The 57,368-nt window shown below is 70.1% G+C and carries 48 protein-coding genes (2 of these 48 running past the window's edge); 28 read left to right on the top strand and 20 right to left on the bottom strand.

Going from position 1 to position 57,368, the window contains the following annotated elements; translation table 11 throughout:
• The 3 genes in view from LWF15_RS03145 to LWF15_RS03155 are tightly spaced (each overlapping or abutting the next) and all read right to left on the bottom strand, a layout consistent with a single transcriptional unit that may run on beyond the window.
• On the bottom strand, positions 1–336 hold the start of the coding sequence (locus tag LWF15_RS03145; protein WP_232808798.1) for an ATP-binding cassette domain-containing protein. It extends 459 nt beyond the left edge of the window; only the first 336 of its 795 coding nucleotides appear in the window; it begins with the start codon at positions 334–336; its stop codon lies beyond the left edge, outside the window.
• Complete coding sequence (locus LWF15_RS03150; RefSeq protein WP_232808799.1) at positions 333–1,397, bottom strand: ABC transporter permease; 1,065 nt, start codon at positions 1,395–1,397, stop codon at positions 333–335. The genes LWF15_RS03145 and LWF15_RS03150 overlap by 4 nt, the downstream gene beginning before the upstream one ends.
• Positions 1,397–2,374: a substrate-binding domain-containing protein gene (locus LWF15_RS03155; RefSeq protein WP_232808800.1), complete on the bottom strand. Its 978-nt coding sequence runs from the start codon at positions 2,372–2,374 to the stop codon at positions 1,397–1,399. Before LWF15_RS03155 ends, LWF15_RS03150 begins: the two co-directional genes overlap by 1 nt.
• A 161-nt stretch (positions 2,375–2,535) precedes the next feature.
• On the opposite strand from LWF15_RS03155, the gene LWF15_RS03160 reads away from it, so the two are divergent.
• The 3 genes from LWF15_RS03160 to LWF15_RS03170 all read left to right on the top strand — a co-directional run bounded on the left by LWF15_RS03160 (position 2,536) and on the right by LWF15_RS03170 (position 5,937).
• Complete coding sequence (locus LWF15_RS03160) at positions 2,536–3,306, top strand: GntR family transcriptional regulator (protein ID WP_232808801.1); 771 nt, start codon at positions 2,536–2,538, stop codon at positions 3,304–3,306.
• 203 nt (positions 3,307–3,509) lie between these two features.
• Positions 3,510–4,394 (top strand): MBL fold metallo-hydrolase, encoded by an 885-nt coding sequence (locus tag LWF15_RS03165; protein WP_232808802.1) that lies wholly within the window; start codon positions 3,510–3,512, stop codon positions 4,392–4,394.
• Between the two features lie 58 nt (positions 4,395–4,452).
• Positions 4,453–5,937 (top strand): UDP-N-acetylmuramoyl-tripeptide--D-alanyl-D-alanine ligase, encoded by a 1,485-nt coding sequence (locus LWF15_RS03170; RefSeq protein ID WP_232808803.1) that lies wholly within the window; start codon positions 4,453–4,455, stop codon positions 5,935–5,937.
• On the opposite strand, the gene LWF15_RS03175 is transcribed toward LWF15_RS03170, so the two are convergent.
• From LWF15_RS03175 to LWF15_RS03185, 3 genes are read right to left on the bottom strand one after another with little or no spacing between them, the layout of a single operon-like run.
• Positions 5,895–8,339: a transglutaminase family protein gene (locus LWF15_RS03175; RefSeq protein WP_232808804.1), complete on the bottom strand. Its 2,445-nt coding sequence runs from the start codon at positions 8,337–8,339 to the stop codon at positions 5,895–5,897. The two genes, LWF15_RS03170 and LWF15_RS03175, sit on opposite strands and share 43 nt — an antisense overlap.
• 30 nt (positions 8,340–8,369) lie before the next feature.
• Positions 8,370–9,422 carry a DUF58 domain-containing protein gene (locus LWF15_RS03180; RefSeq protein ID WP_456298969.1) on the bottom strand — a complete coding sequence of 351 codons (1,053 nt, stop codon included), beginning with the start codon at positions 9,420–9,422 and terminating at the stop codon, positions 8,370–8,372.
• 9 nt (positions 9,423–9,431) lie between these two features.
• A complete protein-coding gene (locus tag LWF15_RS03185; RefSeq protein WP_232808805.1) occupies positions 9,432–10,352 on the bottom strand; it encodes an AAA family ATPase in 921 nt (306 codons plus the stop codon).
• Positions 10,353–10,549: 197 nt separating this feature from the next.
• On the opposite strand from LWF15_RS03185, the gene LWF15_RS03190 reads away from it, so the two are divergent.
• Positions 10,550–12,247 carry a hypothetical protein gene (locus tag LWF15_RS03190; protein WP_232808806.1) on the top strand — a complete coding sequence of 566 codons (1,698 nt, stop codon included), beginning with the start codon at positions 10,550–10,552 and terminating at the stop codon, positions 12,245–12,247.
• 63 nt (positions 12,248–12,310) lie between these two features.
• On the opposite strand, the gene LWF15_RS03195 is transcribed toward LWF15_RS03190, so the two are convergent.
• Positions 12,311–12,760, bottom strand: coding sequence for a cupin domain-containing protein (locus LWF15_RS03195; RefSeq protein WP_232808807.1), 450 nt, complete (start codon positions 12,758–12,760; stop codon positions 12,311–12,313).
• A 105-nt stretch (positions 12,761–12,865) separates the two neighbouring features.
• Here LWF15_RS03195 and purB point away from each other — a divergent pair, with 105 nt between their 5' ends.
• The 5 genes from purB to LWF15_RS03220 all read left to right on the top strand — a co-directional run bounded on the left by purB (position 12,866) and on the right by LWF15_RS03220 (position 17,966).
• A complete protein-coding gene (purB, locus tag LWF15_RS03200; protein WP_408622483.1) occupies positions 12,866–14,266 on the top strand; it encodes an adenylosuccinate lyase in 1,401 nt (466 codons plus the stop codon).
• A gap of 66 nt (positions 14,267–14,332) precedes the next feature.
• Positions 14,333–15,163 carry a helix-turn-helix transcriptional regulator gene (locus tag LWF15_RS03205; RefSeq protein ID WP_232808809.1) on the top strand — a complete coding sequence of 277 codons (831 nt, stop codon included), beginning with the start codon at positions 14,333–14,335 and terminating at the stop codon, positions 15,161–15,163.
• A gap of 87 nt (positions 15,164–15,250) precedes the next feature.
• Positions 15,251–15,532 (top strand): metal-sensitive transcriptional regulator, encoded by a 282-nt coding sequence (locus tag LWF15_RS03210; RefSeq protein ID WP_232808810.1) that lies wholly within the window; start codon positions 15,251–15,253, stop codon positions 15,530–15,532.
• A 41-nt stretch (positions 15,533–15,573) separates the two neighbouring features.
• The gene (locus LWF15_RS03215; RefSeq protein ID WP_232808811.1) at positions 15,574–15,795 is read left to right on the top strand and encodes a heavy-metal-associated domain-containing protein; all 222 of its coding nucleotides are present in this window, start codon (positions 15,574–15,576) and stop codon (positions 15,793–15,795) included.
• Positions 15,796–15,797: 2 nt separating this feature from the next.
• Complete coding sequence (locus LWF15_RS03220) at positions 15,798–17,966, top strand: heavy metal translocating P-type ATPase (RefSeq protein WP_232808812.1); 2,169 nt, start codon at positions 15,798–15,800, stop codon at positions 17,964–17,966.
• Between the two features lie 45 nt (positions 17,967–18,011).
• On the opposite strand, the gene LWF15_RS03225 is transcribed toward LWF15_RS03220, so the two are convergent.
• From LWF15_RS03225 to LWF15_RS03235, 3 genes are all read right to left on the bottom strand, one after another.
• Complete coding sequence (locus LWF15_RS03225; protein WP_232808813.1) at positions 18,012–19,697, bottom strand: alpha/beta hydrolase; 1,686 nt, start codon at positions 19,695–19,697, stop codon at positions 18,012–18,014.
• Between the two features lie 132 nt (positions 19,698–19,829).
• A complete protein-coding gene (locus tag LWF15_RS03230; RefSeq protein ID WP_232808814.1) occupies positions 19,830–21,047 on the bottom strand; it encodes a lycopene cyclase family protein in 1,218 nt (405 codons plus the stop codon).
• Positions 21,048–21,340: 293 nt separating this feature from the next.
• The gene (locus LWF15_RS03235; protein ID WP_232808815.1) at positions 21,341–22,111 is read right to left on the bottom strand and encodes a LamB/YcsF family protein; all 771 of its coding nucleotides are present in this window, start codon (positions 22,109–22,111) and stop codon (positions 21,341–21,343) included.
• A gap of 124 nt (positions 22,112–22,235) precedes the next feature.
• Between LWF15_RS03235 and LWF15_RS35945 the strand changes: the two genes are divergently transcribed.
• Entirely contained in the window at positions 22,236–22,742 is a 507-nt protein-coding gene (locus LWF15_RS35945; RefSeq protein ID WP_269809432.1) for a methylated-DNA--[protein]-cysteine S-methyltransferase, read from the top strand.
• 22 nt (positions 22,743–22,764) lie between these two features.
• On the opposite strand, the gene LWF15_RS03250 is transcribed toward LWF15_RS35945, so the two are convergent.
• The 3 genes from LWF15_RS03250 to LWF15_RS03260 all read right to left on the bottom strand — a co-directional run bounded on the left by LWF15_RS03250 (position 22,765) and on the right by LWF15_RS03260 (position 25,462).
• The gene (locus LWF15_RS03250; RefSeq protein ID WP_232808816.1) at positions 22,765–24,162 is read right to left on the bottom strand and encodes an FAD-binding oxidoreductase; all 1,398 of its coding nucleotides are present in this window, start codon (positions 24,160–24,162) and stop codon (positions 22,765–22,767) included.
• Between the two features lie 153 nt (positions 24,163–24,315).
• The gene (locus tag LWF15_RS03255) at positions 24,316–25,053 is read right to left on the bottom strand and encodes a pyridoxamine 5'-phosphate oxidase family protein (RefSeq protein WP_232808817.1); all 738 of its coding nucleotides are present in this window, start codon (positions 25,051–25,053) and stop codon (positions 24,316–24,318) included.
• A gap of 202 nt (positions 25,054–25,255) precedes the next feature.
• A complete protein-coding gene (locus LWF15_RS03260) occupies positions 25,256–25,462 on the bottom strand; it encodes a hypothetical protein (protein ID WP_232808818.1) in 207 nt (68 codons plus the stop codon).
• A 345-nt stretch (positions 25,463–25,807) separates the two neighbouring features.
• On the opposite strand from LWF15_RS03260, the gene LWF15_RS03265 reads away from it, so the two are divergent.
• Positions 25,808–26,659: a patatin-like phospholipase family protein gene (locus LWF15_RS03265; RefSeq protein WP_232808819.1), complete on the top strand. Its 852-nt coding sequence runs from the start codon at positions 25,808–25,810 to the stop codon at positions 26,657–26,659.
• Positions 26,660–26,669: 10 nt separating this feature from the next.
• On the opposite strand, the gene LWF15_RS03270 is transcribed toward LWF15_RS03265, so the two are convergent.
• On the bottom strand, positions 26,670–27,029 hold the full coding sequence (locus LWF15_RS03270; protein ID WP_232808820.1) for a nuclear transport factor 2 family protein: 360 nt from the start codon (positions 27,027–27,029) through the stop codon (positions 26,670–26,672).
• A 22-nt stretch (positions 27,030–27,051) separates the two neighbouring features.
• Here LWF15_RS03270 and LWF15_RS03275 point away from each other — a divergent pair, with 22 nt between their 5' ends.
• Positions 27,052–27,402, top strand: coding sequence for a TraR/DksA family transcriptional regulator (locus LWF15_RS03275; protein WP_232808821.1), 351 nt, complete (start codon positions 27,052–27,054; stop codon positions 27,400–27,402).
• Positions 27,403–27,450: 48 nt separating this feature from the next.
• Here LWF15_RS03275 and LWF15_RS03280 read toward each other — a convergent pair whose 3' ends face one another.
• Positions 27,451–29,103, bottom strand: coding sequence for a glutamate--tRNA ligase (locus tag LWF15_RS03280; protein ID WP_408622485.1), 1,653 nt, complete (start codon positions 29,101–29,103; stop codon positions 27,451–27,453).
• A 317-nt stretch (positions 29,104–29,420) separates the two neighbouring features.
• Here LWF15_RS03280 and ileS point away from each other — a divergent pair, with 317 nt between their 5' ends.
• Together ileS and LWF15_RS03290 are read left to right on the top strand one after the other, a co-directional pair.
• Positions 29,421–32,597, top strand: coding sequence for an isoleucine--tRNA ligase (gene ileS / locus LWF15_RS03285; protein WP_232808823.1), 3,177 nt, complete (start codon positions 29,421–29,423; stop codon positions 32,595–32,597).
• A 112-nt stretch (positions 32,598–32,709) separates the two neighbouring features.
• Complete coding sequence (locus tag LWF15_RS03290) at positions 32,710–33,081, top strand: hypothetical protein (RefSeq protein WP_232808824.1); 372 nt, start codon at positions 32,710–32,712, stop codon at positions 33,079–33,081.
• Here the strand turns inward: LWF15_RS03290 and LWF15_RS03295 are convergent, their stop codons facing one another.
• Entirely contained in the window at positions 33,082–34,152 is a 1,071-nt protein-coding gene (locus LWF15_RS03295; protein WP_232808825.1) for an inositol-3-phosphate synthase, read from the bottom strand.
• Between the two features lie 62 nt (positions 34,153–34,214).
• On the bottom strand, positions 34,215–34,820 hold the full coding sequence (locus LWF15_RS03300) for a helix-turn-helix transcriptional regulator (protein ID WP_232808826.1): 606 nt from the start codon (positions 34,818–34,820) through the stop codon (positions 34,215–34,217).
• A 347-nt stretch (positions 34,821–35,167) separates the two neighbouring features.
• Between LWF15_RS03300 and LWF15_RS03305 the strand changes: the two genes are divergently transcribed.
• The 7 genes from LWF15_RS03305 (at position 35,168) to LWF15_RS03335 (ending at position 42,082) form a co-directional block, all read left to right on the top strand.
• Positions 35,168–38,230 (top strand): transglycosylase domain-containing protein, encoded by a 3,063-nt coding sequence (locus LWF15_RS03305; RefSeq protein WP_232808827.1) that lies wholly within the window; start codon positions 35,168–35,170, stop codon positions 38,228–38,230.
• Positions 38,227–39,888, top strand: a complete 1,662-nt coding sequence (locus LWF15_RS03310) for a hypothetical protein (RefSeq protein ID WP_232808828.1) — start codon at positions 38,227–38,229, stop codon at positions 39,886–39,888. Before LWF15_RS03305 ends, LWF15_RS03310 begins: the two co-directional genes overlap by 4 nt.
• 77 nt (positions 39,889–39,965) lie before the next feature.
• Positions 39,966–40,256 carry a 30S ribosomal protein S6 gene (gene rpsF, locus LWF15_RS03315; protein WP_232808829.1) on the top strand — a complete coding sequence of 97 codons (291 nt, stop codon included), beginning with the start codon at positions 39,966–39,968 and terminating at the stop codon, positions 40,254–40,256.
• A gap of 86 nt (positions 40,257–40,342) precedes the next feature.
• Positions 40,343–40,918, top strand: a complete 576-nt coding sequence (locus LWF15_RS03320) for a single-stranded DNA-binding protein (protein WP_232808830.1) — start codon at positions 40,343–40,345, stop codon at positions 40,916–40,918.
• Between the two features lie 64 nt (positions 40,919–40,982).
• Positions 40,983–41,219, top strand: coding sequence for a 30S ribosomal protein S18 (gene rpsR, locus LWF15_RS03325; RefSeq protein WP_232808831.1), 237 nt, complete (start codon positions 40,983–40,985; stop codon positions 41,217–41,219).
• Between the two features lie 17 nt (positions 41,220–41,236).
• Positions 41,237–41,686 (top strand): 50S ribosomal protein L9, encoded by a 450-nt coding sequence (gene rplI, locus LWF15_RS03330; RefSeq protein WP_232808832.1) that lies wholly within the window; start codon positions 41,237–41,239, stop codon positions 41,684–41,686.
• A 195-nt stretch (positions 41,687–41,881) separates the two neighbouring features.
• Entirely contained in the window at positions 41,882–42,082 is a 201-nt protein-coding gene (locus tag LWF15_RS03335) for a hypothetical protein (RefSeq protein ID WP_232808833.1), read from the top strand.
• 13 nt (positions 42,083–42,095) lie between these two features.
• Here LWF15_RS03335 and LWF15_RS03340 read toward each other — a convergent pair whose 3' ends face one another.
• The gene (locus LWF15_RS03340; RefSeq protein WP_232808834.1) at positions 42,096–43,454 is read right to left on the bottom strand and encodes an MATE family efflux transporter; all 1,359 of its coding nucleotides are present in this window, start codon (positions 43,452–43,454) and stop codon (positions 42,096–42,098) included.
• A gap of 653 nt (positions 43,455–44,107) precedes the next feature.
• On the opposite strand from LWF15_RS03340, the gene dnaB reads away from it, so the two are divergent.
• From dnaB to LWF15_RS03360, 4 genes are read left to right on the top strand one after another with little or no spacing between them, the layout of a single operon-like run.
• Positions 44,108–46,489, top strand: coding sequence for a replicative DNA helicase (dnaB, locus tag LWF15_RS03345; protein WP_232808835.1), 2,382 nt, complete (start codon positions 44,108–44,110; stop codon positions 46,487–46,489).
• A gap of 5 nt (positions 46,490–46,494) precedes the next feature.
• Positions 46,495–47,376 (top strand): phosphotransferase, encoded by an 882-nt coding sequence (locus tag LWF15_RS03350; protein WP_232808836.1) that lies wholly within the window; start codon positions 46,495–46,497, stop codon positions 47,374–47,376.
• Positions 47,377–47,426: 50 nt separating this feature from the next.
• Positions 47,427–47,969, top strand: coding sequence for an endonuclease V (locus tag LWF15_RS03355; protein ID WP_232808837.1), 543 nt, complete (start codon positions 47,427–47,429; stop codon positions 47,967–47,969).
• A gap of 9 nt (positions 47,970–47,978) precedes the next feature.
• Entirely contained in the window at positions 47,979–49,352 is a 1,374-nt protein-coding gene (locus tag LWF15_RS03360) for an MFS transporter (protein WP_232808838.1), read from the top strand.
• 3 nt (positions 49,353–49,355) lie between these two features.
• On the opposite strand, the gene LWF15_RS03365 is transcribed toward LWF15_RS03360, so the two are convergent.
• Positions 49,356–51,668 carry an FHA domain-containing protein gene (locus LWF15_RS03365; protein ID WP_232808839.1) on the bottom strand — a complete coding sequence of 771 codons (2,313 nt, stop codon included), beginning with the start codon at positions 51,666–51,668 and terminating at the stop codon, positions 49,356–49,358.
• A 399-nt stretch (positions 51,669–52,067) separates the two neighbouring features.
• Positions 52,068–53,585: a CCA tRNA nucleotidyltransferase gene (locus LWF15_RS03370; RefSeq protein ID WP_232808840.1), complete on the bottom strand. Its 1,518-nt coding sequence runs from the start codon at positions 53,583–53,585 to the stop codon at positions 52,068–52,070.
• 49 nt (positions 53,586–53,634) lie between these two features.
• On the opposite strand from LWF15_RS03370, the gene LWF15_RS03375 reads away from it, so the two are divergent.
• The 3 genes in view from LWF15_RS03375 to murJ are tightly spaced (each overlapping or abutting the next) and all read left to right on the top strand, a layout consistent with a single transcriptional unit that may run on beyond the window.
• Positions 53,635–54,120, top strand: a complete 486-nt coding sequence (locus tag LWF15_RS03375) for an NUDIX hydrolase (RefSeq protein ID WP_232808841.1) — start codon at positions 53,635–53,637, stop codon at positions 54,118–54,120.
• Positions 54,117–56,768 (top strand): DUF6049 family protein, encoded by a 2,652-nt coding sequence (locus LWF15_RS03380; protein WP_232808842.1) that lies wholly within the window; start codon positions 54,117–54,119, stop codon positions 56,766–56,768. Before LWF15_RS03375 ends, LWF15_RS03380 begins: the two co-directional genes overlap by 4 nt.
• Positions 56,765–57,368: the beginning of a murein biosynthesis integral membrane protein MurJ gene (gene murJ, locus LWF15_RS03385; RefSeq protein WP_232808843.1), read on the top strand. The gene runs 2,054 nt beyond the window's last position; only the first 604 of its 2,658 coding nucleotides appear in the window; it begins with the start codon at positions 56,765–56,767; its stop codon lies beyond the right edge, outside the window. Before LWF15_RS03380 ends, murJ begins: the two co-directional genes overlap by 4 nt.

Here is a 57,368-nt window from a genome sequence, read left to right on the forward strand (position 1 = left end):
CAGCGGGAACGATCCGTGACGAAGTTCCGCCCCCAGGAAGAAGTTCCGCCAGACCTCCATCAACGGCACCACGGCCAGGTCCTGGTAGACCGTGGCGATCCCCCGGTCGAGGGCCTGCCGCGGCGAGTCCAGCACCAGCGTCTCGCCGTCTACCTGGAACGTGCCCTCGGTGTGCGGATGCAGCCCGGACATGATCTTGATCAGCGTGGACTTGCCCGCCCCGTTGTCGCCCAGCACGCAGGTCACCTCGCCCGCGGCGACCTTCAGGTCGACGTCGGACAACGCCCGGATCGGGCCGTAACTCTTTCCCACGCCGTGCATCTCGATCAGCGTCATGCCCCTGCCCTCCGGCTCGGCCGGCTCGCCGTGGCCAGGGCCTTCACGTACAGGTTGACCATCACCGCGAGCAGGAGCATCACCCCGAGAAAAGCCTTGAACCAGTTCGGGTCCCAGCCCGCGTAGACGATGCCCAGACTGGTCATGCCGAAGATGAAGGCGCCGATCGCGACGCCGATCACGTTGCCGAAACCGCCGGTGAGCAGCGTGCCGCCGACCACGGCGGCGATGATGTACAGGAACTCGTTGCCCACCCCGTTGCCGGCCTGCAGGGTGTTGAAGCGGTAGAGGCTGTGCATGCCGACGAACCAGCCGAGGAACGAGACCGTCATGAACAGGCCGATCTTCGTGCGCAGGACCGGCACGCCGACCGCCCGGGCGCTGTCCGCGCTGCCCCCGACCGCGAAGATCCAGTTGCCGGTGCGGGTACGTTGCAGCACCCACCCGGCCAGGCCGGTGAACAGCAGCCACCACACCACGGTGCCCCAGACCGTCACGCCGCCGATCTCGGTGCTGGAGGCGAAAACGTTGCCCAGTACCCCGAACCCGTCCATCTTGGAGACGTCCGGGGAGGTGACCGAACCGGTGACCGCCTTGGTGATGCCCAGGTTCGCCCCCTGCAGCACGAAGAACGTGCCCAGGGTGATCAGGAAACTGGGGATGCCGGTGCGCATCACCAGGTAGCCGTTGACGAAACCGATGAGCAGGCACAGGGCCAGGCTGAGCAGCGCCCCCACCCACAGGTCGATCCCGAACCACCAGCAGAACATCGAGTTGGCCAGGGCCGAGGTGGTGACGATGACGCCGGCCGACAGGTCGAACTCGCCGCCGATCATCAGCAGGCCCACCCCGATGGCGACGATGCCGATGGTGGAGGACTGGTAGAGCACGGTCAGGAACGAGTCGCCGGAGCGGAACGCCGGGGCCACGACGAGGAAGAAGATCAGGATGACGACCGCGGCCGCGGTGGCCCCGATCTCCGGCCGGGCGAACAGGCGCCGCGACAGCGGGCTGTCCAGGACCGGCGTGGTCGAGGTCAGATTCTCCTGGGTGGCGGTCATCAGCGGGTCCCGTTCGCCACGAACGGCAGGATCTGGTCGATGTTCTCGCTGTCGACGAACGACGGGCCGGTCAGGACCGCCTGCCCGCCGCCGAGGTCGTTGCCGTTCTTGACCGCCAGGTAGAGCGAGGTGATCGCCATGAAACCCTGCATGTAGGGCTGCTGGTCGATGGAGAACTCGATCTTGCCGTCCTGGATTGCCTGCGCCGCCTCCTGATTCAGGTCGAAGGTGACGAGTTTTGCCTCGCTGCCGCTGGCGTCCATCGCCTTGATCGCGTCCAGCGCGATCGGGGCGCCCAGGCTGACGATGTAGTCGATGGACGGGTCCTGGGCCAGTTTGGCCTGCAGGGTCGCCACCACGGCGGCGTCGTCGGTGCCGTTGACCTGCAGGTTCTCGGTGCCCGGAACGCCGGCGGCGACACCCGCGCAGCGGGCCTCGAGGGAGACCGAACCGGCCTGGTGGATCACGCACAACGGATGTTTCGCGCCCTCGGCGGCCAGTCGCTCCCCGGCCGCCTCACCGGCCGTGGTCTCGTCCGAGCCGAAGTACATGTCCGCCCCGAGCCGCTGGTAGTCGTCGATCCCGGCGTTCAGGCCGACGATCGGGATGCCCGCGTCGGCGGCGGCCTTCACCGATCCGGCCAGGGCGTCCGGGGTGACCAGGGTGGTGGCGATGCCGTCGACCTTGCTGTCCACCGCGTTCTGGATCAGGGTGGCCTGCTTGCCCGCGTCCGGGTCGTTGGAGTACTTCAGGTCGATACCGGTGTTCTGCGCAGCCTGTTCGGCCCCGGCCCGGACGATGTCCCAGAACGAGTCGCCCGGGGTCTCGTGCGTCACCATCGCGATCGTGTAGCCCGAGTCGTCCCCGGCGGTGCCGGCGCCCCGATCCGGCTCCTTGACCCGCCCGCCCTCGCTGCAGGCCGCCAGCCCGGCCACCAGCGCGGCCGCCGCGCACACCGCGATACCCGTTCTGAGCATGCGAAAATCCCTTCGCTGCTTCTTGTTCCACGAACGACGATTTGTGCTGACAACCTTCTATGTTCGCTTGTCAGAAGTTACAGTCATAACGGTCGGATCGTTCGACATCGAGATCAATGCCCTCGACCGCCTCCAGCGACGAACGGGCCCGGGAGGGTCTCATGCCGATCGAGATGCCGATCGGGCCGGCCCTGCCCGCCCTGGTGGTCGACCGGTCCAGCCCGGTGCCGCTGTACTTCCAGCTCGCGCAGCACCTGGAGCGCGCCATCGACCAGGGTCAGCTGCCGCCGGACACCATGCTGGCCAACGAGATCCAGCTGGCCGGGCAGCTCGGCCTGTCCCGGCCCACGGTCCGCCGGGCGATGCAGTACCTGGTCGACAAGGGGCTGCTGGTGCGGCGCCGCGGGGTCGGTACCCGGGTGGTGCAGCCCCGGGTGCGCCGCCCTCTGCAGCTCACCAGCCTGCACGACGACCTGCTGGCCGGGGGCCGCCTCCCCCGCACCCGGGTGCTGTCCAACGTCGTGGAACCTGCCAAGCCCGACATCGCCCAGGTCCTGGCCCTGCCCAGCGGCACCCCGGTGATCTCGCTGGTGCGCCTGCGCTCGGCCGACGGCCGGCCGATCGCCCGGCTCACCAACCACCTGCTCGGCGACCTGCCCGACGCCCGCAGCCTGACCACCCAGGCCCTGGAACAGCACGGCCTGTACGCGCTGCTGCGCGCCGCCGGGGTGGTTCTGCACGCGGCCCACCAGAGCATCGGCGCCCGCCCGGCCACGCTCGCCGAGGCCCGCCTGCTCGACGAGACCAAGGGCGCGGCCCTGCTGACGATGAGCCGGCTCACCTTCGACGAGCGGGGCCGGGCCGTGGAGTACGGCACCCACGTCTACGTGGCCTCGCGCTACAGCTTCGAGCTCAGCCTGCTGAACGGCTGACACCGTGTGACAATGCGCTGGCCGACGGCTTCGGTCAAACCGTTGGTAATTGTCAAGTCACCCCCGGTGTAACCAATCGGTCAGATCGGGCGTACGCTGCGTTGTGTGCTCAATGCGGATAGTCGCCGTCCTGGGGTGACCGTCCGCCGGAACCGCCGCGTGTCCTCGACCTGAGAGGGCCGGAACGAGGGAGCCGAGTTGCGGTGAAGTCGGACACCAACCCCTGGGGTCGCTGGTACGAGGTGGGCGACCGGGTCTTCGTGCGGCGCAACCGCACACTCGACGTGAATGCCGGGCTGATCCTGGGCGACGAGCGCTGCCTGGTCGTCGACACCCGGGGCAGCGAGCGCGAGGGGCAGGAGCTGCGCCGGGCGATCCGCTCGATCACCCCGCTGCCGCACCTGGTGGCGCTCACCCACTCGCACTTCGACCACTGCTACGGCACCTCGGTGTTCGCCGACGCCCAGCCGGACTGCGAGATCTGGGCGCACGAGCGCTGCTACGCCGATCTGGCCGGCTCGGGGGTGCGGCAGCGCGCCGAGATCTCCACCTGGCTGCGTGAGTCCGGCGAGGAGGTGCTGGCCGACGAGGTCGACGCGGTCCGGCTCACCCTGCCCAACCACACGATGACGGCCGACGTCACGCTCGACCTGGGCGGCCGGTCGGTGGTGCTGCACCATCCCGGCCGCGGGCACACCGACCACGATCTGGTGGTCGAGGTGCCGGACGCCGACGTCACGTTCCTGGGCGACCTGGCCGAGCAGGGGGCGCCGCCGTCGTTCGACCACGCCTTCCCGCTGGAGTGGCCGGACACCATGACCCGGCTGATGGAGCGGGTCGGGCGGGTGGTCGTGCCCGGGCACGGGCACCCGGTGGACGTGGGCTTCCTGGTGCGCCAGCGCACCGAGCTCGCCGAGGTCGCCAACCTGGCCCGCAAGCTGCCGCCGCACCTGGACGACGCCGAGCTGGAGTGGCACGCCAACCGGCTCGCGGTCGGCGGGGCGGCCGGTTTCATCGCCCTGAAGCGGGCCCAGGAGCACCTGGCCGAGCTGGTCAGCTCCGGCAGCCGCGCCGGTCGCCTGTCGTAAAGGCCCTACGATTGCCCTTTCGGGCGTGGGCTCGCGCGTAGGTGGAGGGAACGGTTCTGTGATCCAGGTGGACGACGTCCTCACAGCGGTCGAGGGTGCCGAGCTGGTGCGTCAGGCCACCGGTGGCGAGGCCGGGCGGTTCGGCCGGGCCAGCGTCGACACCCGGGACATCACCGGTGGCGAACTGTTCGTGGCCATCCCCGGCCCCACCCGTGACGGTCACGACTTCGCCGCAGCCGCCGTGCGGGCCGGGGCCACCGGGGTGCTGATCAGCCGCCCCCTGGCCGACACCCCCGAGCTGGCCGGGCTCGACGCCACGGTGATCCGGGTGCCCGACACCCTGATCGCCCTGCAGCAGGCCGCCGCCCAGGCCCGCCGCCGCAGCACCGCCTCGGTGGTCGCGGTCACCGGGTCGGCCGGCAAGACCACCGCCAAGACCCTGATCGCCCAGGTCCTGCAGGCCAAGTTCGAGGTGCTGGCCAACAAGGCGAGCTTCAACAACCACCTCGGCGTGCCGCTCACGCTCACCCAGATCGAGCCCGCACAGACCCACGTGATCTCCGAGATCGGCACCAACCACCCGGGCGAGATCGGCCACCTGAGCGGCTTGGTCGCCCCGGACGTCTCGGTGGTCACCAACGTCGGTTTCGCCCACCTGGGCAACTTCGCCGGCCAGCCGGAGCTGGCGCTGGAGAAGACCGACATCTTCAACCACACCCGCCCTGGCGGTACCTGGATCGTCAACGGTGACGACGAGCTGCTCACCAGCACCACCCTCGGCCTGCCCGGGGCCGCGGAGGCCACCGTGGTGCGGGTCGGCTTCGCCCCCGGCAACGACCTGCGCGCGGTCGACGTGAGCGTGGACGAGAACGGCACCCGCGGCCGGATCGAGGTGGACGGGCAGACGCTGCCGTTCAGCATCGGCGCGGCCGGGCGGCACTTCGCCTACGCCACCATGCTGGCGGTGGCGGTCGGAAGGGCTTACGGCATCGCCCCTTCCGAGGGCATCGAGGCGCTGCGCGGAGTGCAGCCGCCGGCCGGCCGGGCGTCGCTGCGGCGGATCGACGACGAGCTGCTGATGATCGACGACAGCTACAACGGCAGCCCGGACGCGATGATCGGCTCGCTCGACCTGCTCGCCGCCCTGCCCGGTGAGGTCAAGGTGGCGGTGCTGGGGCAGATGGGCGAGCTCGGCGACTTCTCGCACGAGCTGCACACCCGGGTCGGGCACAAGGCGGCCGACTGCGTCACCGACCTGATCACGGTGGGCCCGAACGCGGCGCCGTTGCAGGCCGGGGCCGTGGAGCACGGGCTCCCGGCTTCCCGAGTGTCCACCGCCGGATCTGCCATGGAGGCGTTCGGGCAGGTCAAGGCCGTTCTCGAGGCTCAGGGAACCACCGCTGTGGTGCTGGCCAAGGGCGCCCGGGCGATGCACATGGAGCGGGTCTACCTGGGGCTGGCCGGGCACCAGGTGGTCTGCGCCCTCACCTCGTGCCCGCTCTACATCAACTGCGCCGACTGCCCCAAACTGACCACGGGCTGACCATTCTCGGCCGCTTCCCGCAGGCGGACCGCCTCCTGTTCGAAAGCGGCTGCGGCTTGCAGGCATTCGTCCCGATCGGGCGGTGTGCGAGAGTACAGAGCCCGATTGAGGACGTCGAAAGCGCCTTCCAGCGCGTGTTTCTGTTCCGGTGCGGTGTAGTAGCGAGGACCCAGCAGCCGGTCCCGTAGTGACTGCAGCGTCTCGTTGGCCGCCCGCGCCGCCCCCTGGGCGGCGAGCTCCGACTCCAACTCCAGGAACGCTTTTCGTAAGTCGGGATCGTAAGGCGGGTCAGCGTCCACAATTTTTCGGCGCCCGGTGACCCGGGCCACCAGCCGGGCCAGCTGCCGCAGCAGGAAACGGCGGAACAGCCAGATCACCAGCAGCACGACGCCGAGCACGACCGGGCCGACCACCCCCGCCACGAAGGCGGAGAACCGCTCGGCCAGGTCGTTCATCGCCCGGTTGAACGCCGAGTTGAGGTCGTCCAGGAAGCTCTCGTCGAGGCCACCAGCGGGGGTCGACTCGAACGTCACCCAACCTGCGCCGGGGAACCAGACCTCGGCCCAGGCGTGTGCCTGGGCCTGCCGGATGAGCTGACGGTCGTCGCCGATCGACTCCTTCCCCTCGGCCAGGTAACCGACCACCATCCGGGCCGGGATCCCGCCGGAGCGCAGCAGCATCACGGCGGCGCTGGCGTAGTGCTCGCAGAATCCCTGGTGAGATTCGAAGAGCGCGAAGTCGACAGCGTCTGCGCCGGACGGGGGTACGGGCGCGTCCAGGGTGTAGCTCATCGACTGCCGCAGCCGAGTGCCGACCGCCTGCACTGCGGCGAGCCGGGTGGTCGCGCCGCCCACCAACTGCTCGCCCAGATCACGCACGCGCGCCGGGAGGGTGTCGGGGACCTGGAGGTAACGGGGGTCGATCAAGGCGTCGGGGTCAGCCACTGCGTCGTCCGCCGCGCCTTCGAGCGCGGCGGGGTTCGAGATGTCGGGGTAGACCTGGCTCGTGACCCTGTAGTGGTCCTCGTTCTGGCTGGGCATCACCACCCGCTCGCCAGGGGAGACGAACGTGCGTTCGGCATAGCTGCTGGGAAGGTCGGCGGTGAGTACACGGCCCGGGGCGATCAGCTGGGCCGGGCCGTTCCCCCGGTTGACCACCTGATCGGTGCGGGTACTGCCGAGCTGGGTGTCGCCCCCGTCCAGGGTGCTGGCTCCCCCATCGCTCCCGAGGCCTTCGATGCCTAGGTCGCCGGGGTCGGCGGGGTTGGTGAAGTCGTCTTCCGGGTCGGCGAAGGGGTCGGTCAGATCGGGGGACGACTGGCTCGGGTCGGGCGTTTCGGTCGCGTCCAGGTTGTTGTCGGGGTCTGTGTCTTCTGCTTGGTCTTCTGCCTGGCCTTCTGCTTGGCCGGCGGTCAGGTTTGCGGTGTCGTCGCCGCTGGTGCTGAGCCGTACGCCGGATGCGCTGGGGGTGAGCGTGGTGCGCAGGTTCGAGGTGCCGGTGACCTGCCAGCCGACACCGTTGTAGGAGTCCAGCGTTGCGGTGCGCCAGTGGCTCGGGCTCTCCAGGGGGATCTCGGCCACGGGGTAGTCGCCGAGGGGGCCGCGCGAGTTCAGGTCCATCCGTCCGCCCAGGAACTTGGTCTCCCAGGCCCGGGCGTTGTTGCCTTCGCTCTGGTCGGCGGCCGACGCGTTGCCGTTGCCCAGGTTCCGGAACTCGGCGCCGCCTGCGGCCAGGGCCAGGCCGGAGCTCAGGACGATGGCCAGCAGCACCGGCACGATGCGCCAGCGGAACACCGCGGCCAGTGCCGATTCGGTGGAGGCCACCGGCCCGGCCCCGCGGCGGATGACGGTGGTGCGGACATCGGGGTTCGGCGCGGCCAGGAAGTTCAGCTTGGTCAGGGCCAGCAGGGCGGCCGGCCAGCCGATCACGATGGGCACGAGGAGCCGGAGCCCGGAGGGGGCGGCGACGCAGGCCAGACCGAGCACGGCGGTGCCCAGGACCAAGGCCGACTGGGTGCCCCGACGGTGACCGATCTCCAGGGTCACGGCGATCAGCGAGCCGGCGGCCAGGGCGGCCAGCATTCCCAGAGGCAGGCCCTGCGGCACCGCCAGGACGTCGGCGGCACCGGCCAGCGGGCTCGAGGCGGTGCCGGTCAGGAGGTTCTGCGGCGAGGTCGCCGCCGTGGCTCCCACCACGAGCGCCAGGGCTGCCCCGGCCACCGAGCTGCGGCCCCACGAGGTCTCGGTGAGCTGCGGGAAGCGGGTCGGCACGAAGACGCCGACGAGCACCACGAGCACCATCACCAGCAAGCAGACCGCCCCCGGCAACAGACCGGCCAGACCCAGCGCCAGGGCGGCCGAGACCAGGGTCAGCAGCGTGGGGACGTTCCGTATCTCGTTCATCCGGCCCCGCCGTTCATCCGGCCCCGCCGTTCATCCGGCCCCGCCGTACATGCGGTGCAGACCGAACGGCCGGGTCGAGGCCTCCACGACCACCACCCCGGCCGCCCGCTGGGCCCGGACCAGCTCCTCGAATTCCGCGCCGTCGACCTCGTCCACCTCGTCGGCCGGCTGCTCGAGGCGGCTGCTGTCCAGGCCGCTGAACCAGTCGAGGATCTGCTGCACGTCGGTGCCCGACCAGGCCGGGACGCCGGGCGCCATCAGGGTCACGTCGGCGTGGCTGCCGACCGCCTTGCAGGCCGACCAGGCCGCCAGCGAGACCAGTTCCTCCCAGTCCTCGTCCTGCACCGACCCGGTGACCACGAGCACCAGCCGGGCCTCCACCTCGGGTTCCTGCACCACCACGATCAGCTTGTCCGGCTGCCCCAGCGCCGCCTGACGCGCGGTGGCCCGCCAGTTCACGTGGCGGCGGTCGTCCCCCTGACGCCATTCGCGCAGGCCGTGCGGCTCTGACCCGGCCGGCAGCAGCCGGGCCCCGGCCGCGTCCTCGAGGGACAAACGTCCACTGTCGATCTCTACCGTCGGCACCCGTTCCGGGTGCACCACGATCTCCGCCTTCCCACGGATGCACCGGTGGTGAAACGCCATCCCGAAGGGCGCCAGGGCATGCAGATGGATGTCGTGGGAGTCGGTGCGTCCGCGTTGCACCGGAAGCCGGGGGAAGGTGAGTTCGACCTGGTCACCCGGCCCGAGCGGGGGTACCGCCAGCTGGATCGGGGCCAGTCCCCGGCAGTGGTGCAACACCGCGAAGCCAGGCAACAGACGCCGGCCGTCGTTGCGCACGGTCAGCACCTGCTCAGCCGGTTCGCCCATGACCAGACGCTCGGGCGAGCGGAAGGCCACCGACACCGACTTCAGGTCCGGGCGCATCAGCTGGGAGAGCACCACCGGGATGAACAGGGCGAAGGCGACCAGCAGCAGCCAGGGGTTGAAGGCTCGTACGGCGATCGCCGCCAGCACGGCGGCCAGCATGATCGCCAGCCAGCCCCCCGGCGTGATCGGCCGCACTATGCGCATCTTGCTCACGACCCCCGCTCAGACCGGGACCGGAACGTGCTGGGCCCGGACCAGCTCGGTGATCAGGGCATCGGCCGGAGTGGCCACCGCCGGCACGATCCGGTGGGCGAGCACGGGCACGGCCAGCTCGGCGACGTCCTCGGGGGTCACGTACTCACGGCCGTGCAGCACCGCCCGGGCCTGGGCGCAGCGGGCCAGAGAGATCGCCGCACGGGAGCCGGCGCCGGCCCGGATCCGTTGGTCGGTGCGGGTGGACCGGGTCAGTTTCACGGCGTACTCCAGCACGGGCTCGGCCAGGAAGACGCCGCGCACCACGTCGCGCAGTGCGCTCAGCCCTTCCGGGTCGAGCACTGCCTCCAGGGAGTTCACGGTCGGACCGGTCAGCTGTTCCCGCACGACCGTGAACTCGTCCACGGCGGTCAGCGGTTTGAGGTGCAGGCGCACGGCGAACCGGTCCAGCTGACCTTCCGGCAGGGGGTAGGTGCCGTGCTGCTCCACCGGGTTCTGGGTGGCCACCAGGAAGAAGTTCGGCGGTACGGGGTGCCGGACGCCGTCCACCGTGACCATCCGCTCGGCCATCACCTCGAGCAGCGCGGACTGGGTGCGTGGCGGCATCCGGTTCAGTTCGTCGACCAGGAGGACGTCGGCGAAGACCGGGCCGGGGACGAAGCTGAACTCCCGGCGGCTGGGGTCCCAGACCGCGGAGCCGGTGATGTCCGCCGGCATCAGGTCGGCCGTGGCCTGGACCCGCTGGAACACGCCACCGACAGATCGGGCCACCGACTGTGCGAGGGTGGTCTTACCGGTACCCGGCGCGTCCTCGATCAGGACGTGTCCCCCGGCGAGAACGGCGATCGTCAGCAGCTCGACGGCCGCATGCTGTCCCCGGACCACCTGCTCGATGTTGGCCACCAGGCGGGCGGCGGGCGCGACGTCCATGCACTCTTGCGTCGGCAGCGAGCAGCGTTGCTTGAAGTAGACCGGCCCTGACCCACCGCGAACGGCCGCCGGTTCGACGTAGCTCGAGGTGGCTCGCATGTGAGGGGCTCATGGGCGAGTCGGCTAGGGTGCGCGACCGGCGAGGCCTTCGAGATCCATCCGTGAATTCGAGATCCATCCGTGAATGAGGAGAGACGATGACCCGCGATTCGGCGTCCGGCAAGGGACCCGAAACCGATTCGGCGAACGAGGTCACGGAGGGGACGACCAAGCCGGTCGCCGTCGACACCACGGACGGCGAACCCGGAGAGGTGCAGGACACCACGGACGAGGGGGCGCTCGGCGTCACCCGGACCGGGACGGACGCCGAGGGGGCCGGCGCCGAGAAGGAGGCCGGGGCGGCCGGGACCGACGCGACCACGGCTGACGTGACCAAGACCGAGGCGGACAAGAGCGAGACCGCGCCGGCTGACAAGGCGCCGGCGGCGGAAGAGTCGGCCACGCCCGACCTCACGCTGAAGCCGCTGCCCACGTCGGCCGGTTCCAAGGCCGACGACAAGACGGCCACCCCGTCCAGCACCACGTCGACCGACACGACTGACCCGGCGAGCGGCGCGCAGGCAGAGACCACCGGCGCCGACACCGCCAAGGCGGCGGCTCCGGCCGGGGCCACCACCCCGTCCTCTGCTGCCCAGGCAACTGTGCCCGTCGGGGCAACCACCCCGGCCTCTTCCGGCACCGCTGCCCCGACCGGTCCGGCGACCCCCACCCACACCGGGGCCACCGTGACCTCTGCGCCTGAGGCGAGCCCCTCGTCCTCAGTTTCTGATCCGGTTCCCCCCACCGCGCCGAAGGCCGAGAAGCACTCCACCCTCGTCCCGCTGGTCGGGACCCTGGTGGCGCTCGCCGCCGTCGCCGCCCTGCTGATCGGGTCGATGGCCCTGCCGATCGCCAAGGGCGGGCCGAACAAGGTGCCGGTCGGCGTGGCCGGTACCGAGGAGATCACCGGGCAGCTCACCACGCTGATGGAGCAGTTCGGCGGGGAGGGCACGTTCAGCGTCAGCCAGTTCAGCGATGCCAACGAACTGCGCGACGCCATCGAGGACCGTGAGGTCTACGGCGGTCTGTTCGTGGACAACACCCAGGCCCAGATGATGATCGCCACCGCGGCGGGCATCGAGGTCTCGGACGCCCTGCAGACCGTTGCCCAGGCTCTCCAGCAGCAGGCCCAGGCCCAGGTCACCGTCACCGACGTGGTGCCCCAGCCGGGCAAGGACCAGCGTGGTGACGGGCTCGCGTCCTCCGAGCTCGCCCTGGTCATCGCGGCCGCCCTGCCGGCGTTCGGCCTGATCGCGCTCTACCGTCGTCGTCCGCTGGCCCAGCTCGGGGGCGCGGTTGCGGCCTCCGCCGCGGTCGGCCTGGCCGTGGCCGCGGTGCTCACCTACGGGTCGGGTTCCACCTCCGGCGGTAACTTCTGGCTGCTGACCGCCGGCCTGGCTGCCGGTACGTTCGCCACCACCGTGATCCTGCTGGGCGTGTACGCGTTGGCCGGCCGGATCGGTCTGGCCATCGGCGCGGCCGTGTTGGTGCTGCTCGGCGCTCCCCTGTCCGGTCTGAGCAGCGTGCCCGAGTGGCTGCCCGACCCCTGGGGCACGATCGGGCAGATCCTGCCCCCGGGTGCGACCGCGACGGCGCTGCGCTCGATGGCGTTCTTCGACGGCGCCGGCAGCCGCGCCGCCCTGCTGGTGATGGGCATGTGGGTGGTCGTCGGTCTGCTGCTCCTGGGCCTGGGCACGCTGCTGCACCGCAGCAACCAGCGCCTGGCCGATCTGCGCGCCGAGGAAGAGGCCGCCCGCCTCGAGGACGAGGACGACAAGGCCCCGGCCACCGTCTGAGGTTCCGTACATCGAAAAGAGGCCTACGGACGTCCGTAGGCCTCTTTTCGTTTTGTCTTGCCTCTACTTCTGGTCGGCGAGGCGCCAGTCGCGGTAGTCGAACCCGGGCGCGACCACGCAGCCGACCAGCACCGGCTCGTCGGCCGCCGGACGCGCGGTCTGCCAGGTGCCGGCCGGGACCAGCAGCTGCGGGCTCTGGTCGATGTCGGTGCCCAGGACCGACTCGACCGCCGGACCCGGGCCCGCCTCGTCCGAGCCGCCCAGCCCCAGGGCCAGCGGTCCGCCGCGCTGGTGGATCCACAGTTCGTCGGAGCGCACCTGGTGCCAGGCCGAGACCTCACCGGGCAGCAGCAGGAACACGATCGAGGTGGCCAGCGAGCGGGGGCCGTCGTAGCCAGGTGGAAGCTGATCGGGGGAAAGTTCGACGGAGGAGCGGTAGGTCTCGGCGAACCAGCCGCCCTCGGGGTGCTGCTGGAGCCCGAGTCCGGTGGCCCATTCGGGTAGCGTCGGCATGCCTGCACGGTAGGGGTGGCGGCCCGGGCGGGCCAGCAGGCCGTGGGAGCGCCGTGGGAGCATTGGCCCGTGACCCAGCTCAGCTCCCCGCGCCCCGGAAAGTCCCTGCACCAGCCCGGTCGGCTGAACCCGCCGCCCAACGTCCTCGGCGACGACGTGCCGCTGGGCCCGCTGGACGGCCGTTACCGGGCCGCCGTGGCGCCGCTGGCGCAGCACCTGTCCGAGGCCGCGCTGAACCAGCGCCGGGTGCACGTCGAGGTCGAGTGGCTGATCCACCTGACCGAGTCCGGCGCCGTGCCGGGGGTGCGCCGGCTCACCCCGGAAGAGACCTCCTACCTGCGCAGCATCGCGAGCGACTTCAACGCCGAGAGCGTGGCCGAGCTGGCCGAGACCGAGCGGGTCACCCTGCACGACGTCAAGGCCGTCGAGTACTACGTGAAGAAGCGGATGGAGGGGCACTCGCTGGCCGACCTGGCCGAGATCGTCCACCTGTTCTGCACCAGCGAGGACATCAACAACCTGGCCTACGCGCTGATGGTGCGCGACGCCACCGCCCTGGTCTGGCTGCCCTCGGCCTGGGCGCTGCACGAGGACGTCGCCGACCTGGCCCGCGAGCTGCGCGACCTGCCGATGCTGGCGCGCACCCACGGCCAGCCGGCCACCCCCACCACGCTCGGCAAGGAGCTGGCGGTGCTGGCCCACCGGCTGGGCCGGCAGCTGCGCCGGATCGACAACTCCGAGTTCCTGGGCAAGATCAACGGCGCCACCGGCACCTTCTCGGCGCACGTGGCCGGGGCCCCGGACACCGACTGGGTGCAGGTCTCGCGCAGCTTCGTCGAGCACCTGGGCCTGACCTGGAACCCGCTGACCACGCAGATCGAGTCGCACGACTGGCAGGCCGAGCTGTACGCCGACGTGGCCCGGTTCAACCGGGTGCTGCACAACCTGTGCACCGACGTCTGGACGTACATCTCGATGGGCTACTTCGTGCAGGTCCGGGGGCAGGGCACGGTGGGCTCCTCGACCATGCCGCACAAGGTGAACCCGATCCGTTTCGAGAACGCCGAGGCCAACCTCGAGGTCAGCAACGGCCTGTTCGGCGTGCTGGAGTCCACGCTGGTCACCTCGCGGCTGCAGCGCGACCTGACCGACTCCTCGATGCAGCGCAACATCGGCACCGCGTTCGGGCACTCGCTGCTGGCCATCGACAACGCCCGCAAGGGCCTGGCCGGCCTCGACGCCGACCCGAAGGCGCTGGCCCGCGACCTCGACGCGACCTGGGAGGTGCTGGGCGAGGCGGTGCAGTCGGTGATGCGGGTGCACGGTCTGGAGCAGCCGTACGAGCGGCTGAAGGAGCTCACCCGCGGCCGCAAGGTGGACGCCGAGGTGATGCGGGAGTTCGTCGCCGGGCTGGGGCTGCCCGACGACGTGGCCAAGCGCCTGATGGACCTGACCCCCGGCTCGTACGTGGGTCTGGCCTCGCGGCTGGTCGACGAACTGCGCTGAGCCTGACCGGCTACCTGGTCACGACGTGACCAGGTAGCCGCGGGACGGCTGACGTACGGTGGCCGGGTGGCACAGGACCGGGCAGCGCTGGGCGCCTTTCTGCGTTCCCGGCGCGACCGGCTCACCCCGGCCCAGGCCGGGATCACGCCGTTCCCCGGGCCTCGGCGGGTGCCCGGGCTGCGCAAGGAGGAGCTGGCCGTTCTGGCCGGCCTGAGCGCCGACTACTACAGCCGTCTGGAGCAGGGCCGGCAGGCCAACATCTCGGCCGAGGTCCTGGGCAGTCTGGCCCGGGCGCTGCGGCTGGACGAGGTGGAGCAGGCTCATCTGCACGACCTGGCCGCCCCGGTCGCCGCCGGCCGGGCCCAGGCCGAGTCCTTGCAGGTCGCCGACCCCGGTCTGTTGCGGGTGATGGGCGCACTCGACCATGTCCCGGCGATCCTGCTCGGTCATCGTTCGCTCGTGCTGGCCCGGAATGCGCTGCTCGGTGAGGTTCTGGGCGTGCCGATGGAGCCGGGAACGGTCTTCTCCGACTGGCTGCTGACCGATCCCGGCGCCCGTGAGCGCATCGTCAACTGGACGGACTTCGCCCAGTCGGCGGTGGCGACCCTGCGCCGCGAGGCCGGCCGGCGTCCGCACGACCCGCAGCTGAAGGCCGGCATCGAGCGCCTACGGCGCGACCCGGACATCGCCCGCTGGTGGGACGACCACGGCGTGCGCGACTACTCCTCCATGCGCAAGACGGTGCGCCATCCGGCCGCCGGGCTCCTGGCCTTCGGGGTCGAGGTGCTTACCGGGCCGCTCGATCCGGGTCAGCGGTTGATCGTGTACACGGTCGAGCCGGACTCCGAGACCTCCCGGATGCTGCCGATCCTGGGCTCCTGGGCCGGCGCTTCCTAGTCCGACCCCTCCGATACCCCCCTCTGGTATTTGCCGGAACCTAGGCATACCCTAGGGGGGTAGGGTTCCACGAGAAGGGGACGGGACATGCCTGGGTATGCCGGCACCAAAGAGGACTATCTGAAACGCCTGCGCCGGATCGAAGGTCAGGTGCGTGGACTGCAACGGATGGTCGACGAGGACACGTACTGCATCGACGTCCTGACCCAGGTCGCCGCGGTCACCAAGGCCCTGCAGGCGGTCAGCCTGGGGCTGCTCGAGGACCACATGTCGCACTGCGTGGTCGAGGCCGCGCGCCAGGGCGACGCCGAGGCCAAAGTCAAGATCACCGAGGCCGCCGACGCCATCGCCCGCCTCGTCCGTAGCTGAAACCCCTAGTTAGTCGTGTCGTTTCGAGGAGACAGCCAGTCATGAGCACCACCACTGTCGACGTCACCGGTATGACCTGCGGGCACTGCGTCACCGCGGTCACCACCGAGCTCTCCGCCCTTCCCGGTGTGACCGCGGTCGAGGTCGACCTGCACGCGGGCGGGATCACCCCGGTCACCATCGTCAGCGAGTCCGAGCTCGACCCGGCCGCGGTGGCCGCCGCCGTGGACGAGGCCGGGTACGAGCTGGCCCCACAGGCCTGATCATGGCCACCGATGCCGAGGTCAGGCCCACCACCGGGCCACAACGTCAGGTCGAGCTCTCGATCGGCGGCATGACCTGTGCAACCTGCGCCACCCGGATCGAGAAGAAGCTGAACCGGATGGACGGGGTGGACGCCACCGTCAATCTGGCCACCGAGCGAGCACATGTGCTGGTGGCCGCCGGAGTGAGCGACTCCGACCTGATCCACACCGTCGAGGCGACCGGCTACACCGCCCAGGTACCTGAGTCTCTCGAAGCCGAGATTCCCTACCAGGAAGACGTTCTCAAGCCCCGGCTGCGGGTGGCGATCCTGCTCACCGTGCCGGTGGTCGCCCTCTCCATGATTCCGGCCCTGCAGTTCGAGGGCTGGGAATGGTGGGCCCTGGCGCTCGCCCTGCCGGTCGTGACCTGGGCGGCCTGGCCGTTCCACCGCGCCACCGCGATCAACGCCCGGCACCTCGCGGCCACGATGGACACGCTGGTCTCGATCGGGGTCACCGTGGCCACGCTCTGGTCGATCGGCGTGCTGATCACCGGAAGCGGCGAGCCATACCTCGAGATAGCCACTGTCGTAACCACTTTCTTGCTCACCGGACGTTTCACCGAGGCTCGGGCCCGACGCAGTTCCGGTGCCGCCCTACGGTCTCTGCTCGACCTGGGCGCGCGCGACGTGAATCTGCTGCGCGACGGCCAGGAGGTCCGCGTCCGCGCCGAAGAGCTCTCAGTGGGCAGCCTTTTCGTGGTCCGCCCCGGTGAGCGCATCGGCACGGACGGGGTGGTGGTCGAAGGCACGAGCGATGTGGACGAGTCGATGCTCACCGGCGAGCCGTTGCCGGTTCACGTGAAACCGGGCGCGAGTGTGACCGGGGCCTGCGTGAACGGCGGGGGCCGGATCGTGGTGCGGGCCACCCGGGTCGGTTCCGACACCACGCTGGCCCGGATCACCCGCATCGTGCAGCAGGCGCAGTCGGGCAAGGCCCGCGCCCAGCGGCTGGCCGACCGGGTGTCGTCGGTGTTCGTGCCGGTGGTGCTGGTGCTGTCGGTCCTGAGCCTGGTGCTCTGGCTGGTGATCACCGGTGATGCCCAGGCGGCGGGCATTGCCGCGGTGTCGGTGCTGATCATCGCCTGCCCCTGCGCCCTGGGCCTCGCCATCCCCACGGCTCTGCTGGTCGGCACCGGGCGCGGCGCCCAGCTGGGCATCCTGATCCGCGGCCCGCAGACCCTGGAAGACGCCAAGCACGTCGACGTGATCGTGCTGGACAAGACCGGGACACTGACCGAGGGGCGGATGAGCCTGGCCGGGGTGACTTCGGCCGACGGCTTCGAGCAGGCAGAAGTGCTGCGCTGGGCCGCTGCGGTCGAGCACGCCGGGGAGCACCCGCTGGGCCGGGCCGTGGTGGCTGCGGTGCCAGGTAGGCCCGACGAACTGCCCGCCGTCACCGAATTCGCGAGTACCCAGGGGCTGGGCGTCGAAGGAACGGTCGAAGGCCGGCGCGTGCGTGTGGGTCGCCCCTCGTGGGTCCCGCAGAAGCTCCCGGTCGAGCTGGACCGGGCGGTGGTCGAGGCCCAGGGGCGCACTGCGGTGGTGGTGTGGATCGACGAGGTGCCCGCCGCGGTGCTGACTATCGCTGACACGATCAAACCGGCCGCTCGCGAGGCCATCACGCAGCTACGGGCCCTCGGGCTGACTCCGATGCTGGCCACCGGGGACAACCTCTCCACCGCGCGGGCGGTCGCCGCCTCGGTCGGGATCGCGCCGGACGACGTGTTCGCCGAGCTGATGCCGGAGGAAAAGGTCGCCGTGGTCGAGCGGCTGCAGGCCGCCGGGCACCGGGTGGCCATGGTCGGGGACGGTGTGAACGACGCTGCGGCCCTGGCCACCGCCCGCCTGGGTCTGGCCCTCGGCACGGGCACCGATGCCGCCATGGAAGCCGGTGACATCACCCTGGTCCGGGGTGAGATGGCAGGCGTGCCGCAGGCGATCCGGTTGTCCCGGGCCACCTCGCGGATCGTCCGGCAGAACCTGGTCTGGGCCTTCGGGTACAACGTGGCGGCCCTTCCGCTGGCTGCCTTCGGCCTGCTCAACCCGATGATCGCGGGTCTGGCCATGGCCCTGAGCAGTGTCGCGGTGGTGACCAACTCGCTGCGGCTGCGCCGGTTCCGAGGCTGACCTTCTCGGTGCACTGAGATCTGGACCGACCCCCCGGTCCAGACCTCAGTGCACCAGCTCTCGGATCTGCCGCAGGGCGAGCAGCGGGTTGGTGCCACTGCGGGGTGCGGTGGCCACGCGCATGCTGCCGTAGCCCGGGCGCGGGTCGGCGGTGCCCTGGCAACTGCTTCCCACTGCCGGCAGTTCGCCCTTGAGCAGGTAGTTCTCGACCTTCCGGTCCACGCAGCCGTTACCGCCGGCGTAGAGCCCGTGGTCGCCCTCGTTCTTGACCGTCAGCAGCCGGGCCCCGGCGAAGTTGGTCGCTGCCGCGCGGGCGCCCTCGATCGGTGTGGCCGGGTCGTTCTCCGACTGCACCATCAGCACCGGAGGGATGTCCTTACCGGTGGGGGTGGGCAGAGCCGCCGCGGCCGGCCGGTCCCAGAAGGCGCAGGGCTGGCTGATCGTGGCCCAGCCGATCAGCGGATACTTCTTACCTGCCTCCGACGAGGCCGTCCGCAGCCGCTGCACGCCGCCCGACCAGGGCGTGTCCTGGCAGGTGATGGCCAGGAAGGTGGTGCTCGCGGCATCGCCCGAGAAGGTCCGGCGCAGACCGGTGCGCTCGATCGCGGCCACCCGCCGACCGACCTTGGCCGCGTACTGGTCGGCGGTGCGGAACTTGCCGCTGCTCTGCGCCCGTACGTAGCCGTTGAGGTCGGCCAGCGCGGCCGCCGCGTCGGGGAAGAGCATCTTGGCGTACATCGTCCCGGCAACGATGTCATCGAGGGTGACCGCGTCCTCGACCGGCGCATCGGCCGTCATCCGCGACCGCAGCCGTTCGTAGCTGGCGATCACCGCCTCCTTGGTCGTGCCCAGCCCGTAGACGCTGTGGTGCCGGGCCACCCAGGGCGCGAAGTCGGACTCGAAGCGCCGCTGGAAACCGAGCGGCTGCCGGGCGAACGAGGCCTGCCAGGTGCTGGTGAAGTCGACGTTCGAGTCGAACACCATCCGGCCGGTGTGCTGCGGGAAGGCCGTGGCGTAGTGCGCCCCCAGCCAGGTACCGGCCGAGAAGCCCAGCCAGTTCGTCTTCTCCTGGCCGGCGATCCGTCGCAGCAGGTCGACGTCCTGCACGGTCTGCGCGGTGGTCACGTACTCGCGCAGGCCGCCCCCGGCCACTGCGCAGGCCCGGGCGGTGAGCTCGGCCGCGTCGAGCAGCAGGCCGATGTTCGCCTGGCTGCGCACCCGCGGGTCGACACTCAGATCCCGCGCCCCACCACAGGTGAGGTTGCTCGACCCACCCGTGCCCCGCACGTCCATGCCGTACACGTCCTGACCGGCCATCAGCTTCTTACGCTCGGCGCTGACCAGGAGCAACGGCAGATCGGCCCCCTCCGCGCCGGGCCCGCCGGGATTGGTGAAGAGCATGCCCGGATCGGTGGCCTTGACGCTCTTCAGGCGGCTCACCCGGATCCGCACGTCCACCCCGGCCTCCGGCGTCTTCCAGTCGCGCGGCGCGAGCATGGTGGCGCACTGCAGCCGGTAGTACGCGCGGGGCAGGCCGGGCAGTTCGGCCTTGTCCAGGCAGGGCTGCCAGCTGAGTTTCTGGCTGTCGTAGCGGCCGATCGCCTCGGAGGCCCGCAGCTGCGCCGGGCCGGTCACGGCTTGCGCCTCGTGTGGGGCGCCGAGCAGGATGCCGCTCATCGCCGCGCTGATCAGGACACCGGTTCCGGCACGCCGGACAGCCCGAGACTGCATGCTGAGACTTCCCCAAGGTCGGCTTACCGGAACACTTCCCGAGCCCTACGAGAACCCCGGAACCGGTTGCGGTGGTGACTGCTGCGATGACCGACTCTGCCATGGGAAAAGAAGTAGTGTCACATCAGGTGATCAGCGGATACCCAGCGTGCGCCGGACCCGGACCGCCGCGTCCTCCACGGCCGATCGCATCATCGCCGGCGTGGGTGTGGAGCTCATGATCGCCAGCTCGTCGGCCGGGGTGCTGGTTCCGTCGAGGAAGCGGATCACCCGCTCGCTCGGCTGGCGGGCGAAGAGCCCGGCGAAAAGCCCCGGGCCGTCGATGTAACCGCGATCCAGGGCGCGCAGCAGCACCGCATCCATCCACCGGTGCCGCAACGGGTACGGACGCGGTGGAACCGGCAGGCGATCCTGCAACAGCAACTCGGCGATCTGGGCGGCCTGCCGTTGCATGGCCGAGAACGTATAACCAGTGGACGCTCTCGTGGCACCACCCGCGGTACCGAGGCGGAACAACCGATCACCCGTGCGACGGGCGAAAGTTGCGTCGGTCATCGGGATCACACCGTCTTCCACCTCTTCGACGGTGTAGGCCACGCCGTCGAAGGCGCGGGTGAGATAGGCGCGCAGCGCCTCGTCGTAGCGCTCCGGTTCCAGCACGGCCGGGCTGAACTCGGTGTACTCGACCAGCGCGGAGTCGGGCGACAGCGGCAGACAGTAGGCGAAGGCCACGCCACGGCGAGGCTGGGGAACGCTGAAATCCATCAGCGTGGCCACATTCTCGTCGAGCGCGGCCGAGCCGGGCGCGAAACGCACGATCCAGCCTCGGAAATGCTGCAGCAGCGTGGTCGAGGCCGGGCCGGTGGGACGGGTCGGGCGGGAGTCGAACACCCAGCTGGCCATGACGCGTTCGTCGCCGGCCCGGACCACGGCGTGCGGCATGCCGTCGGAGACGCTCTGCGCGGGGGCGGTGATCCGGATCGCCCCGAGACGCTCCAGCGCAGAATCGGCGGCGGCGTACAGGTCGGCCGAGCGCAGCATCTGGTAGCGGAGCGGAGCCAGGTCGTAGGAGCTCGGGGCGCCCTCGGCGTTCACCAGCCGCATCGTCGGCCAGCTGCGGGTCAGCAGCGGATCTACCCACTCGGGCTGTTCCTCCGGCCGGGCCCACCAGCACCAGGTGCGGTCCTGACCGGACCGGCGCACCGGATCGACGAGAGCGATCGACGGGGCTGGCCGTCCGGAGGTGCGAGCTGCGTGGTCGAGGGCCAGCACCAGGTTCAGCCCGGCTCCCCCGCCGCCCACGATCGCCACGTCGACGACGTGGCCGGCCCCGTGGTTGTGGTGGCTCATGCGATGGGCCGCCGTAGCGGGCGAGCGCTGACCGACGCACCAACCGGTCCCCCGACATTGGTGGTGCGCCGGTCAGCGGCGCGACGCCCGGAGTGGGCGTCGGCCGTGCCCGCTGAGCTGGCGCGACGTCGGCGATGCCGATCCCATGGGCCCCCCGGCCCACACCGCTGACGTCGTCCCCTCGACAGCGCGTTCACTCTACACAAAGTCATCAGCCATATTCGCCGGGTAACCACGTTTCGCCTTCGAGATCATCGAACCTGACGATGAGCCATTCATACCCTCGGCCGGTATCACCCCGGGAAACTGCTGAAGGCCTGCACGCTGCCTCCGGATGCGGTGATCCTCTCGCGAACCGCACGGGCGATCTGGACCGCGCCGGGTGTGTCGCCGTGCACGCAGATCGACTCGGCGGTCACCGGAACCACCGTGCCGTCGTCGGCGATCACCCCCTCGCCGGAGAGCAGCCGCCGCACCTGGTCGGCGATGCGGGCGGGCTCGGTCAGCACAGCCCCGGGCTCCGCCCGGGAAAGCAGCCCGCCGTCGGCCGTGTACTGCCGGTCGGCGAAAGCCTCGGTCACGGTACGCAGCCCGACGGCCGCAGCCTCGGACAGCAGCAACGAGCCCGGCTGTCCCAGCACCGCAAGCGTCGGATCGTAGCTACGCACCGCGTCTACCACCGCTTTCGCCTGCCCCTGGTGATGAACCACCGCGTGATAGAGCGCGCCGTGCGGCTTGAGATAGCTGACCCGACCGCCCGCGACCCGGGCGAAGGCCTCCAGCGCGCCCAACTGGTAGAGCACGTCGTCGCGTAGATCGGCCGGAGCGACATCGACGAACCGCCGGCCGAACCCGGCCAGGTCGCGATAGGAGACCTGGGCGCCGATCGCCACCCCCGCGCCGACCGCGAGCTCGCAACTGCGGCGCAGGACGGCCGGGTCGCCGGCGTGGAAGCCGCAGGCGATGTTCGCACTGCTGATCACCTCGATCAGCGCCGCGTCGTCGCCGAGCGTCCAGCGTCCGAAGGATTCCCCGAGGTCGGCGTTCAGGTCGATGACGGGCATGATCGGCATTCTTTCCCAGCAGTCTGGACATCGCATGGCCGGTTGCTGGGGGTGCACTGTGGGCGCTGCCCTGATGTCGGTTTCCTGCCAGCGGGCCCCTCGGGCGGCCGCGTAGCCTCGGGCCATGCCCATCAGCTGGTCCGTCCTGCCCAGCCCGGTCGGGGATCTGCTCCTGATCAGCCAGGACGCCGCCCTCACGGGGTTGTTCTTCAGCCCGCACAAGGCCTCGCACAAGCACTGGGACGAGGTGCGCGCCAGCGGCGTCGAGAACCCGCAGGAACCGGTGATCGCCGCCACCCGCACCCAGCTCACCGAGTACTTCGCCGGTGACCGCACCACCTTCGACCTGCCGTTGCAGCCGGCCGGCACGGGATTTCAGCTGCGGGTGTGGGAAAGGCTGCGGCTGATCGGCTACGCCCGCACCGCCTCCTACGGCGACATCGCCGCCCAGCTCGGGCTGGTGCCGGGCGCCTCCCGGGCGGTGGGCCTGGCCAACGGGGCGAACCCGATCTCGATCATCGTGCCGTGCCACCGGGTGATCGGCGCCAACGGCTCGCTCACCGGATACGGCGGCGGGCTGGAACGTAAGCGCTACCTGCTCGACCTGGAACAGGGCAGCGCCCTCTTCTGAGCGCCGGTCCGCTGCCGAGGGTCTACTTCCGGGTCTCGACCGGGTCGGGGAGCATCCGGCCGGGCGAGAGGATGCCCTCCGGGTCGAGCGCCTGCTTGATCGCCCGCATCGCCGTCATGTCGGCCGAGCTGCGGGTCAGCGGCAGCCAGCGCCGGTTGGCCAGGCCGATGCCGTGCTCGGCGCTGATGCTGCCGCCCAGGGAGGCGACCAGGTCCAGCACCGCCTCGGTGACCGCGCCCTGGGCGTCCTCCTCCACCGCGTTCAGCAGGTTGACGTGCACGTTGCCCTCGGCGATGTGCCCGAACAGGATGGGCACGGCGTGCCGGGCCACCGAGCGCACCACGGCCGCCAGCCGCCGCTCGAACACGGTCAGCTGGTTCAGCGGCAGGGCCACGTCGAGCTTGACCGGCACCCCCTCGGCGCTGATCGCCTCGGTCTGCAGCTCACGCAGTTCCCAGAGCCGGCGGCGGTCGGCCGCGGTGGACACCAGCACGACGTCGCGTACGCAGTCCAGCCCGGCCAGCAGCTCGGTGAGCTCTTCCAGGGTGTCCGGCCGGCCGTCGTCGTCGGCCAGGTCGAAGAGCAGGTAGAGCGGGTGCGGGCGGTCGAACGGCCGGGCCAGTCGCTCGTGCTCGAGCACCAGCTGCAGGCCGTCGTGGTGGAAGAACTCGGCGGCCTCGAGCCCGGTGAACTCGTGCTGCACGGCCCGCAGCACGGTGAGCGCGTCGTCCACCGTGCGCACCGCCACCAGGGCCGTGCCGACGATCTTGTGCGGGCGGATCAGGTCGAGCTGGACGGCGGTGATCACCCCGAGGGTGCCCTCGCTGCCGATCATCAGCTGGACCAGGTCGTAGCCGGTGTTGTCCTTGGACACGCCGGACATCCGGCGCACCACCGAGCCGTCGGCCAGCACGGCCTCCAACCCGCGGATCCGGAACCGGGCGGCGCCGTGGCGCATCACCCGCTCACCCCCGGCGTTGGTGGCGGCGATCCCGCCGACCGTGGCGGTGTCGCGGGCGGAGAAGTCCAGGCCGATGTCGAGACCCGCGCTGCGGGCGGCCCGCTGGGTCTGGGCCAGGGTGGCCCCGGCGCCGGCCATCAGGGTGCGGCCGAGCGGGTCGAGCGGGCCGACGGAGTCGAGCCGGGTGAGGCTGAGGACGACCTCGCCGTCCTGCGGCACCCCGGCCCCGACCAGCCCGGTGTTACCGCCCTGGGGCACCAGCGGGACCCCGGCGGCGGCGCAGGCGCGGACCACCGCAGAGACCTGGGCGACCGTGGCCGGCCGGACCACCGCGAGCGGTTTGCCGTGCCAGCGTCTCGTCCAGTCCTGCGCGTAGGGCGCGACCGCGTCCGGATCGGTGACGACGTGCGTGTCCCCGACGATCTCGCGCAGGCCGGCGAGCAGGTCCACTGCGGGCATCCCTCCTAGTACCACGGTGACGTGGTGGCGGCGGTGCTTGCGGTGCGCACCCGGACGGCTACCGTCCGGGATGTCGCATTCCTCCGCGCGCGACTTTAGCGTGCGGACCGGCACCGGCCGGAGGGCCGGACCACACGTTCCGCCAATGGAGAGTTACCTGTAACCCTGTGGTTTCGCAGAACGGTTGTAGTTCGCCAGCTGAGCCGGTACCTGCCGGTCGTAGGGCAGGTCGGGCGAGGGGAACGGCGGGCCGTAGCTGTTGCGCACGCTGATCACGCCGGCCCAGTGGTGCAGTGCGAGGTCTTCCTCGGCGTCCTGCGGCGGACCGGTCCGGCTCTTCAGGGCCACGTCCTCGAGCGGGAGGCTGATCAGCACGATCTCGTCGAACTCGGCCGTCGTCGGCGGCCGGGAGTGGTTGGACCGCCCGGCCACCAGGTGCTCGACGACCGCGTCGAGCCCGGCCAGCTTGGCCTGCGGGTCCTTGACCAGGCTGCCGGTGCCGCGCACGACGATGCTGCGGTAGTTCATGGTGTTGTCGACCTTGGCCCGGGCCAGCACCAGGCCGTCGATCAGGGTGACGGTGACGCACAGCTTGAGGTCACCGTCGGCGGCCAGCTCGGCCAGCCGGGACCACTGGCCCACCCGCAGGAGCAGTTCCTCGCCGACCCGGGCGTGGATGACGGGGACGACGATCGGGTCACCGCTGTCGATGTACGCGACGTGGCACATGAACGCCTCGTCCAGCGCCGAGTTGATCGCCTGAGCGTCGTAGCGGGTCTGGTCGCTGCGGCGGGTGTAGGTGGGCAGCTGGTCCTCCGCCGCCACGGAGTTGCCCGCGTTTACCGCGTTGCCCGAGTTCCCGGCACCGGCAGTGTTCGGTTCGGTCGTCATACGTGCCGACCCTGCCCGACCCGGACTACCTTCGCCAGTTTCGTCACCGCACCGGTTGCTTTCGTCACTCTTGGCATTCTTCCGGTCACCACCCGCCATCGACTGCCGTTCCAGTCTCGCCGAGGAACTGCATGGGCGCAGGCGCAGACCGCGGCGACGGACGAATCCGTCGCCTGCCGGTCACCTGCCCGTCACCTGCCCGTCACTTGCTCGGTTCGGGCACCTTGCAGTCGACCTTCGGGTTGGCACCCATGTAGTTGAGCGGGCCGGCGATGATGCTGACCGCGATGGTGCCGGCGTCGGAGCAGCTCACGTCCGGGTCCTTCTCGCTGTCGAAGTAGCCCCGCTGACCGGAGGCCAGGACACCGATGAGGAGCCAGACCACGATCACCACTGTCAGGATTCGCATCGCTTCCTCCGAGTGTCGACGCCGATTCTTCGGTCGGCCGGGAAAAGCCGGATGAATTCCGGCCTTCCGGACCTGACCGCTGATGATCACGATAGTGACGGTCGGGGATTGCGCCACTTGTGATCAACACCGGCCGCGTCGCGGCCCCCCGGACGGGCGGGATGCGCGTCAGGGCAGCGGCATTCAGCGACTGGCGAACCGTCTTCCGACCTGGTCCGCCCTGTCCTCCGAATTGTGGACAGCCCGCACGACGTGCCACCCGGACTTGGCGGCGGACTCTGGGCCAGCCTTAACAACCGTCCTAGAATCGGGACTGCATTCGGGCCACGAGCGGGGGGCGGACGGGTGAGGAACGACCAGCGGGCCCTCGTTCTGGCCGGGGGCGGAATCACCGGGATCGCCTGGGAACTGGGCATGATCGCCGGTCTGGCCGAGCTGGGGGTCGACCTCTCCGCGGCCGACCTGGTGATCGGCACCTCGGCGGGCTCGGTGGCCGGGGCACAACTGCGCTCGTGCACCCCGATCGACCGGCTCTACGCCGAGCAACTGCGTGAGGTGCGGGGCGAGGCCCCGGCCCATCCCGGCCGGCGCACCCTGTTGCGGCGTGCGCTGATCGGCATCACCCCGGGCACCCGCACCAAGACCCGCCGGCGCATCGGCCGGGCCGCGCTGGCCACGCGCACCGTTCCGGAGAGCGACCGGCGCACGGTGATCGAGAGTCGGCTGCCCGAGCGCACCTGGCCGCAGCAGCCGTTCAAGGTCACGGCGGTCGATGCGGCCACGGGCGAGTTCGTGGTCTTTGACAACGATTCCGGGGTGCCCCTGGTCGATGCGGTGGGGGCCAGTTGCGCGGTGCCGATGGTCTGGCCGCCGGTCACGATCAGGGGGCGCCGCTACATCGACGGCGCCGTGCGCTCCTGGGCCAACGCCGACCTGGCCGAGGGCTACGACCGGGTGGTGGTGCTCGCCCCCTTCACCGCCGTGCTCCGGCGGGGCGGACGGGTACAGTCCCAGCTCGACGGCCTGGGCCCGCAGGTGCGCAAGGCGGTGATCGTGCCGGACGCGAACACCCGGCGGGCGATGGGTTCCAACCCGTTCGACCCGGCCTTCCGGTCGGATGCGGCGAAGGCCGGCCGCTCGCAGGCCCGGCTGGTACGTGACACCGTTGCCGTCGCCTGGGGTGAGCCACCCCGCTGATCACCGCTGATCAGGGGCGGGGGTGCTCCATCCAGTACTCGGTGAACTCCCGGCAGCGGCCGTCCCGGTCCAGCCGGATCACCCACAGGTTGCTGAAGGTCGTGGCCGGATAGCGCGTGGTGGCCCGCACCACCTGCACGTCTTCGGTGCAGGAGACGATGTCCCAGTCCATCGCGAAGGAACCCGGAACATCGCCCCGGGCAATCCATCCCGCCACGATCGCCTCCCGCCCCACCCACGGCTGCGCGTAGGGAGCGGTGAAATAGCGGGCGTCGGAGGCGAAGATGCCCCCGATGTCGTCCGGAGCGTTGCTCTGCCAGGCCCGCAGATAGGCGGCGATCCAGCTACCCAACATCGCGGCGTCGGCCATGGCGCTTTTCTACTCTGTCGGGATGGACGAGCGACAGGCAATTCTGGCCCAGGCGCTGCAGGAGAACACCGAACTGCTGAGCGCGCTGGAGCGGGACCACGCCCGGATGGTCGAGGCGTCGCTCGACTCCAACGCCGACGACGAGCACGACCCGGAGGGCGCGACCATCGCGTTCGAGCGGGAACAGCTCACCGCCGCCCTGACCCGCACCCGCGCCGCCCGGGCCCGCATCCACGAGGCGCAGGCGGAACTGGCGGCCGGTCGTTACGGCATCTGCGCGGGCTGTGGGCAACCGATCGCGGTGGAGCGCCTGGAGGCGCGGCCTCTGGCCACGCACTGCATCAACTGCGCCAACAACAACGGACGTCCGTGAGCCCCTTTCGGGGCCCACAAACGTCCATTGTTGGAAGGGTTTTGAAACTCAGCCGGCCAGGGTGCGCAGGCGACGCAGCACCTCGTCCTGACCCAGCACCACGGCCACGGCGTGCAGGTCGGGGCTGCGGGTGGAACCGGTCAGCGCAACCCGGACGAGCTGCGAGGCCTCACGGATCGAGCCGGGGTAGGCGTCGGGGTTCTTCTTGAACTCCTTCGGGCTGGGCGCGAAGTCGTTCTTGGCCGCCGCCTCCCGGATCTGGTTGAACCACTCCGGCTGCTCGTCCAGGTGCTGGTAGCCCTCGACGAACGTGTTCATGAACGCGGTGACCACTTCGGGCGCCAGGTTCAGGCCGGCGACCCGCTCGTCGGCGGGACCGGCGACCGGGGTGAACAGCGCGGGCAGGAAGAAACCGTACTGCGGGCCGAAGTCCGACCACTTGCGCAGGTCCTTGCGGGGGTTCTCGACGCCCTCGCGCTCCACGCCGATCGCCTTCACCGCGTTGTCCCGGTCGGCCTTGAGCACCTCGGCCAGCTGGGCGTCGAACTGCTCGGCCCAGGCCAGCACCTGCTCGTAGACCTGCTCGGAGCTGAGCGTGGCGATGTAGTCGGCGCTCATCCCCTCCAGCTTCACCAGGTCGACCAGCGGCCCGGCGACGCCGAACTGGTCCAGCTCGAGCGGGGTACGCAGGGCTTCGTCCAGGGGGAGCTCAGCGAGCCGACCGTTGGCCAGACCCCGCAGGTAGTACTGCACGGCGGGGGCAGGGAAGCCCTGCTCGATGTAGAACTCGACGCCCGCTTCCGGGTCTTTGCGCTTGGACAGCTTGCGCTTGCCCCCGGGGATCATCTTCATCAGGGGGGCGATGTGCGCGTAGGTGGGGCGCTCGAAGCCCAGCGCGTCGAACAGCTGCAGGTGCAGCGGCACCGAGCTGATCCACTCCTCACCCCGGATGACGTGGGTGACCCGCATCAGGTGATCGTCCACGGCGTGCGCGAAGTGGTAAGTGGGCAGGCGCGGACTGGTGGACGAGCTCTTCAGGATGACCGCGTCGTTGCGGTTCGCCTCGTGCTGCAGCTTGCCGCGGATCGCGTCCTCGAAGCTGACCCGGCGCTCGCCGTCTTCCGGGGCCTTGAACCGCACGACGTAGGGGCGGCCCTCGTCCAGCGCCTTCTGCACGTCCTCGTCGGCGGCCTTGCGCCAGATCGCCCAGCGACCGTAGTAACCGGTCGGCGCCTTGGACGCCTCCTGCCGGGCCCGGATGTCGGCCAGCTCCTCGGGGGTGGCGAAGCACAGGTAGGCCTTGCCCTCGCGCAGCAGCTCACGCACGAAGGTCAGGTACAGGGTCTCGCGCTGGGACTGGAAGTACGGGCCGTACTCGCCGCCGGCCAGGGCCGACTCGTCCGGCTCGACGCCGAAGTACTCGAACGCCCGGGTGAACTGCTCGGCCGCGCCCTCGACCTCACGGGCCTGGTCGGTGTCCTCGACGCGGAGCAGGTAGTGGCCACCGGTGCGGCCGGCCAGGTCCTTGTTGATCATGCCGACGTAGAGGCCACCGATGTGCACCGAACCGGTCGGGGACGGGCCGAGCCGGGTCACCATCGCACCTTCCGGCAGCTGCCGGGGCGGGTACTTCTGTTCCAGCTCGGCCGGGGAGGGGAGGTCGGCGGGGAACAGGGAGTCGATGACCTGACGGTCAAGCATCATGAGTCCAGTCTGTGTATTCCTTAAATGCGTCGCATCAACTGTAGTGCTGGCGTCGTCGCCTTCCCACTTGCCGCTCTGCGTATAGTTGACAACAGCGGCTTCGACCCGGCCATCACCGGTGAGCCTCCGGAAGAACAGAGGGCTGTTCCAACCGCCCTCCTACTAGACCCGGACGTCCTCGGCGCACGTCACAGCGTCTTCGAGCGGCATCCGTCCCCCGGGACAGGTGCAAGCGGGGTGGTACCGCGGAGCCACGTGCTTCGTCCCCGCATGAGACCCGAAAGCTCATGCGAGTGACGAGGAGAGTCCTTCCGATGGCCGAACCCACGTTCGCCACCCCCTTCGCCGGCCTCCCCACGCGGATCGATCTGCCCGCCACGGATCACAAGATCATCGAGTGGTGGAAGCAGAACCGGATCTTCGAGCGCACGCTGGAGCGCACGAAGGACGGCGCCCCGTGGGTCTTCTACGAAGGCCCGCCGACCGCCAACGGCGCCCCCGGCACCCACCACGTCGAGGCCCGGGTGTTCAAGGACCTCTTCCCGCGCTACCGCACGATGAAGGGCTACGCCGTACCCCGCCAGGCCGGCTGGGACTGCCACGGTCTGCCGGTCGAGCTCGCGGTGGAGAAGGAGCTCGACCTCAAGGGCGGCAAGCCGGACATCGAGAAGTTCGGGATCGCGCCGTTCAACCAGCGCTGCCGCGAGTCGGTGACCCGTCACGTCGGTGAGTTCGAGAAGCTCACCGAGCGGATGGGCTACTGGATCGACCTGGAGAACCCCTACGAGACGATGTCCCCGGAGTACGTGGACAGCGTCTGGTGGTCGCTGAAGAAGATCTTCGACGACGGCCGGATGAGCGAGGACTTCCGGGTCACCCCGTACTGCCCGCGCTGCGGCACCGCACTGTCCGACCACGAGGTCGCGCAGGGCTACGAGAACGTCAAGGACCCCTCGGTCTACGTCCGCTTCCCGCTGGTCGAGCCGCTGGCCGGGCACGCCGACGCCGAGCTGCTGATCTGGACCACCACCCCCTGGACGCTGGTCTCCAACACCGCGGTCGCCGTCCACCCGGACGTCACCTACGTGCTGGCGAAGAACGACAAGGGGACGTTCGTGGTCGCCCAGCCGCTTCAGGCGGCTGTGCTGGGTGAGGACGCCGAGGTGCTCGCCGAGTTCCCCGGCCGCGACCTCGAAGGCGCGCGCTACACCCGTCCGTTCGATCTGATCGAGATCCCCGACGCGCACCGGGTGGTGCTCGCGGAGTACGTGACCACCGCGGACGGTACGGGTCTGGTGCACCAGGCGCCCGCGTTCGGTGCGGACGACCTTCTGGTCGCCCGGGCGAACGAGCTGCCGGTGGTCAACCCCGTGGCCGGGAACGGTCACTTCAAGGACGAGGTGCCGCTGGTCGGCGGGCTGTTCTTCAAGGACGCCGACGAGCCGCTGATCATGGACATGAAGAAGCGCGGCGTGCTCTACCGCTCGCAGCGCTTCGAGCACTCCTACCCGCACTGCTGGCGCTGCCACACGCCGCTGATGTACTACGCGCAGCCGGCCTGGTACATCCGCACCACCACCGTGCGACAGGAACTGCTGCGGGAGAACGAGCAGACCAACTGGCACCCGGAGCACATCAAGCACGGCCGCTTCGGCGACTGGCTGGAGAACAACATCGACTGGGCGCTGTCCCGGTCGCGCTACTGGGGCACCCCGCTGCCGTTGTGGCGGTGCGAGGACGAGCACGTCACGGCGATCGGCTCACGCAGGGAACTGGGTGAGCTGATCGGCCGGGACCTCTCCGACCTGGACCCGCACCGTCCGTTCATCGACGAGATCACCCTGCCCTGCCCCACCGAGGGCTGCGGGAAGACCAGCACGCGGGTGCCCGAGGTGATCGACGCCTGGTACGACTCCGGCGCGATGCCGTTCGCGGCGATCGGCTACCCGCACGTCGAGGGCAGCGAAAAGGCTCTGGAGAAGCGCTATCCGGCGCAGTACATCTGCGAGGCGATCGACCAGACCCGCGGCTGGTTCTATTCGCTGATGGCCGTGGGCACCCTGGTGTTCGACCGCTCGCCGTACGAGAACGTGGTCTGCCTGGGTCACATCATGGCCGAGGACGGCCGCAAGATGAGCAAGCACCTGGGCAACATCCTGGCGCCGATCCCGCTGATGGACGCGCACGGCGCCGACGCGCTGCGCTGGTTCATGGCCTGCTCCGGCTCGCCCTGGAGCCCGCGCCGGGTGGGCCCGGGCCCGCTCGACGAGATCACCCGCAAGCTCCTGTCCACCTACTGGAGCACGGCCTCGTTCTTCAGCCTCTACGCCAGCCACGTGAACTGGGACCCCTCGGCCGCCCGGCCGGCGGGCGAGCGCAGCACCCTGGACCGCTGGGTGCTGGGTGAGCTGCACGCCCTGGCCCGTGACGTGGACCAGAAGCTGGAGAACTACGACACCGCCGGAACCGGGCGCGTGCTGGGCGACTTCGTCGACGACCTGTCCAACTGGTACGTCCGGCGCTCGCGGCAGCGGTTCTGGGAGGGCGACATGGACGCCCTGGTCACCCTGTACGAGTGCCTGGACGTGCTCACCCGCCTGCTGGCCCCGATCGTCCCGTTCATCACCGAGGAGGTCTGGCAGCTCGTCGTGCGGCCGGGCAACACCGACGCCCCCGAGTCGGTGCACCTGGCCGACTGGCCGGTGGCCGACGAATCGCGGATCAGCGCAGCGCTTTCGGAGGAGGTGCGGTTCGCCCGCAACGCCGTGGAAGCCGGCCGGGCCGCTCGTAAGGCAAGCAAGGTGCGTGTGCGGCAGCCGCTTTCGGCCGCGTTCGTCGGACTTCCGGGCAGCGTCACGCTCTCCCAGGCGCTGCTCGACGACATCGCCGAAGAGCTGAACGTGAAGAAGCTCGACACCCTGGCCTCGGCCGGTGCGGTGGTCGACGTCGAGGTGAAGCCCAACTTCCGGGCCCTGGGCAAGCGTTTCGGCAAGCAGACCCAGGTGGTGGCCAAGGCCCTGTCGGCGCTGCCGGCCGAGGACGTGGTGGCGGCCCTGCGCTCCAGTGGTGCGGTGCAGGTCGAGTTCGAGGGTTCGCCGGTCGACATCACCTCGGAAGACGTTGTGGTGACCGAGCTTCCGCGCTCCGGCTGGGTGGTGGAGACCCAGCGCGGCGTGACCATCGCGCTGGACACCGAGGTCACGCCCGAGCTCGAGGTGGAGGGCCTGGCCCGCGACGTGGTCCGGGTGGTGCAGCAGGCCCGGCGCGACGCCGACCTGGACATCTCCGACCGGGTCCGGCTGGTGCTCACCGCGCCCACCGAGGTGCTGGACGCGGTGCGTGCGCACGAGCAGTTCGTGCTCGGCGAGGTGCTGGGCGACTCCGTCGAGCTGGCCGAGCACACCCCCGACGGCTCCCCCGACGCACTGTCGGGCGGCTTCGGCGGGATCGTGGGCGAGGTCGAGGTCACGGTGTCGGTGACGAAGGCCTGATCTTGCAGTAGAACCCGACAGGGGACGTCGGTGAGGACTCGGGATCGAGTCTCACCGGCGTCCTTTGTTGGGTTTCGGGGTTTTTCGCATCCCCGAGCCCTAGGCTCCGGTTGTGAGCATGCTGCTGGACACCGTCATCTTCGGGCTTCTGCTGCTGGCCGCCGGACTGCCGCTGACCGTCTTCCTCGGCGCGTGCGCCGGCCTCGTCTGGCTGCGGCTCGACCGGGTGCCGGGCTGGTTCTTCCTGGTGGGGATCGCGGTGTGCGCGGCGGTCTGGGCCGGTACCGAGATCTGGACGGCCGGGATGGACGAGAGCGACCCGGAGATCGTGGTCGGCCTGTTCGTCTGGCTCAACGCCCTGGTCGCCCTGCCGGCACTGGCGATCGGCTGGCTCGGGCAGCGCCGGTTCGGAGGGCGCGGGTTCGGGCGGCGCAAAAGCGAGCGGCCGGACAGCGTTTCCGCTGCCCGGCCGCTCGTGCCCTGATCAGGCTTCGCCGCGGATGAACTTCTCCACGTCTTCCTTGGCCTGACGGTCCTCGACCTGGACCGGCGGGGACTTCATGAAGTAGGCGGAGGCCGAGACGACCGGGCCGCCGACGCCACGGTCCTTGGCGATCTTGGCGGCGCGCAGGGCGTCGATGATCACACCGGCCGAGTTCGGGGAGTCCCAGACCTCGAGCTTGTACTCCAGGTTCAGCGGGACGTTGCCGAACGCGCGGCCTTCGAGGCGCACGTAGGCCCACTTGCGGTCGTCCAGCCACTGCACGTAGTCGCTCGGGCCGATGTGGACGTTGCGGGCGCCCAGGTCGTGCTCGATGTTGCTGGTGACGGCCTGGGTCTTGGAGATCTTCTTGGACTCCAGGCGGTCGCGCTCGAGCATGTTCTTGAAGTCCATGTTGCCGCCGACGTTCAGCTGGTAGGTGCGGTCCAGCACCACGCCGCGGTCTTCGAACAGCTTCGCCATCACGCGGTGGGTGATGGTGGCGCCGACCTGGCTCTTGATGTCGTCACCGACGATCGGCACACCGGCGTCGATGAACTTCTGCGCCCACTCCGGGTCGGAGGCGATGAACACCGGCAGGGCGTTGACGAACGCCACGCCCGCGTCGATCGAGGCCTGCGCGTAGAACTTGTCCGCGTCCTCGGAGCCCACCGGCAGGTAGCTGACCAGGACGTCGACCTTGCGCTCCTTGAGCACGGCGACGACGTCGACCGGCTCCTCGGGCGACTCCTCGATCGTCTCGCGGTAGTACTTGCCCAGGCCGTCGAGGGTGTGACCGCGCTGCACGGTGACGCCGGTCGGCGGCACGTCGGCGATCTTGATGGTGTTGTTCTCGCTGGAGTTGATCGCGTCCGCCAGGTCGAAGCCGACCTTCTTGGCGTCCACGTCGAACGCCGCGACGAACTCGATGTCACGCACGTGGTAGTCGCCGAACTGGACGTGCATCAGACCGGGGACGGTGCCCTGCGGGTCAGCGTCGGAGTAGAAGTGGACGCCCTGCACGAGCGAGGACGCGCAGTTACCTACGCCGACGATGGCAACGCGGATGGACATGCGTTTCTCCTTTTGGTTCTAGCGGGATCGTGATCGGTGAGCGGGAGCCAGGCTGGGGTCGGCTACCGGTCACCGTCGTCAGGGGGGTGGGTCATGTTGCTCGCCCGCTCGGTGTCGATGAGCTCCGAGAGCCACCGCACCTCGCGGTCAACGGATTCGAGTCCGTGCCGCTGGAGCTCGAGCGTGTACTGCTCGGCACGTTCCCTGCTGCGCTGCATGGACTGCCGGTAGCCCTCGCGCCGTTCTTCCAGCCGGCTGCGCCGGCCCTCCAGGATCTGCAGGCGGGTGACCGCGTCGGTCCTGGCGAAGAAGGCGAAGTGGACGTCGAAACGCTCGTCCTCCCAGGCCGCGGGGCCGGGATGACTGACCAGGGACTGGAAGTGTTCCTTGCCCTCGGCGGTGAGCTCGTAGACGATCTTGGCGCGGCGGCCGCCCAGGGGTGATGCCGGGGCGCCCGTCTCGACCGTGACCGGTGTGCCGCCGGCCTCGCGGATCCACCCCTGGGCCAGCAACGACTTCAGGCAGGGATAGAGCGTGCCGTAGGACAGCGCCCGGAACGGGCCGAGCAGGGCGTTGAGCCGTTTGCGCAGCTCGTAGCCGTGCAGGCCGGACTCCTGGAGCAGACCGAGGACGGCCAGCTCGAGGACGTCGCCGCGACGACGGCTCATGCCGGTACCTCCTCTTCCCTGTTCCACGAGCGGACGGTGCGGGTGTGTGGTGGGTCTTCCGCGTCCGTTACATCGACCCAATGTATCGGAGCGATATATCCGAGCTTCCAGATGAAGATACGACGGAGTTAACCCCGGGACAAGGCCGGGTGGATCACAGTCAACGTGGGCAAAGAAGCCAGGTTGGTCACACCCAAAGCCGCTCTGGGCGCAGACGGCCCACAGTCCGACCCCTTACCCTCGTCACCGGCGGATTTGGGAAGAAGTGGGGGGCCGCCGCACACTAAAGCGATCCGACAACCGGACGAATGCCTCACGGCGTACGGAACAGGAGGGCAGCGAGTACCGTGGAACGTCCTTCTGGTCCATCCCGGGGCCGCTCAGGCTCGCCCGAGGGCGAACCCAACGGCCTTGGTGGCCGCCGTCTCGGCAACACCCCCGGTGGTCAGCGCGCCAACAACCAGCCCGGTCTGGGTGGGCGCCGGCTCGGTGCCCAGGGCCAGCAGGCCCGACAGGGGCTGGGCGGTAATCGCAACAACGGCCAGAACGGGCAGGGTCAGGGGCTGGGCGGGCGGTCAGCCTCGCAGTCGCGCCGCCCCGAGCAGCCTGACGCCCGGTACTCGCAGCCGCCGGAAGACAGTCGGCGCCGGTCCTCCGGCCCGGTCTCCGAGCACCGCAGCGCTCCGGTCGCGCCGCCTTCTCCCTCGCGCCCTTCTTCTTCGCGCCCCGACTCCTCTTCTTCGCGTCCTGACTCCCGCCCGCCGGCTGCGCCTTCGCGCCCGGCGGCTTCTTCGCGTTCGGCTGCTGCTTCACGGCCGGTCGAGGCCCCCAGCCCGTACGACCGGGATCCGTACCAGCGCGACGAGCCGATGCGCCCGGCCGGGGGCCCGCACACCCCGCGCCCCTCTTCGCGTACTGCCGATCCTTATTCTTCGTCCTCCGCTGCCGATCACTCTGATGCGCACACGGTTGCGTACGGCGCGTCGCCGTACGACGAGATGGGCGGTCCGGCACAGTCGCCGGACGGGATGCCGTCGGCCAGGCGGCCCCAGAACCGCCTGCGGGACAGCCGCGCCGGTCGTCTGCTGGCAGACACGGGCGCGCTGAGCCTGTTCGGTCGCCAGGAGGACGAGCAGCTGGACAGCACCACTGCACCACCTCGCCGTAACCCCCGCCCGCGTGGGCCCGGGGGTGGCGGAAACCTGCCTCCGCAGGGCTATCACCGCTTCATCAACTACCCGCGGTGGGGCAAGCGCGGCGTCAAGCGCTGGCTGCCCTCGTGGAAGCTGATCAGTGGGATGTTCACGCTCGGGCTGCTGATGGTGGCGGGCGCGGTGTTCTGGTTCTGGAACTCGGTGAGCCTGCCCACCTCGCAGGACGAACTGGTCAACGCCCAGACCACCACGGTGTTCTTCGCCAACGGCAAGGCCGAGCTGGGCGAGCTGAAGGTGCAGGACCGCGAGAAGGTCGACCTGGCGAATGTGCCGGAGCACGTTCAGCAAGCCGTCATCGCTGCTGAGGACAACACGTTCTACACCAACAGCGGTGTGCAGTGGACGTCCATCGCCCGGGCTGCCTTGTCCACCGTCACCGGCGGCGACACAGGTGGTGGGTCGACCATCACCCAGCAGTACGTGAAGAACATCTACGACCAGAAAGAGCTCACGTACCAGCGCAAGATGCGCGAGGCCGTGATGGCGATGAAGGTCAGCCAGCAGAAGAGCAAGCCCGAGATCCTCGAGAGCTACCTCAACACCATCTACTGGGGCCGCGACACCTGGGGCATCCAGGCCGCGTCGAAGGCGTACTTCGACAAGGAGTCCAGGGATCTGACGATCTCCGAGGGCGCTTATCTGGCCGGCATCGTCAACTCACCCAACAACGCAGACCCGCGTGCAGACGAAGCGGGCCGTAAGCGGGCCGAGTTCCGCTGGAACGTAGTGCTCGATGCCATGGTCAAGGAGGGCTGGCTCGCCGCCGACAAGCGCGCCGAGATGAAGTTCCCCAAAGTGATCAAGGAGAAGCAGGACACCTCGATCACCGGGCAGAACGCCTACCTGATGGAGATGGTCAAGGAAGAGGCGGCTGAGGTCGTCGGCATCCCCGAGGAAGAACTCACCACCGGTGGCTACGAGGTCACCACCACCTTCAACAAGGGGCTGGTCAAGGCCGCCGAGAAGGCGGTCAAGGAGCAGACTCCCGACTTCGCGCCCAAGGGCCTGCGGGTCGGTATGGCCACGATCGATCCGCGCGATGGATCAGTGCTGTCGATCTACGGCGGCAAGAACATCACCAAGGAGATGAACCAGGCCACGAAAGACGGGGCGCAGGCCGCCTCCACCTTCAAGGCCTTCGGTCTGCTGGCTGCTCTCAAAGACGGCGTGAGCCTGGACTCGTACTACGACGGCAACGACGGCCGGGTGATCCGCGGCGCCGGGGACTCGCGCAAGATCAGTAACTTCGGCAACACCGACTACGGCTGGATCAACCTGGTCAAGGCCACGGCCAACTCGGTCAACACGGTCTACGTCGACATGAACAACCAGGTCGGGCCGGAGAAGATGCGCCAGGCCGCGATCGACGCCGGTATCCCCGAGTCCGACGACCTGCAGAAGAACCTGGTCAACGTGCTGGGCTCGACCAGCGTGCACCCGATCGACCTGGCCAGCGCCTACGGCACCCTGGCGGCGCAGGGCATTCATCGCGACTGGCACGTGATCAAGTCGGTCAAGAAGGTCGAGACCGGCGAGGTCATGTTCAAGGCCGACAAGGATGCGACCAAGGGCGAGCGGGTCTTCGACGAGGGCGTGGTCGCCGACGCCACCTACGCGCTGGAGCACGTCGTCACCGAGGGTTCCGGCGAGAAGGCCCAGGCCCTCAACCGGCCGGTGGCCGGCAAGACCGGTAGCTCCACCGACAACCTGTCGGCCTGGTTCGTCGGCTACACCCCGCAGATGGTCACCGCGGTGGGGCTGCACCAGGTGAAGAAGGACGGTCAGAGCCTGGCTCAGATGAAGGGCTGGGACTCCAGCCTTCCCCAGGTCACCGGTGGTTCCGTACCTACCGACATCTGGACCGCGTTCATGCTCGACGCGCTCGAGGGCAAAGAGGTCATCGAGTTCCCGGATCCGGTCAACGGTGGCGAGGTGGTCAGCGCGTCGCCGACGCCCGAGGTCACCGTGGAGCCGACGCCGACCGAGACGCCGAGCGCTCAGCCGACCCAGACGATGGAACCGACCGAGCAGCCCAGCCAGCCGGTGCAGCCGACCGAGACCGGAACTCCGTCGGTGGAGCCGACCGAGACGGTCGGCGACGGCGAGGGCGAGGTCGATCCCACCGAGGATCCGAACAACGGTGGGATCTTCCCGACCGAGGATTCGGACGACGAGGGGAACGACGGGTTCGGATGACAGGCCGCCGGGTCCGGCAGCCCAGCCTGAAGCCGGGCTCGCCGCGCTGGTCGCAGACGCCGGCCGAGACAGACGACGGGGAGGGCGTGTACGCGCCCTCCCGGCTCGATCCGCTGGTGCGTTCGGCGAGCCCGGTGATCGGCGGCCCGGCCGGGCGACGGCTGGCCACCGCCACCGGTTTCTGGAGCGCTGCAACGGTTCTGGTGCTGCTGTCGGCGGCCGTCCTCGGTGCCGGACTGGTACAGAAGCAGCACTGCCGGGCGGCCGGGTGGACGTCGCCCGACCACTTCTGGCACGCCTGCTACAGCGACATCCCGGTGATCTTCGCCAGTTCCGGCCTGGGTGGATCGCACCGCCCGGGTCTGAGCGAGGCCCTGGGCTCGGCCGGCGGGCTGGGGCAACCCCCGCTGGCCGGACTGCTGATGTGGGTCACCTCCGGACTCGTCGACGGTGCCGACCCGGGCGCCAACCGCAGCTTCTTCGACCTGACCGCCCTGCTCCTGGCCGCCGTGCTCGCCGTCGGCGTGGCTGCGACCACCTTCGCCCTCGGCCGTCGCGGCTGGGACGCGGCCCATCTGGCGATCAGCCCGGTCCTGATCACCGCCGGCCTGATCTCGTACCAGATCCTCGGCATCACCCTCCTCGCCCTGGCGCTCTTCGCCCTCTCCCGTAGCCGCGCGCTGGCCGGCGGGGTGCTGCTCGGCCTGGGCATCTCGGCGGCCCCCCAGGTAGCGGTGGTCGCAGTGGTCGCCGCCGTTCTGGCGCTCTGGCGCAGCCGTCATCCGTCCCACCCGGCCGAGGCCGGTCGCGATCCCCGGGCCCTGGCCGCGGTCACCTTCGCCGGGACCGCGGCGATCACCTGGCTGGTGGTGCGGGTCCTGCTGCTGCCCGGGTTCACCGGCCAGTTCGGTGACATGGTGAGTGCCTGGCGCGACGGCGCCCCCGGCTACGGCTCGTTGTGGCTGGTGCCGCAGCTTCTCGGTGCCTCCGAGCCGGAACCGGCCTCGTCGTGGGGCGGCCGGCTGGCCCAGCTGCTGTTCGGGTGGTTGTTCAACGCCGACGCCCTGGGCGGCACCGCCACTTCGGTGCTGGTGGTGCTGGCCCTGATCGTTCTCACCGGGCTGCTGGTCCGCTTCACCGTGTTCCGGGTGCCCCCGCTGTCGCCCCTGCGCACCGGCGGCCGGCCGCCGAGCCTCGACCTGGCCGAGTGGGTCACCCGCCGACTGGCGCCCGCCTCGCTCGCAACCCTCGCCGTCGTCCTGCTGACCGCGAAATCCCTGCCCGCACAGTCGTCCTTACTTCTTCTGCCGTTGATCGCCCTGAGCGGGCTGCGCTGGCGCGACCACCTGATCTGGGCCGGCACCGAGGCGGTCTACTTCGTCGGGATCTGGCTCTACATCGCCGCCGAGACCACGTCCAACCGCGGCCTGCCCTCGCACTTCTACCTGATCATGCTGCTGCTGCGGCTGGCCGGGATCGCCTGGGTGGGGGTTCAGGGCGTGCTGGTCTACCGCTCCACCTCGACCCCGCCGGAGCCCGCACCCGACCTTCCGGACACCACGGCCGGGCTGAGAATCCACGAAATTTCATCTACCGGCCTTGACGAAGGTACGCTGCTGGGCGATCGAGATGCCGGTGCTCCCCGCTCCCTGGGGTGAGCGGCATCCCGACGACGCTTTAGCCCTCCTGTCACGGAGAGACCGTGACCGCTTAGACCGAAGGAGGTGGGTTACGCATGCGTCAGTACGAGCTGATGGTCATCCTCGACCCCGAGCTCGAGGAGCGGACCGTTGCGCCCTCGCTCGACAAGTTCCTCGGCGTCATCCGCAAGGGTGGCGGGACCGTCGAGAAGGTCGACATCTGGGGCCGTCGCCGGCTCGCGTACGAGATCAAGAAGAAGGCCGAAGGCATCTACGCGCTGGTCGACATGACCACGACGCCGGCCGACGCCAAGGAACTCGACCGCCAGCTGAACCTCAACGAGTCGGTGCTGCGGACGAAGCTGATCCGCCCCGGCGGTCGCTGATCCTTCTCACCGCCCACGTGGCCCTCACCGGGGCCTGAGGCCGGTACCCCCCAACGAAGCAACCAGCAGGACCGGAGAGAAACCGCATGGCCGGCGACACGACGCTCACGCTGATCGGCAACCTCACGAACGACCCCGAACTTCGTTTCACCCCGTCCGGGGCCGCGGTGGCCAACTTCACCGTCGCCTCGACCCCCCGCGCGTTCGACCGTCAGTCGAACGAGTGGAAGGACGGCGAGACGCTGTTCATGCGCTGCTCGGTCTGGCGGGAGGCGGCGGAGAACGTCGCCGAGTCGCTGACCCGTGGCTCGCGGGTGATCGTCACCGGGCGGCTGAAGAGCCGCACGTACGACACCCGTGAGGGCGAGAAGCGCACGGTCGTCGAGCTCGAGGTCGATGAGCTGGGCCCGTCGCTGCGCTACGCCACCGCCAAGGTCAACAAGACCTCGCGCGGTGGTGGCGGTGGCGGTGGCGGTGGTGGCGGCTTCGGTGGTGGCGGTGGCGGTGGCTACTCCGGTGGTGGCGGCAACAGCGGTGGCGGCGGTGGCGGCTACTCCGGTGGCGGCCAGTCCGGCCCGGCCGACGACCCGTGGGCCACTGGCCCGGCTTCGGGCGGCGGCGGTGGCGGTTTCGGCGGCAGCCAGGAAGAACCGCCCTTCTGATCTCTACGTCGGCCCCTCACCGGGCTGCCGACGAACCCCACTCGTGCAGTAAGGAGTAACCACGATGGCTAAGCCCCCCGTGCGCAAGCCCAAGAAGAAGCAGAACCCGCTGAAGGCCGCCAAGATCACGGTGGTCGACTACAAGGACACGCAGCTGCTGCGTAAGTTCATCTCCGACCGTGGCAAGATCCGGGCCCGCCGGGTCACCGGCGTCACGGTGCAGCAGCAGCGTGAGATCGCCAAGGCCGTCAAGAACGCGCGGGAGATGGCCCTGCTGCCGTACTCCAGCTCGGCCCGCTGAGCAGAGGGGACGCGAAGATGAAGCTCATCCTCACGCAGGAAGTCTCCGGTCTGGGTACCCCGGGCGACGTGGTCGAGGTCAAGGACGGCTACGGCCGTAACTACCTGGTTCCGCGCGGCCTGGCCACCAGCTGGACCAAGGGTGGCGAGAAGCAGGTCACCGCGATCCGCAAGGCTCGCAAGACCCGTGAGATCGCCACGCTGGACGAGGCCAAGTCGGTCAAGGCCAAGCTGGAGGCCAAGCCGGTCCGCCTCGCGGTCCGCGCCGGCGCCTCGGGCCGCCTGTTCGGTGCGGTCACCCCGTCCGACATCGCCGCGGCGATCGTCGCGGCCGAGGGCCCGCAGGTCGACCGTCGCAAGGTCGAGCTGCCGCAGCCGATCAAGACCACCGGCGAGCACGTCGCCCACGTCCGGCTCCACTCGGACGTCCAGGCGAAGGTCACGCTGAAGGTCGTCGCCGAGGGCTGATCCCCTGGGCATTCGAAGACCCCGGCTCCTGCTTCAGGCAGGGTCGGGGTCTTCTGCTTTGCGCAGGTGCGCGCCGGCTCGGGATGTCCAGGATGCTGAGGCGACCACACTCGTCCTCGATCACCACTGCGCCATGAGCCGACTCTCGTGGATTGGCCCTTTGGTCTTTGCGGCACAGGGACGAGAATTGGGTGCATGAGTGAGACACCCCGGCCCTCGTTCGGACGCCGCGTGTACATGGCCCTGTTCCAGATCATGGGCCCGGCCGACGTCCGCCCGGTGGGCCAGCCCGCAGCGCACAACCCCGACGACCCGACCGTTCCGCAGGGCTACCACCTGGAGACGTTCACCCAGCCCGACGGCATCAAGAAGCGCATCATGGTGAAGGACTCCTGAGCCGCTTCCAGGCTCAGCGATAGGCGCCCGTGACCAGCCACAGGTCACCCCGGGCGCGACGCCGCAGCACCACGGCCCGGACGATCATCCAACCGCCGGCGAAGGCCACCCAGAGCCAGACCAGGCCGACCTTGCCGTCCGGGCCCCACAGACCGATCGCGATGGCGGCCGGCGCGTAGAGCGCGGTCTGAACCACCGCCGCGTAGGCCAGGAACCGCCCGTCGCCCGCGCCGATCAGCACACCGTCGAGCACGAAGACGTACCCCGCGACGGGCTGAGTCAGCGCCGCCACGATCAGCGCCCCCGTGAGAGCTGTTCTCACCTCGGGATCGTCGCTGAACAGCGGGCCGAGGGCGCCGGCGCAGAGCAGAAGAATCACCGCGAAGACGATTCCGGCGCCGATCCCCCAGCGCACCATCCGTGCAGTGGCGTCGCGGACCCCCTGCACATCCCCCGCGCCCAGGGCGTTGCCGGTCAGCGCCTGGCCGGCGATCGCCAGCGCGTCCAGGCCCAGCGCCAGCAGGTTCCACACGTTCAGCGCCACCTGGTGCGCGGCCAGCGCGGGGGCTCCGAAGCCGGCGGCCACCGCGGTGGTCAGCAAGAGCAGCAGCCGCATCGCCACCGTTCGGATCAGCAAGGGGACGCCGGTGCGCCCCGCGAGCCGGACGCCGTCGAGTTGGGGCCACAGCCGCACCCCTGCCCGCCTGGCGTCGCCCACCACGTACCCCAGGGCCGCAACCGCCATCCCGCACTGGGTGATCGAGGTACCTAGGGCCGATCCGGCGATACCCCAGCCCACTCCGTGCACCAGGAAGAGGTTCAGGAGCGCGTTCACCACGGCCCCGCTGACGGCGATCCACAACGTCACCCGGGTGTTCTGCAGCCCCCGGAGGACCCCCACCAGCGCCAGGACGATGAGCATGGCCGGAACACCCGGCAGGGACCATCGCAGATAGGTGATGGCAGCCTCGCGCACCCCCGCCTCGGCGCCTGCGGCCCCGACCAGGTCCACGGCGTAGGGCGCGGCCGGATAGAGCAGCAGAACCACGCCCAGGCCGATCGCCGCCGCCAGCCAGGCCGCGTCCATCCCGATGGCGATCGCCTTGGTGCGCTCGCCCGCCCCCATCAGCCGGGCCACGCTGCTGGTGGTGCCGTAGGCGAGGAAGACGAAGATGTAGACGGCGGTGGTCAGGATCCCCGCGGCGATGCCCAGGCCGGCCAGTTCGGTGGTGCCCAGCCGGCCGACGATGGCTGAGTCGGCGAGCAGGAAGAGTGGTTCGGCCACCAGGGCACCGAGGGCAGGCAGGGCGAGCGCCAGGATCTGCCGGTCGGTGTTCCGGGCCCGGCCGGGATTCTTGCTCAGCCGGATCACCTCGTCGCTGGTCTAGGGCGGTCTGTGGCAGTTGCCGGCCCGGCCGTCGTGCTCAGCTGGCCGAACGCGTTCACGGCCCTGCCCACGCGTCCGCCCCCAGCGCGTCCGGCATTGCCACCTCACAGTGTGCCCGACGAGTAGGCAAGTGTCGGGTCCGTCCGGCGGGCGGGGTTCCGGACCCGCTCTTACCGACGGATCTGCATGCTTTGGTAACGGTGAGGTGACTGTGCACTGAATCGACGCAGGGTTTTTGGCATCCACAGGCCGTGGACAGCTGCGTGGCCGGTCAGAGGCCGTTTGGGGACAACCAGAACGCGCTTCATCCCCACTGATATCCACAACCTGTGCACAACACCCGGGGTTTGTCCCCAAGTTATCCACAGGCCTGGGGCAGTTGTGCACCGATTCGGGCCAGGGCTGTGGACAGTCTCTTTGAACCCACGCCCGGCGACCCGTATTTTCAGGGGGCCTGCTCATGGGTCGAGTCGGCCGCACAGTCAGCGGGTTCCACGACGAACTCGAAGGGTGGCCGGTGTGGCGCCCTTCGCAAGGTTGTCGTACCTCTCCGCTTGACTGAGCCGCGTCGCCCCGGCGGCCGGGTACCTCCCGGCCGGTGGCGATTGGTGCAGGGCAACAGCTGGGAAGAGGGTTCGATGTCCATCGTTGATCTGCCGGTGCCGTCCGACTCCGGCGGCGGTCCGGACCTCGGCCGGACCCCGCCGCAGGACGTGGCGGCCGAGCAGAGCGTGCTCGGCGGCATGATGCTCTCGAAAGACGCGATCGCCGACGTCGTCGAGGAGCTGAAAGGCACCGACTTCTACCGGCCGGCCAACGAGCTGGTCTACGACGCGATCCTCGACCTGTACGGGCGCGGCGAGCCGGCCGACGCGGTCACCGTCGCGGCCGAGCTCACCAAGCGCGGCGAGCTGGCCAAGGTCGGCGGCCCGGCCTACATCCACACCCTGATCTCCTCGGTCCCCACCGCGGCCAACGCCGGCTACTACGCCCGCATCGTCCGCGAGCGCGCCGTCCTGCGCCGCCTGGTCGACGCGGGCACCCGCATCGTGCAGCTCGGCTACAACGGCGCCGACGGCCACGGCGGCGGCGACGTGGAAGAGATCGTGAACTCCGCCCAGGCCGAGATCTACAAGGTCAGCGAAGCCCGCACCAGCGAGGACTACGCGGCCCTGTCCGAGGTGATCGAGGGCGCGATCGACGAGATCGAGGCCTCCAGCCACCGCGGCGACGGCCTCACCGGCGTCCCCACCGGCTTCGCCGACCTCGACGCCCTCACCAACGGCCTGCACCCGGGCCAGATGATCATCATCGCCGCCCGCCCGGCGATGGGTAAGGCGCTCGCGCTCGACACTGCGCTGCCCACGCCCGCGGGCTGGACCACGATGGGCGCCGTCCAGGTGGGTGACGAGCTGATCGGCGCCGACGGCCGGCCCACCCGCGTGGTGGCCGCCACCGACGTACTGCTGGAACGCCCCTGCTACGAAGTCGAGTTCTCCGACGGCAGCAAGATCGTGGCCGACGCGGAGCACCAGTGGCTCACCGAGACCAGAGCATCGCGCCGCTCCGGCAGCCGGGTCGCCGCCGAGGTCCGCACCACCGCGCAGATCGCCGCCACCCTTCGCTGTGAGAGCGCCGACCGACGCCTCAACCACAGTGTGCGCAACGCCGAGGCTCTTGAGCTCGCCCCGAAAGACCTTTTGGTGCCGCCATACACGCTGGGCGCCTGGCTCGGCGACGGTACGAGCGCGGCGGCCCAGATCACCTCGGCCGATCCCGGCATCGTGATCAGGCTGGAGCAGGACGGCCTGGACGTGGTCCCGAGCGCCAGCCACAGCCTGCGGTACTCGCTGCGTCTGCCTGAGGGCCGTCTGCGCACCATCGGAGTGCTCGGGAACAAGCACATCCCCGCCGACTACCTGCGAGCGTCTGAGACGCAGCGTCGGGACCTGCTGGCCGGGCTCCTGGACACCGACGGCACGGTGCACTCCACCGGCTCGGTGCAGTTCTCGGTGACCAACGAGCAGCTCGCCCTCGATGTGCAGGAGCTCGTGATCAGCCTCGGCTACCGGTGTACGGTCATGCGTAAGGCGGTGAAGGGCCGCCGCAAGGACTCGTCCGTGGCCCACACGCTGAACTTCACCACCGACGACCGGGTCTTCCACCTCGAGCGCAAGCACTTGGTGCACAAAGACCGGATGGCTCGCCGTTTCCACTGCCGCGACTCGCGTTTCATCACCGCCGTACGGCCGGTGCCGAGCGTGCCGGTGCGCTGTGTAGAGGTAGACAACGCGTCCCACCTCTACTTGGCCGGCCGCACGATGATCCCCACCCACAACTCCACCTTCGGGCTGGACATCCTGCGTTCTGCTGCAATTCACCATCGGATGACGTCGGTGATGTTCAGCCTCGAGATGGGGCGCAACGAGATCACGATGCGCCTGCTCTCGGCCGAGGCGCGGATCCCGCTGCAGAACATGCGCAAGGGCACGATGCGCGAGGAGGACTGGACCCGGCTGGCCCAGACCATGGGCGACGTGAGCGAGGCGCCGCTGTTCATCGACGACAGCCCGAACATGTCGCTGATGGAGATCCGGGCCAAGTGCCGCCGGCTCAAGCAGCGGCACGACCTCAAGCTCGTGGTCATCGACTACCTCCAGCTGATGACCAGCGGCAAGCGGGTCGAGAGCCGGCAGCAGGAGGTCTCCGAGTTCTCCCGGGCGATCAAGCTCCTGGCCAAGGAGCTGCAGCTGCCGGTGATCGCGCTGAGCCAGCTGAACCGTGGTCCGGAACAGCGCACCGACAAGAAGCCGGCCATGTCCGACCTTCGCGAATCCGGTTCTATAGAGCAGGATGCCGACATGGTCATCCTGCTGCACCGTGAGGATGCATACGAGAAGGAGAGCCCGCGCGCCGGTGAGGCCGACTTCATCGTGGCCAAGCACCGTAACGGCCCGACCGACACGATCACCGTGGCGTTCCAGGGTCACTACTCGCGCTTCGTGGACATGGCTCAGTAGGTCTTGTGGACGAGCGGCGGGGCGGCTGGCAGCGGGCTGAGAAGCTCGATGCGGAAGGCCTCGCCGCCCGGCTACGCATCGAGCACGGTGTCCGGCTCGAAGTCGAAGGTCCTTGTGCCGGTGGGGAAGTCGGTGCTGCCTTCGTCCGCTGGGAGCCGGTCGGAGGCCGGCGGCGCCGGTCAGTGCTGAAATGGCAGCCGCACTCTCGTCTGCAAGATCTGCGGGCCGGGCCGCTGGCGGTGCAGGAAAGCGCTCGGGCGGCCGGGCTTCCGGTCCCGGCGGTCGAGTTCGCGGCGCAGGTAGGGCACGCCGTGGTGATGGTGCAGGAGTTGATGCCCGGAGCCCCGGTCGACCGGTTCGACGCAGCGCTGCTCGGCCAGGCCCTGCAGCTCAACGCCCGGCAGGCCGGCCTGCTCCAGCACCACCCGACTGTTCCCCCGGTGCACCTTTACCTCGCTGAAGATGGCCCGGGCTACTGCCTGCACGAACCATTGCGCCGGCACAGCGCCAGAGGTGCTGCACTGGAACGCCGCATCGCGGCTACCCCCGCCGATCCCACCATGGCCGGGGACGACGTCGTCCATCTGGATTTCCATCCCGGCAACCTGCTGGCCTCGAACGGAATCATCACCGGCGTGGTCGACTGGGACGGCGCCGCCCGCGGGCATCGCGCATTCGACCTGGTCACCCTGCGATTCGGCCTGAACAACCGGGCTGACCCCGAGGTGACCAGCCGCCTCGACGACGTTCTTGATCAGGTGCCCACCGACGTCCTCAATCCGGCTTGGGCGCACATGAGCCTGCGGATGAGCGACTGGGCCATCCGGCACCACGCGCCCGCCGAAGTCCAGCAGTGGTTCGATCTGGCCGAGCAGCGCCTGAGCTGAGTTCGCCCAACACGGTACTTTCCTGCTTCCCAGAAGAACCCGAAAGCCCGATGGGGGACGATGTGCGCGCGGCGGTCGATGTCGGCTACCCACCCAGCGGGGGCGCCCGCGCGGCGCTGGTTCTCAGCGACTCCCCTGAGTTCGCGCGGATCACCGGCACTCGGGTGTCAATGGTGGACGAGGTGGCCCCCTACGAGCCGGGCCAGTTCTACAAACGCGAGCTTCCGGCCGTCCGCGCTGTCCTCGCCGAACTGACCGAACTGCCTCACCTCTTGGTGGTGGACGGGTTTGTGGACCTTGATCCGGCCGGTACCCCCGGGATGGGGCGTTACGTGCACCGCGAGTTCGGTATCACCGTGGTCGGGGTGGCCAAGACCGCCTTCCGTACCGCAGAACACGCCTTGGAGGTGCGGCGAGGCGCCTCGGCCCGCCCGCTGCACGTCACGCCGCCGGTATGCCCCCGGAAGACGCAGCTACCCTCGTGCAACGCCTCAGTGGCCCCCACCGGATCCCCGATGCGCTGCGGGCGGTGGACCGGCTCTCGCGAGGGCTCCCTCCGGTCTGATCGAGCCAGGAGCGGATCTGCGGCCTAGGGTTGTCGAGTGCCAGGGACCCAACAATCCTTCCTGTCCGACCTGATGGTGGTGCTTCGCGGTGCCAACTTCCGCAAGCTGTTCGCCGTGCGCCTGGTGTCCCAGGCCGGTGACGGCGCCTTTCAGGTGGGCCTGGCCAGCCTGATCTTCTTCTCCCCGGAACGGGCGACCACCCCTACGGCCGTGGCTCTGGCCGCGGTGGTCACGGTCGTTCCGTACACCCTGATCGGGCCCTTCGCCGGCGTCCTGCTCGACGTCTGGCCGCGTCGGCAGGTGCTGCTCCTGGCCAACGCCGTGCGCTCACTCATGGTGCTGACCGTGGCAACACTGATCTTCACCATCGGAGTCGGTCCGGCCGTACTGTTCACGGCTCTGGCCTGCCTGTCGGTGAACCGGTTCTTCCTGGCCGGGCTGGGTGCCTCACTGCCGCACGTGGTCCCCCGGCACGAACTGGTGATGGCCAACGCCGTATCGCCGACCTGCGGCACCGTGGCCACGATGCTCGGTGGGGCGATCGGCTTCGGCCTGCGCACCCTGCTCGGGCCGGGCGACGGCACCGACGCCACGATCGTGGTGATTGCGGCGCTGGCCTACGCCACCGCGTCGTTGCTCGCGCTGCGCATGCCCCGCAATCTGCTCGGGCCGGATCAGAGCGCGCCCCTGAACGTCCGCTCGCTCGGCACCGTGGCCCGCGACGTGCTGGGCGATCTGCGGGCCGGAGCGCAGCACGTGCGCAGCCGGCGCAGTGTGGCCAACGCGCTGGCGGTGATCGGCGCACACCGGATCGGCTACGGGATCATGACCATCACGGTGATGCTGCTGTGCCGCAACTACTTCAGCGATCCGGCGAACCCGGAGGCCGGGGTCACCCTGCTGGCCCAGGTGGTCGCTGCTCTGGGGGTGGGCGTGGCCGGAGCTGCGCTGATCACCCCGGTGATGGCGGCCCGCATCGGCGCCTGGCGCTGGATCGGGGTGTGCCTGGCCGTCGCGGCGATGGTGCAGGCCTTCTTCGTCGCCGACGCGGCGCTCTGGCTGCTCTACTTCGGCTCGTTCGTGTTCGGCCTGACCGGGCAGAGCATCAAGATCTGCGTGGACTCGATCCTGCAGAAGGACGTCGACGACTCGTTCCGGGGCCGGGTGTTCAGCTTCTACGACGTCGTGTTCAACGTCGCCCTGGTGTCGGCCTCCGGCCTGTCGATCATGCTGCTGCCGGAGGACGGCTACTCGCAGATGGTGTTCATGGACATCGCTCTGCTGTTCGGGGTGGCCGCGGTGGCGTACACCTACCGCGAGCACCGGCAGCGGGCTGCCGCCGAGGTGCAAAGCACGAGCGGGGGCCCGGAAGACCGGACCCCCGCTCGTCAGCGGAACTTTGGTGACTAGGGCCTAGCCCTCGACCTCGAACACGAAGCCGGTCTCGCCGCCCAGGTCCACCCGGGCACCCGGGGTGATCAGGGTGGGCACGCCCGGGTCGATGGCCTGCGGCGACTCACCCGGGAGGGTGAGCGCGGTGCCGTTCATCGCGCCCAGGTCGGTGAGCAGGACGTCCCAGCCGGAGGGCCGGATCTCGGCGTGGGTCCGCGAGACCTGGCCGGTGGAGCTGGCCACCGCGTGCAGGTAGGGCGTCTCCGGGTCGGCCGAGTTGGCCTGCGGCTTCGGGTCGCGGCCGAGCACGACCGGGCGGTCGAGCTCGATCCGGTCGCCGTTGTCGAAGACCAGCACACCCAGCGGCGGGCGGGCGACCAGGATCGGCGCCTGCGGCGGGACGGTCAGGCCACAGACCCGGCACTCGGAACGGTCGGGCGAGGTGACGTGCCCGGCGTCGCACCAGACCCCCAGCAGGCGCGGCGGCTCACGCTGGGCCTCCACCTCCTGCTCGGCCGACTCGGGCTCCTGGTCGTTCTCGGCCAGGGGGCCTTCGTCGAGGTCGTTCTCGGGCTCCTCGCCCTCGGTGCCGGGACGGAACGACCCGGGCAGGGCCGGGCCGCCGAAGGCCGGGGCCTGACCGTTGAAGCCGGAGCCGTTGAAGCCACCGCCCTGACCACCCTGACCGGACTGGCCGGGCGGGCCCCACGGGTTGTCGTCCTGGGCGCCCCAGCTCGGAGCCTCGGGCTGGAAGTCTTCTTCCTGCTCCTCGGCCTGGTTGCGGGAACCGCGGAAGAAGGCGGGGGGCAGGTCGACGCGGGAGACCTCGGAGGGGTCCTCGTCGGGCATCGGCGCAGCCGGCGGCTCGAAGATCGAGGCACCGCCCTGCGGCGCCCGGTCGGCCGGGTTGCCCAGCATGCGGGAACCGTTGACCGGGGAGTTCGGCTGGCTCGGGCCGGGCGGCGGCACCTGGTGCTCGGGACGCAGCGAACGACCCCGGACCCGCAGCGGCAGGTCGCCGATGGACGGTGCGGGCTGCTCCGGCTCGGCCGGCTCGGGCGTGAACGCCGCCGGCTCGGGCGAGAACGCGCTGGGGGCCGACGGGCCCGGTGAGAACGCGCTGGGCGCGGACGGTTCCGGCGAGAACGCGCTGGGCGCCGGCTCGGGCGCACCCCACGAGGGGGACGCCGCGGGGGCCTCGGGCGCCGACGGCTCGGAGCGGAACGCCGAGAACGGCTCGTTGTCGTCGGAGAGCGGCGGCCAGCCGGCCGGAGCCCCACCGGGACGCGGCTTGGGCGGCACGCCCGGACCGTGACCGTTCAGGCCGGAGATGTCGATGCTGCCGGACTCGGGGTTCGGCAGGTCGGCCGGCGACGGGCCCTTGGGCGAGTCGTCGGTGAGCAGGTCGTCGAAGTCGAACGACCGGGCCTGCTCGCCCTCGGGTGCGTCGGAGGCACCTTCGACGTCGTGCAGCTCGCCCGGGTCGTCGTTGCTGTCGCCGGACCCGAAGAACGAGGTGGGCGTGGGCGCCGGGGTGGAGGAGCCGGAACCCGAGCCGATGGACGGCTGCGGGGTGCCGGTGGCCGGGGAGTCGAGCACGGACGGCACGTGGCCGTTGACCTCGCGCTGGAAACCGCCGGTGCGGGAGGGGAGGGAGCCCCAGCCACCCTGCCGGGCCTCCGGGCCCGGGGCGCCGGAGTAGGCGGGGGTGCGGGGTTCCTCGTCCTCGGTGAGGTCGACGACCTTGCGGTCGGAGGCACCGGCCGAGGCCAGGCTGAGGGGGGCGGAGTCGTCGTCGGCCGGGGCGGCCTCGAGCGCCGTGGCCGCAGCGGCCGGGACGGCCTCGGCAGGCGCCTCGGTGATGCTCGCCGGGGCGTCGCTGTCGGCGTTCTCGGGAGTGATCAGCGTGTTCAGGGCCAGGCCGGAGACCAGCACGACTCCGGTGGCGACCGTGTAGGGCAGCTCCGCGCCGGCGTCGACGTCGCCCACCAGGACCCGGTGGGCGCCCGAGATCAGGCCCTCCAGCCAGGTGGTGGCGCCCGTCGCGTCCAGCCGGACCGGTTCCCCGGCCCTCTCGAAGCACACCGGCACGCTGCCCCGGACGAGGGCGCGCACGGCGTCCACCTCGACCCGGACGATGGCGAAGCTGGGTGCGGTGCGAATGCCCCGCCGGACCAGCACGTCGAGGATCTCGTCGACGGGTGCGTCGTCGAGGGCCAGCTCCCACAACGGACCGGCCAGCGACCAGTCTGTCGGCGCGTCCACGACGAGCACAGTTCTCGGCGCGACCACGGCAAGGAGTTGCCCTGCGGCATAGGCGATCCCGCTTTGCACGATGACTCCTCCCCTTACTAGTAACGACTTGGTCGCTCTGCGTTGTGTATTGCCTCGTACAACGGGTTGCGCCTGATCTCGCCTCAACTGTCCGAGGCCCCGCAACTCTAGAGTCCAGTTGGCCCGGAGGCCAACGGCGAGCCAAAAGAAAACCGACCAGGCTTACCCCATCGGGCTATCGGCAACCCTCGGACGCGCCGTGACACCACTCAATTGTTGCGAATGAACGCGCACCTCACGGGAAAACCAATCAGTAACTCAAAGTGATCACCAGTCGGTCTCAGCAACGGCACCACCCGTTCGGTGTCCATATTCTGGACATTCGGCGGATCGGATCTCCTCCATAGTCCCCGACCCGACCCGGCGGCGCGCCCGCTCCCGACATCCGATAGCTAACGATTAGGCCGACTGAGTGGAATCGCCGCCCGAAGGGGCGGCGGTTGCGCCTTCCGGGTCGGCCGTCGCCGCCCGCTCGCGCTCCCACCAGGCCACGAGTTCCTCCCGGGCCTCGTCCGGGCCGATCTGCCCGCGGTCCAGGCGCAGCTCCTTCAGGAACTTCCAGGCCCGGCCCACGTCCCGGCCGGCCGGGATGCCGAGGATCTCCATGATCTGGTTGCCGTCCAGGTCCGGCCGGACGGCGTCGAGCTCCTCCCGCTCGCGCAGCTCGGCGATCCGGCGCTCCAGGTCGTCGTAGGCCGAGGCCAGCCGGGCGGCCTTGCGCTTGTTGCGGGTGGTGCAGTCGGAACGGGTGAGCTTGTGCAGCCGGTCCAGCAACGGCCCGGCGTCGGTGACGTAGCGGCGCACCGCCGAGTCGGTCCAGGCGCCGTCGCCGTAGCCGTGGAAGCGCAGGTGCAGCTGCACCAGACGGGAGACCTGCTGGGTGGTGTCCTTGTCGAAGCGCAGGGCCTTCATCCGCTTGGTGGTGAGCTTGGCGCCCTCCATCTCGTGATGGTGGAACGAGACCCCGCCGCCCGCCTCGAAGCGACGGGTGGCCGGCTTGCCGATGTCGTGCAGGATCGCGGCCAGGCGCAGCACCAGGTCCGGTCCGGGCACCGGGCCGTCCGGGCCGTCCTCCAGCGCGATCGCCTGCTCCAGCACGATCAGCGAGTGCTCGTAGACGTCCTTGTGCCGGTGGTGCTCGTCGATCTCCAGCTTCAGCGCGGGCAGCTCGGGCAGCACCTGGGCGGCCAGGCCGGTGGAGACCAGCAGTTCCAGCCCGGGCCGGGGGTCGGGGGCCAGCAGCAGCTTCTCCAGCTCGACCCGGATCCGCTCGGCCGAGACGATCGAGATCCGCGCGGCCATCGCGGTCATCGCCGCCACCGCCTCCGGGGCCACCTCGAAGCCGAGCTGGGCCGCGAACCGGGCCCCGCGCATCATCCGCAGCGGGTCGTCGCCGAACGAGACCTCCGGCGCCCCGGGCGTGCGCAGCCGGCGGGCGGCCAGGTCCTCCAGCCCGCCGTAGGGATCGACGAAGGTGAGTGCGGGTAGTTCCAGGGCCATCGCGTTGACGGTGAAGTCCCGGCGCAGCAGGTCGGCCTCGAGCGTGTCGCCGAAGGCCACCTCGGGCTTGCGGGAGTCCTCGCGGTACACGTCGGCCCGGTAGGTGGTGACCTCGACCACGTGGTCACCCTTGCGGGCGCCGATCGTGCCGAAGGCCTTGCCGATGTCCCAGTGCGCGTCGCCCCATTCCCGCAGCAGCCGGATGGTCTCTTCGGGGCGGGCGTCGGTGGTGAAGTCGAGATCCGGGCTCTGCCGGCCCAGCAGCGCGTCCCGCACCGGCCCACCCACGAGCGCGAGCCTGTGACCTGCGGCGGCGAAGACCGAGCCGAGGTCGGTGAGCAGGGGCTGCAGCGGGACCAGACGTGCGACCGCCGCCCGTCGGGCGTCGGTCAGGTGGTCGGAGGGGGTCTGTGGCACGAGCCCCAAGCGTGCCAGATGGGTGCGCCAGGGTAGTTACAGTGACGGCATGCCCCGACCCTCACGGCCCCCGCACGGGCCGCGCCGGTCGCTGCCGACCGTGGAGGAGACCTCGGCCGGCGGCCTGGTCGTCGACCGTTCGCATCCCACCCCCCGCGGTGCTGTGATCGCCCGGCTGAACCGGGCCGGGCGGGTCGAGTGGTGCCTGCCCAAGGGCCATCTCGAGCTCGACGAGACACCCGAGCAGGCGGCGGTGCGGGAGATCGAGGAGGAGACCGGGATCCAGGGCCGGATCCTTCACGGTCTGGGCACGATCGACTACTGGTTCTCGGTCGAGGGCAAACGGGTTCACAAGCACGTGCATCATTACCTTTTGCTGGCCACCGGAGGTCAGCTGAGTACCGAGGGAGATCCGGACCACGAGGCGATCGACGTGGCCTGGGTCCCGCTCGGTGAAATGGACGAACGACTGGCGTTCCCGAACGAACGCCGGATAGCCCGTGAGGCGAGTGTGCGACTCCTGGATTCGGCGTGAGAAGACTGGCGAGGCTGCGCCAGGGACTCGGCGCCGGTGTGATCGGTCTGTCCGTGACGCTGGGCCTGCTGGGCCCGGCCGCTTCGCCTGCCCAGGCGGCGGATGCGGGGGTGAGCAGACAGACCCCGGCCCCCTCGGTCGTGGCCCGGGTGACGCAGGAAGCGGCCCCGAAGGCCCCCAAGGGCAAGAAGCTCCAGCTCGCGCTGACCCAGGTGAGTCCCACCTCGCTGACCTACCAGGACGACCTGGTGGTCAGCGGCACGGTGCGTAATCCGGGCAACCGGGCGGTGAAGAATCTCGATGTCGCGCTGCGGTTCAGCTACACCGCGCTGACCGGCCGGGACGCCGTCACCGACTGGGTGAGCAAGGGTGATGTGGCCACCACCAGCGCGGTTCTGAAGCAGGTCACGCTGAAGAACGTCCCGGCCAAGGGGAGCAGTTCGTTCAGCTTCACCGTGGAGGCCGGCAGCATCGGCCTGTCCAGCTACAGCAGCTCGTTCGGGCCCCGGCCGTTCTCGCTGGTCGCCACCTCGGCCCAGGGCAAGCAGCTGGACACCCTGCGTTCCACCGTGATCTGGGCCCCGGAGAACGCCGAGGCCAAGGTCGGCCTGACCATGCTCGCCGCCCTCACCTCGACCGTCCCCTCCACCACGGCCGGTCTGCCCACCGAGGAGGCCGCGGCCGAACTGCTGCCCTCCTCGCGGCTCTCGAACATCCTGACCGCCTCGGACGACCCGGCGATCGGCTGGGCGGTCGACCCGGCCCTGCTGGCCTCCGCCATGGCGTTGCGCGACAACGGGATCACCGAGGAGACCGAAGAGGACGCCGCCGCCACCCCCGAGCCCAAGGCCTCGGCGAGCCCCAGCAGTCCGGCCGGGAAGCCCAGCGCCACCGCCGAGACCTCGGAGCTGACCGATCTGGGCATCAGCAGCGAGGCAGCGAGCACGGCCGGAGGCGCCTGGCTGAACCGGATCTCCCAGGGCCGGGCGAAGCGCACCGTGATCGGCCTGCCGTACGCCGACACCGACCTGAACTCCCTGCTCAAGGGCGGAAGCAGCCCGAGCCTGCTGCGCCAGTCGGACAAGTTGGGCGAGACGATCGAGCAGGAGGCGCTGGGCAAGAGCCTGTTCTCCCGGATCGCCTGGCCGGCCGACGGCGTGATCTCCAAGCAGGCGCTCGAGGGTCTGGCGGCGACCCGGCACGAGTCGGTCATCCTCTCCGCCGCGCAGCAGCAGCCCAAGCCTGAGCTGGACTACACCCCCAGCGGCACGAGCCGGCTGGCCGCGAAGGACAAGGAGCTCACCGGGCTGCTCTACGACCCGGAGCTGTCGAGCCTGTTCGAGGGCGCCGGGCAGGACCAGGGCGCCGAGACCACGCAGACGATGCTGGCCACCCTGGCCGCGATCAGCGCCGAACCGGCCCCGGACACGGGCACCCGGCAGGTGCTGGCGGTGGCCCCGCGTGACTGGAACCCCAGCCCGCAGAACGTGCAGCGGCTCACCGCGGCCCTGCGGGACGCCTCCTGGGTGGAGCTGAGCAGCCTGAAGAACCTGGGCGCGGCCACCCCGGTGGAGCGGGCGGGGCACACCTACGGCAAGAAGGCGGGCCGGGCCGAGCTGCCCAAGGGCAACCTGAGCACCGCCCAGGCGATGGACCGCGACCTCGACGGCATCGCCCCCGCGCTGATCGAGAACCAGGACGTGGTGCGGCGGCTGGAGCAGCGGATCGCCTCGCTGCTGTCGTTCGCCTGGCGTTCGGACCTGGACGACCAGGCCGACGCCCGGCGCACGGTGATGAACGACGTGACCGGCCTGACCGGCGGCGTGCAGCTGTCGATCGGCGACGACAAGGTCTTCACCGCCCGGTCCGCGCCGATCTCGGTGGTGGTGGTCAACGACACCGACTACCCGGTCCGGGTGTCGGTGAGCTTCCGCGCCCGGTCGGGGCAGCTGAAGGTGACCAAGCAGCCCGAGGCGGTCACGATCGCGGCCCAGCACCGGCAGACGTTCCGGGTCGAGGCCCGGGCCATCGCCACCGGCGACGTGCTGGTCGACGCCTCGCTGCTGGCCGGCGAGGGGGCGAGCGCCGAGGTGGTCGGCTCGCCGCAGACCTTCGAGGTCAAGGTCCGGCCCAACTGGGAGAGCTGGGGCATGATCGGCATGGCCGTCGTCCTCGGTCTGCTCCTGCTGGTCGGCCTGCTGCGCAGCTTCCGGCGCAACCGCAAGCGGCCCAAGGTGCCGCTGAACACCGTCCCCGACGTCGACGACGAGGTCACCCGGGCCTCCCGTCAGGCGGCCCGGGAGGCGGCTCGCGAGGCCGCCGCCGAGACGGCCCGGCAGGAGGCGGCCCAGCGCCCGGCCGCCCGGCCGATCGCGCGGCTGGGAGACATCCCCGACCTCCCGGATCGCTCCGCCCAGCTGGGTGTGACCGATCGCGCACCAGGTCCGGCCTCCGGTGGCGCAACGTTCTCGGGTCCACAAGGCTCCAGGGGTGGGGGCGAGGAAGGCCGCACACCCGGCACCGGATCTGCCTCCGGGAATCCGGGTCCGGCCCAGGGTATGCATGAGCAGAAGTCCGGTTCGGTACCGACGATGACCGCGAAGGGAGCGGAGCGTCGCAGCCCGACGATGCCGAAGGAGAACAGGTGAGCGGGTGGCGGCCGGACGATGCCGCGCACCCTCCTCACGACCCGGATCGGCCGTTGCGACCCCGGCGGGCAGACAACCAGCACGAAGAGCCCTACGAGCAGGTGCAGCCGGACCCGTACGCCGAAGACCCGTACGCGGCACAGCGGGAGGCCGAGTACGTGGCTCAGCACGATGACCAGCAGTCCGGACGGCAGGGGTACGACCAGCCGGCGGACGCGTGGTGGAACCGGCCGCCGGAGAGCTCGCGGCGCCGACCGGCGCCCGCCGAGCCTTATGAGCAGCCCTACGACCAGCCTTACGACCAGCAGCAGCCGTACCAGGCGCACTCGGGCGAACCGGTGGCCCCGGCCGAGCCCACTCGGCCGATGCGACAGGACAGCCCCCGGCGGGCGCGCCGCCAGGGGCAGCAGGAGGTCTCCCCCTCCGAGCCGACCCGGCGGGTCCGGCCGTACCGCCCTGAGCAGGCGCCTCGCCAGGGTCAGGGCGGCCCGGTCGCCTACGGGCAAGATCCTCGAACAGAGGACGATCGTGGCCAGTACGAGCGCTTCGACGAGTACGCGTCGGCCGACTCGCGCGACGGCGCCGGCTCCCGGGCCCCGT

It is taken from the genome of Kineosporia rhizophila, from assembly GCF_021277265.1.
GTDB classification, from domain to species: domain Bacteria; phylum Actinomycetota; class Actinomycetes; order Actinomycetales; family Kineosporiaceae; genus Kineosporia; species Kineosporia rhizophila.

What these genes read in the sequence shown, in the direction of transcription:
- LWF15_RS03150 (WP_232808799.1), bottom strand. Translation starts at nt 1,397, where the DNA reads ATGACCGCCACCCAGGAGAATCTGACCTCGACCACGCCGGTCCTGGAC.
- LWF15_RS03155 (WP_232808800.1), bottom strand. Translation starts at nt 2,374, where the DNA reads ATGCTCAGAACGGGTATCGCGGTGTGCGCGGCGGCCGCGCTGGTGGCC.
- LWF15_RS03160 (WP_232808801.1), top strand. Translation starts at nt 2,536, where the DNA reads ATGCCGATCGAGATGCCGATCGGGCCGGCCCTGCCCGCCCTGGTGGTC.
- LWF15_RS03175 (WP_232808804.1), bottom strand. Translation starts at nt 8,339, where the DNA reads ATGAACGAGATACGGAACGTCCCCACGCTGCTGACCCTGGTCTCGGCC.
- LWF15_RS03185 (WP_232808805.1), bottom strand. Translation starts at nt 10,352, where the DNA reads ATGGACGTCGCGCCCGCCGCCCGCCTGGTGGCCAACATCGAGCAGGTG.
- LWF15_RS03190 (WP_232808806.1), top strand. Translation starts at nt 10,550, where the DNA reads ATGACCCGCGATTCGGCGTCCGGCAAGGGACCCGAAACCGATTCGGCG.
- LWF15_RS03195 (WP_232808807.1), bottom strand. Translation starts at nt 12,760, where the DNA reads ATGCCGACGCTACCCGAATGGGCCACCGGACTCGGGCTCCAGCAGCAC.
- LWF15_RS03210 (WP_232808810.1), top strand. Translation starts at nt 15,251, where the DNA reads ATGCCTGGGTATGCCGGCACCAAAGAGGACTATCTGAAACGCCTGCGC.
- LWF15_RS03215 (WP_232808811.1), top strand. Translation starts at nt 15,574, where the DNA reads ATGAGCACCACCACTGTCGACGTCACCGGTATGACCTGCGGGCACTGC.
- LWF15_RS03220 (WP_232808812.1), top strand. Translation starts at nt 15,798, where the DNA reads ATGGCCACCGATGCCGAGGTCAGGCCCACCACCGGGCCACAACGTCAG.
- LWF15_RS03225 (WP_232808813.1), bottom strand. Translation starts at nt 19,697, where the DNA reads ATGCAGTCTCGGGCTGTCCGGCGTGCCGGAACCGGTGTCCTGATCAGC.
- LWF15_RS03230 (WP_232808814.1), bottom strand. Translation starts at nt 21,047, where the DNA reads ATGAGCCACCACAACCACGGGGCCGGCCACGTCGTCGACGTGGCGATC.
- LWF15_RS03235 (WP_232808815.1), bottom strand. Translation starts at nt 22,111, where the DNA reads ATGCCCGTCATCGACCTGAACGCCGACCTCGGGGAATCCTTCGGACGC.
- LWF15_RS35945 (WP_269809432.1), top strand. Translation starts at nt 22,236, where the DNA reads ATGCCCATCAGCTGGTCCGTCCTGCCCAGCCCGGTCGGGGATCTGCTC.
- LWF15_RS03250 (WP_232808816.1), bottom strand. Translation starts at nt 24,162, where the DNA reads ATGCCCGCAGTGGACCTGCTCGCCGGCCTGCGCGAGATCGTCGGGGAC.
- LWF15_RS03255 (WP_232808817.1), bottom strand. Translation starts at nt 25,053, where the DNA reads ATGACGACCGAACCGAACACTGCCGGTGCCGGGAACTCGGGCAACGCG.
- LWF15_RS03260 (WP_232808818.1), bottom strand. Translation starts at nt 25,462, where the DNA reads ATGCGAATCCTGACAGTGGTGATCGTGGTCTGGCTCCTCATCGGTGTC.
- LWF15_RS03270 (WP_232808820.1), bottom strand. Translation starts at nt 27,029, where the DNA reads ATGGCCGACGCCGCGATGTTGGGTAGCTGGATCGCCGCCTATCTGCGG.
- LWF15_RS03275 (WP_232808821.1), top strand. Translation starts at nt 27,052, where the DNA reads ATGGACGAGCGACAGGCAATTCTGGCCCAGGCGCTGCAGGAGAACACC.
- LWF15_RS03280 (WP_408622485.1), bottom strand. Translation starts at nt 29,103, where the DNA reads ATGCTTGACCGTCAGGTCATCGACTCCCTGTTCCCCGCCGACCTCCCC.
- ileS (WP_232808823.1), top strand. Translation starts at nt 29,421, where the DNA reads ATGGCCGAACCCACGTTCGCCACCCCCTTCGCCGGCCTCCCCACGCGG.
- LWF15_RS03295 (WP_232808825.1), bottom strand. Translation starts at nt 34,152, where the DNA reads ATGTCCATCCGCGTTGCCATCGTCGGCGTAGGTAACTGCGCGTCCTCG.
- LWF15_RS03300 (WP_232808826.1), bottom strand. Translation starts at nt 34,820, where the DNA reads ATGAGCCGTCGTCGCGGCGACGTCCTCGAGCTGGCCGTCCTCGGTCTG.
- LWF15_RS03310 (WP_232808828.1), top strand. Translation starts at nt 38,227, where the DNA reads ATGACAGGCCGCCGGGTCCGGCAGCCCAGCCTGAAGCCGGGCTCGCCG.
- rpsF (WP_232808829.1), top strand. Translation starts at nt 39,966, where the DNA reads ATGCGTCAGTACGAGCTGATGGTCATCCTCGACCCCGAGCTCGAGGAG.
- LWF15_RS03320 (WP_232808830.1), top strand. Translation starts at nt 40,343, where the DNA reads ATGGCCGGCGACACGACGCTCACGCTGATCGGCAACCTCACGAACGAC.
- rpsR (WP_232808831.1), top strand. Translation starts at nt 40,983, where the DNA reads ATGGCTAAGCCCCCCGTGCGCAAGCCCAAGAAGAAGCAGAACCCGCTG.
- rplI (WP_232808832.1), top strand. Translation starts at nt 41,237, where the DNA reads ATGAAGCTCATCCTCACGCAGGAAGTCTCCGGTCTGGGTACCCCGGGC.
- LWF15_RS03335 (WP_232808833.1), top strand. Translation starts at nt 41,882, where the DNA reads ATGAGTGAGACACCCCGGCCCTCGTTCGGACGCCGCGTGTACATGGCC.
- dnaB (WP_232808835.1), top strand. Translation starts at nt 44,108, where the DNA reads ATGTCCATCGTTGATCTGCCGGTGCCGTCCGACTCCGGCGGCGGTCCG.
- LWF15_RS03355 (WP_232808837.1), top strand. Translation starts at nt 47,427, where the DNA reads ATGGGGGACGATGTGCGCGCGGCGGTCGATGTCGGCTACCCACCCAGC.
- LWF15_RS03375 (WP_232808841.1), top strand. Translation starts at nt 53,635, where the DNA reads ATGCCCCGACCCTCACGGCCCCCGCACGGGCCGCGCCGGTCGCTGCCG.